Genomic DNA, 57671 nt, shown 5'->3' with positions numbered 1-57671 from the left:
AGAATATGAATTAGAAGATACTCTTCAAACATTTGGAGGTGTTGACCATGGCTAAAATTCTTTTAATAAGTTCTGGACTTAAACATGCTCAAGATTTTGTTGAACCTTTTTTAAAACGTTTAGAAGTTTATCTGACTTCTAAAGCAGATTGTGAATGTATTGATGTCAGAAGGGCTGAAACATTTGATGAAAGAACTTTTTTTGAATATGATCAGGTTGTTTTCTTATTTTCAACTGCAATGAATTCAATTCCTTCATCAACATTAGAAATCTTTCAAAAATTAGAATCACAATCAAAAAACCATACTGAAATCTATGCTTTAATTGCATGTGATGAGTATGAAGCAGAAAAATGTAATTTATCAGAACGTATTATCCAAAAATGGTGTCAAAGAGAAGATCTGAAGTTTCAAGGGTCTTTGAAAATTGGATCTGCCTTCTTTATTATGAAGAGTGCATCTAAATTTGTTGTTTCAAATTATATTAAAGATTTTGCTGCTGCTATTGGAAAACATGAATCTGTTGATTTGAAAGTGTCTATGTTAACAGATAAGATATTTATGAAAACAGCGAATAAGTATTGGAATAAAGAAATTCGTAAGAAATACAAAGAAAAAATGAAGAAATAAGAAAAAACTCAATCGATGATGAATTATCCCTGACTAATAAGTGATGTAAGAAATGCAGCACTTATTAAAGAAAGGTATATATCATTCATGAATTGAGTTTTTTAATATAAAATTTTGATTTGTTATAAGGAATAAGTTACTGATTTAAGTTTTCTTGGATTCTCAATTGAATGATTTCTTTAATTAATTCAATTGGTAAATCCTGATGAAGAGCAAAACGAATTGTGTTTTTGTTATTAGTGGAATAATCAGAAAGTCTCTCTTTGAAATGTTCAATAGCTGATGGCGAGCAATAAAAACCAAGGTGTTTTTTATTCATTGCAAATTGAACAAGAAAACCATTGTCATAATAAGTTGGAACACCCCATGATAATTTCTCTTCTGCATCTGGAGCAAGTTCTAATATAAGTGCTCTGAGTTGACAAAGTTTTTTTTGAGAAAGAGAATCATATTGTTGGATATAAATGTCGATATCATCCATGTTGGAGTATCTCCTTGACATAATCGACAGGTAAACCCATGCGTTTCGCTGCTTCTTCATAAGATAAACCTTGGCTCAAAAAACGCTTAAGAACTTTTTTCATGCTTTCGCCAACTTCAATCATATGTCCATCAGGATCATAAAAACGAACGACTCTTTGACCCCATGCATATTCTTTGAGGGGATGAACAAGTGGAATATTACGAGCATTCAAAATATTCATAAAGTCATCAATATCTTCAGTGTCAAAGCACAATTCATAGGCATGATTTTGTGTCACAATTTCATCATTGTTTTTTCTGATAATATCTTTCCAAATTTCATAAGATTGAAGAACAATTCCTGCTGATAGTGTTACAGTGCCATGAAAATCCAATAAAACTCTTAGACCTAAAACATGTTTATAAAAATGTTTTGATACATTTAAATCTTTAACAATTAATAATGTGTTCTTGTATTTCATTGAGACTCACCTCGCAGCACTATTTTATCATAAAAGTGAACTTGTGAACATAAATAATACTAAAGAGGAAAGAAAATCTCTTTAATGTCACATATGTTCTAAATAACAATTATTTTCATATATTGATGTGTAAGAAGGAGGAAGTATATGCAAACAATCGATATACTTAAAGACATAGGTAAAAGATGTGATGGGGATATTTATTTAGGAGTTGTTGGACCAGTCAGAGTTGGGAAATCTTCATTTATTAAACGTTTTATGGAAATGGCGGTTATTCCTTATATTGATGATCCAGATGCAAGAATTCGTGCAACTGATGAACTTCCACAATCTGGAGAAGGAAAAATGATTATGACTGTGGAGCCAAAATTTGTGCCTAATCAGGCAGCGCGTATTTTTGTTGAAGAAAATCTTGGTGTAAATATTCGTTTAGTGGATTGTGTTGGTTATGTGATTGATGGAGCAAAAGGATATCAAGATGAACAGGGAATACGTTATGTAAAAACCCCATGGTATTTAGAAGCTATTCCTTTTGATGAAGCGGCTAAGATTGGAACTCAAAAAGTCATTCAAGACCATTCAACAATTGGTATTGTTATGACGTGTGATGGTTCTATTTGTGAAATTCCGGCAGCTGATTATGTTCAGGCTACTGACGATGTTATTCAGGAGCTTAAGGAAATTGGAAAGCCATTTGTTATTGTGGTCAATTCAAAAGATCCAAGGAGTATTCAATGTACACAATTGGTAGAAGATTTAAAACAAAAACATGATGTTCCAGTTGTAGCGTTAAAAGTCAATGAAATGACAAGTGATGATATTACACATTTATTAAAAGAAGCATTATTTGAATTTCCAATCAATGAAGTTCAAATTGAAGTTCCTCGTTGGATAGCATTAATGGATTCCTCACATTGGTTAAAACAAACCTTAGATGAATCATTAGAACAATCTTTACAGGAAATCAGTCGTTTTAGAGATGTTGAGAAGATTGCTTCAAGTATGAGTGAATTTGATTTTATTGATAAAGCATATTTATCTTCAATTGATACATCATCTTCATCTGCCTGTTTAAGAATTAAAGAGAGAAAAGGTCTTTATAATGAAATTCTAAATGAAATTCTAGGACAAGATCGTTTTGACTCGGCAATGTTTTTAAAACAAATGCAGGAATTAATGCAGATGAGTAAAGAGTATCAAGCATACCAAAGTGCAATTAAGATGGTTAAGCAGACAGGTTATGGTTATGCATTGCCAATTATGGATGATATTGAATTGAGCGACCCTGAAGTTATAAAACAGGGACCACGTTATGGTATGAAACTTGTTTCCACAGCTTCTACAATTCATATGATTAAAGTGGATATAGAATCTACATTTGAACCAATTATCGGCTCAAAAGAGCAGGCTGAGGCGTTTATTCAATATCTACAAAGCCATGGTGAAAGTAATAAAGAAGCCATATTTGACTGTGATGTCTTTGGGCGTAAATTAGGTGATTTAATTAATGAAGGTATGCGTGTAAAATTGGCTTCTATGAATGAAACCGCTTGTATTCGTGTGCATGATATTCTCAGTAAAATTGTGAATAAAGGGAAGACAAATGTAATTGCAATAGTTTTATAAATTTGTTGTTGCAAGGGTGAATTTGAAATGTTATACTACTACTTAGATTTAAGTAGGAGGCAATTTACAAATGAACAAAAAAGAACTTATTGACATCGTTTCACAAAAGAAAGATTTAACGAAAAAAGATGCTGAAGCGTTAGTGGATACAGTTTTCGATACAATGATTGAAAGTATTTTAGAAGGAGATAAAGTTTTAATCTCAGGATTTGGAACTTTCAAAGTCAATAGTCGAAAAGAACGTAAAGGTGTAAGTCCAAAAACAAAAGAAATGATGATCATTCCAGCAAGTAAAACTGTTTCATTTAAACCAAGTAATAGATTAAAAGATGCAATGAATTAAAATTGCATCTTTTCTTTATATTCTGTTCATAATTGTTGTATAATATAAATATATGAGGTGATGAAAGATGATGCCATTTTTTTATGGTTTTTATGGAAATTCTTATTATTTGTTTGGAACAATACTTGTATTGATTGCGGCTGTGCTAGCAATTTGGGCACAAATGAAAGTTCAATCAACATATTCACGCTATAAAAAGATTCCTAACAGTAAAGGAATTACAGGTGCACAGATTGCAAGAGAGATTTTAGATAGTGAAGGACTTTATGATATTCAGATTTTTGAAGTCAAAGGAAATTTAAGTGATCATTATAATCCTGGTAAAAAGACTATCAATTTGTCTACAGATATCTATCAAGGAACATCTATTGCAGCTTTAGCAGTAGCGGCCCATGAATGTGGTCATGCAATTCAGTATAAAGAAAAATATGTACCAATAACGCTTAGAAATGCTATTTTACCGATTGCCAATGTTGGTCAATATTTGGGGTGGATTGCTATTTTTATTGGACTTGCTTTAAGTAATACAAATCTGGCCTGGTTTGGATTTGCTGCAATGTGTGGAATTTTGGCATTTCAAGTTGTAACTTTACCTGTGGAGTTTAATGCGTCAAGTCGTGCATTAACGATTTTAAGAACGCGTTATTTAAGTGAAGGTGAGTATGGTGGAGCCAAAAGCATGTTGTCTGCAGCGGCTATGACTTATGTTGCAGCAATGATTTCAACATTAATGAGTATGCTTAGAATTTTCTTGGTGATTTTAGGAAATTCTAGAAATGATTAAAGACCGTAAGGTCTTTTCATTTTTGTTTTGATTTTTATTGGTTTTGTTATATAATAGAAACACTGGAGGTGCATTGAATGAAGAAACATTTATTTAGATTATCAGTTATTGTTTTAGTTATTGTTTTGGCTGTTGTTTCTTTCTATATGTTATATGTCCATGTACCTTATTATAACTATCATCATGGTTTAGATGAAATTAGAAATGAAATTTGTGAAAAAAACAATTATGAATACTTAGATTATTTTAATGAGTATCATGGTACAGAAACATATTATATATTAAAAGTGAAAATAAATGATGCAGAAGCGTTTGTTGCTTATAATCAAAAACAGGAACTTATTGATACTTATCAAGGAAGTGTTGCCTCACAAGATGATGTGAAGAAAGCAATTGCAGCAAGATATAAGGAACAAAAGGTACAAATAGATGAATTGGATGTTGCTTATGAAAATAATAAGTTTGTTTACTATGGAAAATATCAAACTAAAGACACTTTATGGTATGTCTATTATGCTTTGAATGATGGTGAATTTGTAAAAATGGTAAAGCTTGGAGATTAATTGTATGGATGAATTATTGAATAGTCAGTGTATTGATTTTAGGAAGTTATTAATATTAAAAGCAAAATCATTAAAAGTAACAGATCAGGAATGTTACTTGCTTTTAATTATTATGACAATGAATGATATTGGAATGAAACCTATTACACCTTCTCAAATTGGTCAACTTTGTTCTTTATCTTTGCAACAAATTGATAAAACATTAATCTCGCTCGTTGATAAACATTTTATTGCAAGAAAAAGAGGAACGTTAGATTTATTACCAATTCAAAAAATGCTTTTGAATCAAAATGTTGAAGAAGAAAAGGATGTTGATTTAATCTCGATTTTTGAGAATGCATTTGGAAGAAGCTTAAATCAAATGGAACTGGAGATTATTAATACTTTTAAAAGATCAGGTTATGATGATCAGATGATTTTAGATGCTTTAAATGAATCGGTGAAAGCAGGAGTTATTAATTTTAGATATATAGAAAAGATTCTTGATAACTGGTCTAGATATGGTGTAAAAAAACGTTATGCACCAAGTACGCCTGTTGTTAGACAAGATGTAGATCAAAATATAAAGGATTATAAATGGTGGGCAGAAGATGAATAAAGAAAAAGTAACACGTATATTAGATGAATTTGATCGCATGTTTCCAGATGCAGCATGTGAACTTGTCCATGATAATGAATTGGAATTACTTATTGCAGTTATGTTATCAGCTCAAACGACAGATGCTAGCGTTAATAAATTAACAAAAAATTTATTTCAAAAATATCATACAGTAGAAGATTATGCACGTGCACCAATAGAGCAATTAGAAAACGATTTGCGAAGTATTGGTTTGTATCGTAATAAGGCGAAAAATGTCAAAGCAATGGCGCAACAGCTGATTGCAGAATTTGGTGGACAGGTTCCATGTGATCATGATGCATTACAAACATTGCCAGGGGTTGGTCGTAAAACCGCAAATGTAGTTGTTTCAGAAGGATTTAAGGTTCCGGCTATTGCAGTTGATACTCATGTCGAACGTATCTCAAAAAGGCTAGGATTTGCTTTGAAAAAGGATTCTGTATTAACAGTAGAAAAGAAGTTAATGAAAGCAGTCCCTAAAGAACGTTGGATTAAGACGCATCATCAAATGATATTCTTTGGCAGATATCATTGTAAATCAATGAATCCAATGTGTCAGGATTGCCATTTGATAGATATCTGTAAGGAGCCCAAAAGAAAAAAATATTTATAATTAATAAGTCAGTTTCGTCTGACTTTTTTTGACAGATAATTTATCTTCAATGAAGAACGAACTTAGAAAATGTTTCAGTTAGTTTGCTAAATCATTGATAGAAAAAAAGAACATCAACAGCGATGTTCTTTCTTCTTTTATGTAGTTGGCGTTGCAGCTTCTGGTGTTGTAAACTCATAAGGAGTTAATGTGTTTGTTTGACCAGAACTTGTTGTTTCTGTCATTGTAATTGTATATTTTGTGGCAGGTGTCAAAGAACTGAAAGGGACTTGACCAGAAGACGATATTGTTTTCGCTTCACCACCATTGATAGAAACATTTACACTATTCCCTGTTGGAATATTCATTTGTAATATAAGAGTAGTCGATGTTAGACTCACTTGTGAATAGGTTGTTCCAATAGTGCTTCCCTCAACTGTTACAGTTTGTGTTAATTTATTTGAAGTTCCACTACTGCTTTCAAATGCATAGTATCCTGTGACTGTATAGGTGCTACCAGGTGTAGGTGTAAAGTTCAAAGTCGCTGTATTGGTACTCAGTTTTTCACTATGAACAATTTTTCCTGTTGCATCTGTGACTTCAGCAACATAAACAACTTTTCCATAAATCTGATTAATGTCGCCTAAATAAGGAACTGTATACTTACCAAATTTTTTCGTTGGTGTTGCATCCTGAGTCATAGAGACAGGATCATATTCTGTAAAGTTAACATTGATTTTTCCTTCAACAAGTGATGCAGTAAAACTTGCCAATTCTTTCAATGAAGCTCCACTTGCAGAACCACTTGGTGTATTTGATTTTTTAAACCATCCAGAGACAACACGGTCACTTGGAACACCATCACCAGCAGCAACGTATGGATAGATACCAGAGATACATGATGCTTTGACAACCCCAGAAGGTTTTGAAGGATAAGAATTCTTTAATCCACCCTTATGAACAGTTTTAGCAATAATAGTAGCAATTTTATTTGCGTCTGAATTGCTTTTTAAAACTTGAGGATTTTTACTGTCGTATCCAGACCATACACTCCATGCATAATCAGGCGAGAAAGCTGCCATCCAACCATCTCTATTTTCGCCAGCAAGTTTTTTGTTTGACAAATCATCTGGGAAGTTTGATGTACCAGATTTTGCTCCAATGTTATAACCAAGGTTTAATGCGTTATACATTGCACTTCCACCTTCTTTAACATAACTTGTCATGATGTCACGAATCATAAATGAAGATTCTGCTGAAAGTGCTTTTTGTTTTTCAGAATTATAATCTGCTTCTAAATCAATGACTTCTCCAGTAGATAATAATTCGATTTTTGTAACAGCATGAGGAGGAATGTATGTTCCACCGTTTGCAATAGCAGCGTATGCGGCTGCTTCCTCTTCGGTTGAAACACCAGTACTCCATCCACCAATTGCATATTGTGGACCCAATTTTTCTTCGTACATATCAAATCCAAAACCTTCAAGATAACTTTTCATTTTGGCGTCACCAATACCATTACCAACGCTATTGCCATAAGCATCTTTCCCAGTAATAACTTCCTGATAAGTTTGGATGGCAGCTAAATTCCATGATTGTTTTAATGCTTCTTTAATGGATATATCACCATGAACCTTTCCGTTCCAGTTGCCTGGATTATAGCTTCCAGCACTGTAAGGGACATCATGGACATAATGGGCAGTAGAATAATCTAAGAACTCAAATGCGGCAGCATAGGCGATAATTGGTTTTAAAGATGAACCAGGTTGGTTTCGTTGACCATATCGTAAATTAGGATCGCTTTTGGCTTTTTCTTTATCAGCTGCGTAAGCATAACTTGTTCCCATAGGTGTATAATCACGGTCTGAAAGAACTCCTACAATACGACCGGTTGATGCTTCTAAAACAGTCGCCCCTGCTTTGATTTTTTTATCTTGATATGTATAATTAATCCCATTTGAAATATCATCTAGTTTTTCCTGTAATTCGGTATTGATAGATGTTGTGATTTTCATTGGCGTGTCATTTGGATCATAGCCAGTTCTTTCATAAACTTCACGAACGACCTTATCAGCATAAGCCTGATATTTACCACCAGATGAAATAGGATTATATTTTAATGTGTTTTCAACTGGTATAGCTTTTGTTGATTCGCACTCCTCTGTTGTAATATATCCATGTAATTCCATTAAATCTAAGATAATATTTCTACGTTTTTGTGCTTTGTCCAAATTTTTAAATGGATCAAAACTGTTTGGTGAATTTAATGTTCCAGCTAATAAAGCAGCTTCAGGTAATGTTAAATTTTGCACTGATTTATCAAAATAGTATCTTGATGCAGCATAAATACCAATGGCTTTATTTCCATATCCAAAATAAATTTTATTAAGATATAATTCTAAAATTTCTTCTTTTGTTGTTTGTGAAGTTGCCTCAATTGCAAGAATGATTTCTCCTGCTTTTCTTTCAATTGTCTGTTCTTCTTTTGGATAATAAGATTTTTTAATTACCTGCTGAGTAATTGTCGATCCCCCACCAGTAATACCACCAGCAACAATATTTCCTAATAAAGCCTTGACAATACGTGGTAAATCAAATCCGTTGTGTTCGAAGAATCGTGAATCTTCTGCTGCGACAACAGCATCAATCATAACTTGGGGAATGTCATCATAAGAAACATTTTTTCTGACCCCACCTTGTCCAAGTGAAAAATACTGATTATCATTTTCATCTACAAGAAATGATGATTCTTCATTTAATAATTTTTCTTTTGAAAAACCTTCGACCTGTTTAAAAATTCCAAATCCTAAGTAAATAGTTGCTGATGTAACAAGTAAAGCAACTACCACTAGACATGTGATAATAATTTTTTTTCTTTGTTTCTTTTGTTTTTGAATTTGTTGAGGAGACTTTGCTGGTCTCTTTTTCAATTTCATTTTTTTCATCATTCGTCCTCCTTAAAATACACCTCATCTATGACATTGAGATAATCAAGTCGGGGTTGATACCCTTGAGGAATGATATGCCCCAAAGATTTGATTCTGTCATAGGTCATTGACTTTCTATGAGAATGATAATAATCGCAAATCACATGACTTGCATCAATTAAGTATACCTCATTTAGGCTTGTAAATGCAATAATAATAAAAGCAATTCCACCATGATTGATGATTCTTTGTAAATGCTCAATTTGATGTTGAGAGATATTTCCAAATGGAAATGTCTTTGCTTTTGTTTCTTTTGCTTCAAAGTCAATATATTTCTCACGATAGATACCGTTATAATCGGTTGTGGAAGGTGTCTTGTAATAGGCTTCAACAATTTTGGCCGATTCTCTACGGGGATAGTCGACTTTGACAATCTGAACAGGGGTTGGTTTTTTGTAAATGACCGCCCGATTGTGAATGAGATAATATTCGTTAGATAAAGAAATATCTTCTTCTAGTGACATCCCACGGTGTGCAGTATAATGCTTCTGGGAAGTCGAATTGACTGTTAAAATAGGATTTTTCTTCATATTTGGATAGTTAACCATAACTTCTTCCTTTCATTCATTATCTCTTATATTATAACATATATTTTTCACATCTTGTCTAAATTGTGTATAGAATTTGTGTAATTTCACTTTTTTTTAAAAATAACTTGCATTTACAAAGTATTTTTGTGAAAATATGAGGGAGGTAGGTGGATGTATAATGGCTAACAAGATTCAATTAAGTCCTAAAAAAATATTAAACAAACAATTTCAAATAGATTTCAAGGGTTATAGTGCAACAGAAGTCGATTATTTTTTAGATTCTATAGTTGAAGATTATGAAACGTTTGCAAGTATGCTAAATGACTCTTACGATCAAATTGAAAATCTTCAAAAAGAAAATGAAGCATTAAAAATGAAACTTTCTCATTTGGAAAAGGAACGTTTGTTACAACAAGATAACATACGTGCAATGGAAGAAAACCTTTCTTCAAATGTAGATTTATTAAAAAGAATATCAAGTTTAGAAAAAGAAGTTTATCAGGGCAAGGAATAACCTTGTCTTTTTGTTTGCATTTTTTAAAAATTATAGTACAATAAGTATGCTCATGAGAACCAATTGCTACAATAGTAGAGGAAAGTCCGGGCATCCACAATCTGCGATGATTGTAGTGTTTGTACTGCGTCTAATAAATGCAGGTAGCTTTTTGCTAACGACATATGGAAGACCTAAACCTTCTGGCAAGGTTGTGAAATCATAAAGTGCCACAGAAACAAATGCGTTTTGAAAAGAACGAATGAAAAGAGGTAAACTCTGCAAGGATGAAACCCAAATTTTGGTAGGGGAATCTAGTTTTGAAGAATTGAATTCAAGACAGAATGCATTATGCATAGATAAATAATTGGTTGAAAAACAGAACTCGGCTTATCAGAATGAGCATATTTTGTCGATGAAAATCGGCTTTTTTTGTTAAAAAAATGTGATGATTGAAAAAAAATATTTAAAAAATTCATAACAAGGACATAAATTCATAAAATAATAGTGTTGGTGTTGTAAAAATAGACAATTTATGATTTAATAATATTATTATTGGGTTTATTGCGTATTGATTATACAGGAGGTGCTTTTATGGAAAATATAGGTGCAGATATTCGTCGTCAAAGAGAAGCAAAACATTTAACAATAGAAGAACTTTCTCAAAGGACGAAGATTTCTGTTGCAGTTTTACATGATATTGAAGATGGAAAATTTGATCGTTATAAAGGCGATGAAGCTTATGTTAAAATGTATTTGAAAAAAATATCAAATGTCTTAAGTTTAGATGCTGATATGATGACTCAACAATATATAGATTTAACACAAGAAATTCAAATGGCAGAGATGCAGGATAAAGAAGAATATGAACATAAACACAATGAGGAAGTTGTTAAAAAAGGAAAGAAGTTTTCTTTTGAAGCACCACAACTGACAAGAAAGCCATCCGTTTATGAAGATAAATCACATGTGACAATTGTGAGGGCAGCAATTATTTTGGTTTTGGTATGCTTGGTTATTGTTGTGATTTGGTATGGCTTCTATTCTACACGTTCACAAAGCAAGGATCCATCATTTCAGCCACAGAATCCACCAACAGTTGAAGGTGATGTGAATACTGATCCAAATGATGATAATAACACCAACCCTGACCAAAATAATACGCCAACAAATACCAATGTTGAAATTACGAGAAATGATCGTTTGGATTTTCGTTTTAAACTTCCATCGGGGACAGACAAGTTTACATTGAAAATAGAGTTTGGGAACAAATCATGGGCACAATTAAGTGTGAATGGGACTCAATACGATGGTTTTGATTCTCGTATTTATGGTCCTAATGCTGATGGTACACCTGAAACAGTTGAACTTGAATTTACTGTTGCTGATTTTGAAAATTTAACATTGAAAAATGGATATAGTGCGGGACATCACTATTATATTAATGGACAAGAAATTCCATTGACTGAAGATGATGTTTCATATAGTGTCTCAACTTTAAAATTAACATTAGAGAAGGAATAAGATGAATTTACCTAATAAATTAACAACTGTACGTTTAGTTAGTGTCCCATTGTTTGTCATTATTTATTTAATACCTTATCAATCGTTAGGCATATCAATGCCTACTTTTGATATTTTATCAACGCAATTATCATTGTTAGATATTGTTTTATTTGTTATCTTTGCATTATCAGCATTAACTGATTATCTAGATGGTTATTTAGCAAGAAAGAATGATCTTGTGACAACATTTGGAAAGTTTATTGATCCCATTGCTGATAAATTAATTGTAAATACAGCATTGTTGTTATTGGCGTCATCAAATCATATCACGATAGTCATTCCAATTATCATGATTGCAAGAGATACAATTGTTGATGCTATTCGCTTGGTGGCGAGTCAAAAGAATGTAGTCTTGGCTGCCAGTCTTCTTGGCAAAGCAAAGACGATGACTCAAATGCTTGCTATTGCAATTTTATTGTTAAATAATGTTATCTTTAGTGCTGTTGGGATTCCAATGGATCAGATCATGATTTGGTTAGCGACAATGATATCGGTTATCAGTGGTATTGATTACTTTATGAAGAATCGTCAATATATTATGGAGAGTATGTAAAATGGATGAATTGGCTGAAATATTAATTGAAAGAAATATTTCGATAAGTAGTGTAGAGAGTTTTACAGTTGGCGGATTTGCTAACAGGATTGGTAGTATCAGTGGTATTTCAGCTGTATACCGTGGCAGTTTGGTAAGCTATCAAACGCGCATTAAGCGTGATGTCTTGCATATAGATGAGAAAATCATTCAAAAGTTTGGTGTTGTTTCAAAAGAAATTGCTGGTTTAATGGCTATTCATGGTCAAAGAATGTTTGAAAGTGATTTGTGTATTTCTTTTACTGGTAACGCTGGACCTACTGCAATGGAAGGAAAACCAGTTGGTTTGATTTATATCGGTATTGCCTATGCAGGAGAAATTCATACTTTTTGTTTTGAACTTGCTGGAACAAGAGATGATATTAAAAAACAGGCTATTTTATTAGGAATTGAAAAAATATTAAATATTTTAAAGAAAAACTGAATATAAAAAGTGAATATAGAAGTAAGGAGGTCATTTCTTATGGCAGAAAAAACAAAAGCAAAAAAGGCAGAAGCTGTTGATGGAAAGAAAGAAAAAGCATTGGCTGATGCAATTACACAGATTGAAAAACAATTTGGAAAAGGTTCAGTTATGAAATTGGGAGATCGTGTTGCTGTTGATATCGATGTGATTCCAACTGGATCATTAACATTGGATGCAGCTTTAGGTATTGGTGGTTATCCAAAAGGACGTATTATTGAAATCTATGGTCCAGAATCAAGTGGGAAAACGACTTTGACATTGCATGCTATTGCTGAAGTGCAAAAACAAGGTGGACGTGCAGCATTTATTGACGCTGAACATGCAATTGATCCTGTTTATGCAAAAAACTTAGGTGTGAATGTGGATGAGTTGATTTTATCTCAACCAGATAGTGGTGAACAAGGTTTGGCTATTGCTGAAACTTTGGTCAAGAGTGATGCGATTGATTTGGTTGTTGTCGATTCAGTTGCAGCATTGGTTCCTCAAGTAGAATTAGATGGTGAAATGAGTGATAATTCAGTAGGTCTCCAGGCACGTTTGATGTCAAAAGCAATGCGTCGTTTATCTGGACTTATGAACAAGACATCTTGTACAATCATTTTTATCAATCAGTTGCGTGAAAAGATAGGTGTTATGTATGGGAATCCTGAAACAACAACTGGTGGACGTGCTTTGAAATTTTATTCATCAGTGCGTATTGAAATTAGAAAAAGCGAAGCTATTAAAAATGGTTCGGAAGTTGTTGGGAATAAAGTCAATGTTAAAGTTGTCAAAAATAAGGTTGCTCCACCATTTAGAAATACAAGTTTTGATATTGTTTATGGAAAAGGGATTGCTAGAGATGGTGAAGTGATTGACTTGGCAGTTGATAATGATATTATTGATAAGTCTGGTGCTTGGTATGCATATCAAGGTGAAAAGATTGGCCAAGGTCGTGAAAATGTAAAGATTTTCTTAGCTGAACATCCTGAAATCATGACGGAAATTGAAAATAAAGTGAAGGATGTTTTATTTCCTCATGAAGAAACAAAATAATACAGAAGAATAAAATAATGGAATGGCTTTTGGAAGCCATTCCATTATTTTGATATTTTATTGTCATTTTCACAAAAATACGGTATAATAGATTTGTGTGTGAAACGCACTATAAGAAATTTATCATAGGAAATAGGAGGAATATTATGCCAAGATTGGATGACCCTCTCACTATTTTAACCTATGTTCTAGCAGTTGCAATTGGATTTTTATTGTATTTTGTATTGACAAAAATCAAAGTGTCAAAAGCAAATGTAGATGCAACAAAGATTGTTGAAGAAGCAACTGCCAAAGCTGATAATATAGTAAAGGAAGCAATTCTTGATGCAAAAACACAGGCTTATGAATATAAGCTTGATGCTGAAAAGGATATCAAGGAGCAACGCTTAGAAGTTACTAAATTTGAAAATAAACTATTGCAAAGGGAGCAAAACATTGATCGTAGAGATATTGCTTTACAAGGGAAAGAAGATGTTTTGGATGATAAAGCTAGGCAATTAGAAAAGAAAAGTGAAGAACTAGGTAAATTGGAGGCTCAATTAAAGGAACAAATTGATGCAAAAATTGTGGAATTAGAAAAAATTGCTGCAATGAGCGCCAATGAAGCAAAGGAAGAATTGTTTAAATTAGTAGAACAGAAAATGTCTAAAGAAGTGACTGCTTTTATCAAGGAGCAGGAAGACGAGGCGAAATCAAAAGCTTCTCTTTATGCAAAAGATATCATCGCAGCTGCAATTAATCGTTATTCACAGGAGGAAACAATTGAACGTACAGTGAATGTTGTGGCTTTACCAAGTGAAGAGATGAAAGGACGTATTATTGGACGTGAAGGTCGTAATATAAAAGCGATTGAAAATGCAACAGGTGTTGAGTTGATTATTGATGATACACCAGAAGCGATTACTATTTCTTGCTTTGATCCAGTCAGAAGAGAGATTGCTCGTCTGTCATTAGAAACTTTAATTCGTGATGGAAGAATTCAACCAGGTCGTATTGAAGAAGTTGTTCAAAAAACGAAAAACGAGCTAAATGAAGTGATTCAAAAAACAGGAGAAGATGCTATTTTTGAATTAGGTTTATCTCGTGTGAATAAAGAAATTGTGATGATGCTTGGAAAATTAAAATATCGTACAAGTTATGGTCAAAATGGTCTTCAGCATTCATTGGAAGTTGCTCATTTTGCTGGTATGATGGCAGCAGAACTTGGATTAAACCAGCAACTTGCTCGTCGAGCAGGATTATTGCATGATTTAGGAAAAGCAGTTGACCATGAAATGGAAGGTAGCCATGTAGAACTCGGTGCTAAATTCGCTAAGAAATATGGTGAAAATGCTACGGTTATTAATGCTATTGAATCTCATCATGGGGATGTTGAACCAACAAGTGTTATTTCTATTCTTGTTGCAGCTGCTGATACATTATCTGCAGCTAGACCAGGAAGTCGTAGTGAAACTATTGAAAATTATATTCAAAGACTTGAGAAATTAGAAGAAATTTCAAAGAGTTTTCAAGGTGTTGATAAAGTCTTTGCAATTCAAGCAGGACGTGAAGTCCGTGTTGTTGTAAAACCTGATAAGGTTGATGATTTGGCAAGTCACAAATTGGCAAGAGAAATCAGGGATAAGATTGAAAATGAATTAACTTATCCTGGGCATATTAAAGTGACTGTTATTCGAGAAATTCGTGCGAATGAAATTGCTAAATAAAAGATAGGTTTTTAAACCTATCTTTTTTTAAAGGAAGGAAGATATAAATGAATATTCTTTTTATAGGAGATGTGTTTTCTTCGATTGGTAGAGAAATGATTGATATGTATTTACCGAAAGTAAAAGAAAAATATCAAGTTGATATGGTTATTGCGAATGTTGAAAATGCAACACATGGAAAAGGACTTATGAAAAAACATTATGAAGAGTTTTTGTTTCAAGGTATTTCTTTGATGACAATGGGAAATCATACTTTTTCAAAAAAAGAATTGCTTGATTATATAGATGAAGCTGATCGTTTGATTGTTCCCTATAATCAACCAAGAGCATTGCCTGGGGTAGGAAGTCGTGAGATTTCTATTAAAGGTAAGCGCGTGAGAGTGACTAATTTATTAGGATTAACATTTATGGATGGGAAATCGCAAAATCCATTTGAGGCTATTGATGACATCTTAAAAGATGATCAAAGTGATATTCATATTGTTGATTTTCATGCTGAGGCTACAAGTGAAAAAATAGCGATGGGATATTATTTAGATGGTCAGGTTTCGGCAGTTCTAGGTACACATACACATGTCCCAACAGCTGATGAAAAGATTTTAGATAAGGGAACAGCTTATCAAAGTGATGTAGGAATGACTGGCCCATATGTCAGTGTGATTGGCTGTGATAAAGAGACAATTATCAAGCGTATGAAAACAGGGTTGATGACACCTTTTCAACCTGCTGAAGGTGAAGGTCAGTTTTTAGCGACATTACTTTGTTTTGACCAGGAAAATCAATGTGAAAAAATAGAGAGAATTTGTATTGACCCATATCATTTTCTATAATCATAATTTATCCTCTTTGCTCATATATTAAGGCAAGGAGGAATTTTTATGGAAATGATTAGAGTATCTTCATCGTCAAAACCTAGCAAGGTAGCAGGGGCTTTAACAAGTCTACTACGAGAACACAAAAGTGTTCAAATACAAGTAATTGGAGCGGCATCGTTGAATCAGGCAATGAAAGCTATTGCAATTGCTAGAGGTTATATTGCTCCAGGTGGCTATGAAATATATTGTATTCCATCATTCTATGATTTAACTATTGATGATCAGGTTATTACATCTTTACGATTAAATGTAGAAATGCATTAAAAGGACTTTCTTTTTTGTGCAAAAATGGGTATAATATATATCGAGAAATACAAGGAGGAAATATTATGGCTAAATGTAAATTATTAATGCAAACAGCTCAAACTCAAAAATTAATCGACTTTTTCGATGGATATGAAGATGAGAAAGTAAAATGTAGATTTGTAAAGAAAACTGGAATTAAAGCTGAAATCGAATGTGAAACAGAATTATCACCTGATGAAGCTTCTGCTTATTGCAAAGGACTTTTCAAAAAGACTCCTGAGGGAGCTGTATTATATTTTTCAATTCAACCAGATGGTTTCTTTGGTTAAAAATAAGGACAATGTCCTTATTTTTTTCTTTTCTATTTTATAATATTTGATATAATAAGACAGAAAGTGGTGAAAAAATGAAAGACTATAGTGAATATTTTAAAGGGCCATCATTAAGAGATGCAAAGCATAGAGGAAAAGATGAGATTCATCATATTGATGATGCTTATGAAGTTCCAGCAGATATGATTGGGATAGGAAAAGGACAGAAGTATTTTATTCAAACTTATGGTTGTCAAGCGAATGAACGTGATGGAGAGACATTGGCAGGAATCTTAGAAAGCTTAGGCTATGAAGCAACTGATGAGATTAAGGATGCCCAGGTTGTTTTATTGAATACATGTGCAATTAGAGAAAATGCGGAAGAAAAAGTTTTTGGAAAAATTGGATATCTTAAGAAGGTGAAACGTACTAATCCAAATGTTATTTTTGGAATTTGTGGTTGCATGGCACAAGAGGAAGTTGTTATTCAAAAAATTCTTGAAAAGCATCAGCAGGTGGATATGATTTTTGGAACACATAACATTCATCGTTTACCAGTATTATTAAAACAGGCCATGTTAGATAAAGAGATGGTCTTAGAAGTTTGGTCAAAAGAAGGAGATGTTATTGAAAATCTTCCTAGTCATCGTGCTCATCCGTATAAAGCATGGGTTAATATTATGTATGGCTGCAATAAATTCTGTACATATTGTATTGTTCCTTATACTCGTGGAAAAGAAAGATCACGTTTAAAAAATGAGATTATTGAAGAAGTGAATGAATTAAAGGCACAAGGATATCAAGAAATCACTTTGTTGGGGCAAAATGTAAATTCTTATGGGAAGGATTTTGATGATGGTTATAATTTTGCATCATTATTAGCTGATGTTGCTCAAACGGGCATTCCGCGTATTCGATTTACAACGAGTCATCCATGGGATTTTACAGATGATATGATTGATACAATTGCTCAATATGATAATATTATGCCAGCAATTCATTTGCCTGTTCAATCAGGAAATAGCGAAGTTCTTAAACGTATGGGTAGACGTTATAGCCGTGAACAATATTTAGAATTATTTGATAAAATTAAAACCAAAATACCTGATTGTACAATTACAACAGATATTATTGTTGGTTTCCCTGGTGAAACAGATGAACAATTTGAAGATACAATAACATTGTATGAACATTGTGAATATGATTTAGCTTATACATTTATCTATTCGCCTCGTGCTGGTACGCCAGCCGCTAAAATGGAAGATGATATTGATATTCATACGAAAGAACAACGTCTTTATCGTTTGAATGATTTAGTGAATGAAAAGGCATTAAAACAAAATCAAAAATATCTAGATGAAGTAGTTGAGGTTTTGGTAGAAGGAACATCTAAAAAAGATGATAATATGTTGACCGGATATACGAGACATCAGAAACTTATTAATTTTAAAGGTCATCAAGAGCATATTGGCCAAATTGTTCCTGTGAAAGTGACCGAAGTAAAGACATGGGCTTTAAAGGGTGAAGAAATTGAATAAGGAAATAGAAGAAAAAGCGAAAGCTCTTAATCAGTGGATATTGGATCAAGAAGTCGTTAAAGAGTTTCAAAAATATGAAACTCTTATTCATAACAACCCTGATTTATTAAACACTGAAGAAGAACTCAAAGATATACAAAAGCAAATTGTTAATGCTAAACATCAAGGAATTGATTGTCAAAAACTTATTGAAAGTTATGAAAACAAAAGAAAATTATTTGATGAAAATCCAATTGTTTATAATTATCTTTTATTGAAGCAAGAGGTCAATGACCTTGTTACTCAAATACAAGATGATATTAATGAACAATTACAGAAAAAGGTTGACTAAAGATACAAAAATCTATATAATCTTTCAATAAACTACAAAACAAAAGTCGGAAAAAGGAGAGAAAACATGGCATATTTTTTTGATGAACCATCGCACACATTTAATGAATATTTATTAGTTCCAGGATACTCAAGTGCAGAGTGTCAACCTAAAAATGTAAGTTTGAAAACACCTTTGGTAAAATTTAAAAAAGGTGAAGAACCTGCTATCTCATTAAACATACCTCTTGTATCTGCAATTATGCAATCTGTATCTAATGATACAATGGCAGTTGCACTTGCAAGAGAAGGTGGGGTTTCATTTATTTATGGCTCTCAATCTGTTGAGTCACAAGCAGAAATGGTTAGAAAGGTCAAAGCATATAAAGCAGGGTTTGTTCCTAGTGATTCAAATATTGCTCCAGATCAAACATTAAAGGATGTCATTGCATTAAAAGAAAAAACAGGACATTCAACAATGGCTGTAACAATTGATGGAACAGCAAATGGGAAATTGGTTGGTATAGTAACGGGAAGAGATTATCGTGTATCTCGTATGGATATGGATACAAAAGTATCTGAATTCATGACACCATTTGATAAATTAGTGACTGCTCGTAGTGGTGTCTCTTTAAAAGAAGCGAATGATCTTATTTGGGATAACAAATTAAATGCATTACCAATTATTGATGAAAATCAAAAATTAGAATATTTTGTTTTTAGAAAAGATTATGAATCAAGAAAATCAAATCCAAATGAATTATTGGATCATTCTAAAAGATATGTTGTTGGTGCCGGTATTAATACAAGAGACTTTGCTGAACGTGTTCCTGCTTTAATAGAAGCTGGAGCAGATGTTCTATGTATTGATTCAAGCGAAGGTTTTAGTGAATGGCAAAAATTAACAATTGATTGGATAAGAAAAACTTATGGTGATACTGTAAAAGTTGGTGCTGGTAATGTAGTAGATGCTGAAGGTTTTAGATTCTTAGCAGATGCTGGTGCTGATTTTATAAAGATAGGAATCGGTGGAGGTTCTATTTGTATTACACGTGAACAAAAAGGAATTGGAAGAGGTCAAGCAACAGCAACGATTGAAGTCGCTAAAGCAAGAGATGAATACTTCCAAGAAACTGGTATTTATATCCCTATCTGTAGTGATGGTGGAATTGTTCATGATTATCATATGACTCTTGCTTTGGCAATGGGTTCAGACTTTATTATGTTAGGTAGATATTTCTCTCGTTTTGATGAATCACCAACAAATAAAGTGAATATCAATGGACAATACATGAAAGAGTATTGGGGTGAAGGAAGTGCCCGTGCAAGAAACTGGCAAAGATATGATTTAGGTGGAGATAAGAAACTTTCTTTCGAAGAAGGTGTTGATTCTTATGTTCCATATGCTGGATCATTAAAAGATAATGTCGGTTTGTCATTAGCAAAAATTAAGTCTACAATGTGTAACTGTGGAGCATTATCTATTCCTGAATTACAGGAAAAAGCTAAAATCACTCTTGTTTCTTCTACAAGCATTGTAGAAGGTGGAGCACATGATGTTGTTTTAAAAGATTCGACTCCGTCACATAATCAATAAAATATAGAAAGTGTCTGTTTGTTTTGAACAGATACTTTTTTCTTTAGAGAAAAGCATTTGTAGACAAGCAAAAATAATCTGTAAATGATATACTTGAACTAGAAAAGGAGGAGTGAATAATGGTTGCATGGGAACCGATTCAAGAAACAATTACATATATAGAAAACAATTTAGCTTGTGATTTAAATGTTGAAATACTCGCACATAGAGTATATTTATCACCATATTACTTTCAGCGTTTGTTTAATCGTTTGGTAAATAAAAATATTGCTGAATATATTAAGCTGAGGAGACTTGCCAAAGCTGCAAAACTATTAAAGGAGTCTGATTTAAGCATTTTAGCTATCGCAATCAAGTGTGGTTTTCAAAGTCATAGTCATTTTACAAAGGTGTTTAAAAATGTTTATACGATAACACCATCTGAATATCGAGATTCAAATATTCATCTGGACTTTTTTGTTCAGCCGGATTTATCTCTGAATTATTCTTTTATAGAGGAAGGGAAACCATATATTGTTGATGATATGGTTATCGAAATTAATGAATATGAATGTAAAGAAGATATTCAATTTATTGGTAAGAGTACGATTTCGCTTGTGTCTCAAATAGGCGAAGCTAAAGTCAATCAACTTACTTCCTTATGGGATGATTTTGAAATCGATCAAAATCAGGCAGGTGTAGATATTTTAACTCCTTGTGAAGATACAAATTATTTTGATTATTTTGTTGGAATCGAATCAAAAGAGAATCCTTTCAATCTAGAAACAAGGATCATGCCAAAAGGAAGTTATGTTGTTTGTCGCTATGAAGCAGAAGATTTTGAGACTCTAGTCAATGTTGCATTATACAAGGCAAGTCAGTATTTGTATGAAAGGTGGTTGCCACAACATCATCTGATTCCTGAACCCTTGCTAGTTCAGAAGTATTTTCAGCCATTTTCAAAAAACTGTTATATCGAATTATGGGCTAAAATTCAGCCAGCCAAAATTTAATGGATAGAGTATTTAAAAAAGAGTCTTTAGGCCAAATATCAATTACCAGAATAAAAAAATAAATTTCATAAATAAGCATGATATCATACAATAATTATAAAAAATTGTGTTATATCATGTTTTTTGTCATATAGTATATGGAGGTGGATTTATGAGCAATAATATCAGAGAGATTTATACAAAGGCAATTGTGGCGAAGGGGAAAAAATTATCCAAATGTACCTATACTTTTACTTTGACAGATTGTCCAAATGACATACTTGGGTGTTGGATTACAAATCACCATTATGAAGCAGCTATTAAAAACAGAGTTCCTAAGATTGTTGGGACTTATGATGTGCATGTTTGGTATAGCTGTCATGATGAAATGGATTCGGTTGTGGAAAGGCATCAGGTCACTTATATTGATGATATGCAAGTCACAAAGAAAGAATCAAGGGATTTTGAGACAACTGATCAGGTCAAAGCAAGATGCCGTGAAAAGCCAAAATGTTTGTCTGCGTCACATAGTGATTACAATGTGACGATTGAAGTTGAGAAGGAAATGCAGATAGAAATTAGCGGTGAAACTTGTATCAAAGTAGAAGTCAAGAATGAGGATGAAGTTTGGGATGAATTTGAAGATATAGAAATCAATCCTGACTTCATTAAAAGTTGATTATTATATGTATTTATGAGAAGAATTCCTATCTTTTGTAAGAGGAATTCTTTTCATTATTTGACAAATTATGCTATAATGTATTAGTTATATGAGGAGTGATAAGATGAAACAAAAATATTCACCAATGATGATGCAATATTTAAAAATAAAAGAAGACAATAAAGATGCAATCGTAATGTTTAGATTGGGTGATTTTTATGAAATGTTTTTCGATGATGCTGTTGTTGCTTCAAAAGCACTGGATCTTGCTTTGACAGGTAAAAATGCTGGAGCCAAAGAAAGAGTTCCTATGTGTGGAGTGCCATTTCATTCAGTCAGTGGTTATATTCAAAGATTGATTGATTTAGGTCATAAGATTGCTATTGTGGAACAATTATCAGATCCTGGGAAGAAAGGAATTGTTGAGCGTGGAGTTGTTCAGATTGTAACACCGGGAACGATTATGGATGGATCTCTTAATGAGAAAAGAAATCATTATATAGGGGCTTTAGGTGTTTTTGATTTTAATTATACTTTGGCTTATTGTGATATTTCAACTGGAGAATTCTATGTTGTGAATATTGATAAACAGGAGCATTTATTAAAGAATCAGATTGATTCTTTAGGTTTAAGAGAACTGGTTGTTGATGAAGATATTCATTTTGATCAGGTATTTATTTCCCAATATCATAATGATAAATTTAATGAATCTTATAAGAAAATCTTTGAGAATATAAAAGATTTAAAAGAAATTAAAGTTTGTTCAAGCTTGCTTAATTATATGCTAGAGACTCAAAAAAGAGAATTAGGTCATATTCAAGTTATTCAAGAAGTAAAGACAGAAGATTTTATTTATATGGATTCTTATACAAAGAAATCTTTAGAACTGATAAAGAATGCTGATAATGAGAATTATGGAACTTTGCAGTGGTTATTAGATGATACAAAGTCAGCAATGGGTGGAAGACTTTTGCGTCAATGGATTGAAAGACCATTAATTAATCAGGAAAAAATTGAAAGAAGAATGGATATTATTGAAATCTTAATCGATAATTTTATTGAAAGAGAAACGATTAAAGATATTATTAATGATATTTATGATATTGAAAAATTGGCAGGAAGAATTGCTTTTGGAAATGTCAATGCAAGAGATTTAAAATGGATTGCTGCTTCATTAAAAGTTATTCCTGAATTAAAACATCAATTGTTATCACTTGATAATCAATATACAAATAGTCTAGCAGAACAATTATTAGATTTAACACATATTACTGATTTGATTGATCAGGCTATTGTTGATAATCCACCATTAACTATTAAAGAAGGTGGATTGATTAAAGATGGTTATAATGAAGAGTTGGATGAATTGCGATATATTCGTGAGAATGGAAAACAGTGGTTAAGTGAATTTGAACAAAAGGAAAGAGAAAGAACAGGAATTAAGGGACTAAAGATTGGCTATAACAGAGTATTTGGTTATTATATTGAGGTTACAAAGAGTTATTTGCCTATGATTAAAGATGAGTTTGAATATACAAGAAAACAAAGTATCTCTAATGCTGAGAGATTTGTGACACCAGAATTAAAAGAAATGGAAGCAAAAATTTTGAGTGCTCATGATAAAATGGTGGCACTTGAATATGAAATCTTTGTGCAAATGAGAGAGTATATAAAAAAAGATGTTCATTCTATTCAAGATGTAGCCAGTGTTGTGGCGCAGGTTGATGTCTATCAGTCATTAGCATCTAAGGCAAGTCATAATGGTTATGTACGTCCAATGTTTAATGACCAGCATATTGTAGATATCACAAATGGACGTCATGGTGTCATTGAGCAAGTGATTTCTAGACAAAACTATGTCCCAAATGATTTACATATTGAACATGATGCACCTATACTTTTGATTACTGGTCCAAATATGGGTGGAAAATCTACATATATGCGTCAAATTGCATTATGTGTTATTATGGCACAGATTGGCTCATTTGTGCCTTGTGAACAAGCTAACTTACCTGTATTTGATCAAATCTTTACACGCATTGGTGCAAGTGATGATTTGATTTCAGGACAGTCAACGTTTATGGTTGAAATGCTAGAAGCCAACAATGCTCTTCGCTATGCTTCACAGGATTCACTGATTATCTTTGATGAAATAGGACGTGGAACTGCAACGTTTGATGGGATGGCTATTGCACAGGCAATGATTGAGTATATAGCAACTTCTATTCACTGTATCACATTATTTTCTACTCATTATCATGAGTTAACAATGATGGATGAAAAGTTCAAGATTCAAAATGTGCATGCAAGTGCTTCAGTTGAAGGTGATCACATTGTTTTCTTATATAAGATTAAACCTGGTAGAAGTCATCGTTCTTATGGTATTAATGTTGCTCAGTTAGCAAAATTGCCTGATGAAGTGATTGCTCGTGCGCAAATTATTTTGAAGTCGCTAGAAGATAATAATCTTGAAACCGTTATTAGTGAAACGAATGAGCAGCCAGTCATTGTTCAAAAAGAAAGTGAAGTTGAAAAGACATTATCAAGAATAGATCCTATGGCATTATCACCAATAGATGCCTTAAGTACATTAATTGAACTAAAGAAATTACTATAAGTGAGGTGAATTTATGGCAAAAATAAGACAATTAGATGATGTTCTATCAAACAAAATTGCGGCTGGTGAGGTTGTTGAAAGACCTTCTAGCGTTGTTAAGGAATTGGTTGAAAATAGTGTTGATGCTGGTGCAACACGTATAGAGGTATTTATTGAAGATGGCGGACTCCAAAAAATCAAGGTTGTAGATAATGGAGAAGGTATGGCTAGAGAAGATGCGAGACTCTGTTTTTCCCGTCATGCGACAAGTAAAATTAAAGATGATCATGATTTATTTAATATTATGACTCTTGGCTTTCGTGGTGAAGCCATCCCCTCAATTGCCTCAGTCAGTCATTTTGATTTAAGGACTTCAACAGGTGAAGAAGGAACTTATGTTCAATATGAATTTGGTAAATATAAAAACGAAGGTATTTGTGATTTACCTAGAGGGACTCAAATGACAGTTACAAAACTTTTTCAAAATGTTCCAGCCCGTTTAAAATACCTTAAATCTGTAAATAGTGAATTTGCATCTATACATCAGTATGTAGAACGTATAGCTTTAGCCTATCCTAAAATTGCAATCACTTTATATCATAATGATAAAATGATTTTTCAAACAAATGGAAAAGGAAATTTATTAGAAGTCATTGCAAGTATGTTTGGTGTATCAACAGCTAAAAATATGATTCCTATTTCTTTAGAGAATGATGAATTTGAAATGAGTGGCTATATAAGTAAAATTGACACATCAAGAGCGTCAAAGACAAACATTATTACATTAGTTAATCATCGATATGTTAAGAATGCAATGAGTATTGATGCGATTAATAGTGCGTATCGTGCTTATCTTGCTGATAACCGTTATCCTATTGCCGTTGTCAATATTGAAGTTGATCCTTATTTAGTTGATGTCAACGTTCATCCTTCTAAATTAGAAGTCCGTTTTTCTAAAGAATATGAATTAAGAGATTTGATTTATAATGGTGTTTCTGATGCATTGCGACAAGTTGACTTGACTTATCAAGTCAAAAACAAACAAACTGAAAGAGAAACATTTAAGCCTCAACTTGATCAAGTTACTTTTGATTTACCTGAAGAAAAACCAGTTGTTTATATAGAACCAGTCGTGCAGTCTGTTTCGCACGATCCACATATGACTGATTTGGAAGATAAACAATCCTCTAATATGGTACAGGAAGAAAAGGTTATTTATCAAAACGATGAAATGTCTCAAAAAAGTCTAGAGAAACCAGTTTCTCATGAAACCTTTCAACAAAAACCTATTAAAGAAAAAATATATGCTAAAACACAAATTCATGGAACCTATTTAATTGGTGAAAATGAAAAAGGAATGTATATGGTTGATCAGCATGCTGCTCAAGAACGTATAAACTATGAATATTATAAAGAACAGTTCTCTCATCTTGATTTAACTATGCAGCCATTATTAGTTCCATTACAATTTGAATATCCAATGAGTGAGTTCTTAATTTTAGAAGAACGTAAGGGAATATTAGAAAAAGTTGGAATTTATTTAGAAGTATTTGGAGAACATGGGTATATTTTAAGAAATCTGCCACTTTGGATGAAAAAAATAGATGAAAATGTGTTTGTTGATGAGATGGTTCAAGAAATATTAAAGAAAAATCAAGTAGATGTTGTTGCTTTACAGGAGCATGCAATAGCAACTTTGAGTTGTAAAGCCTCATTAAAAGCAAATACTTATTTATCGCCAAGTGATATGCAGACAATCTTTGATAATCTTATGCGATGTGAAAATCCATATGTTTGTCCACATGGAAGACCGACAATATTATTTTATAGTGATTATGAATTAGAAAAATTATTTAAGAGGGTGGTATAAATGAAAAAAGGAATTATGAGTTTGATTCTAGAACTTGCTTTAGGGGCTTGCGTTATTATGCTAATGGGATATTGGTTTGACGGTGTTTATGTCAAAGACTTTGGTGTGGCTTTTTTAGTGGCTCTTGTTTTGGCTTTGTTGAACACATTTATTAAGCCTATTTTAACAATTATAGCTTTACCAATTACTATTTTATCTTTAGGAATTTTTCAATTGATTATTAATGGATTTATATTAACATTAGCAACTGATATATTGTCCCCTGATTTTCAAATTACTTCATTTGGATTAACAATCATTGCATCGATTTGTATTTCCATTATATATAGTTTATTAGGAATAGGAAAAATCAATGACTAGAGTCATAGTCGTAATTGGACCTACAAGTGTTGGTAAAACCAGAATGGGTGTAGAACTTGCAAAAGCCATGAATGGTGAAGTCATCAGTGGTGATTCTATGCAGATTTATAAGGGCATGGATATTGGGACTGCCAAAGTCACGGAACAGGAAATGGCAGGTATTGTTCATCACTGTATTGATATTTTAGAACCAACTGATGAATATAGTGTTAAAGATTATCAAGATGCTGTCCGTTTTCAAATTGATGATATAACAAGAAGAGGGAAAATACCAATTATTGTTGGAGGGACTGGCTTATATATTAAAGCGGCTCTTTATGATTATGAATTCAGTGAAACAAAAGATAATCACGAAATTTTCAGGGAAAAGTATAAAGATTATGATAATGAACAACTCTACCAGCATCTCATCAATATTGATGAAAAAAGTGCTTTAGAACTCCACCCACATAATCGCCAACGGGTTTTAAGAGCTATTGAAATTTATGAAGAGACTGGGCAAAAGAAAAGTGATATCGAAGCTTTACAACAGCATGTTTGTTTGTATGATGCTTATTTTGTGGGGTTGACAATTGAAAGAGAACTTCTCTATAGCAGAATTAATCAGCGTGTTGATGCTATGAAGGAGCAGGGATTGGAAAAAGAAGTGACAGATCTTTATCATCGAGGATTAGAAAGAAGTTATCAAAGCATGAAAGCTATTGGTTACAAAGAATGGTTTGATTATTTTGAAGGAATTATTGATAAAGAGACTGTTTATGAAAATATTAAGAAACATTCACGTCAATATGCGAAAAGGCAATATACTTGGTTTAAGAATCAGTTTGATGTTCATTGGTATAATGTTCAAATAGATGATTTTGAGAAGACTGTTCAGAATGTTCTTAGGGATATTTGTGTTTAAATATCTTTTTCTTTTGCTTTGCAACTGTTGGTTGACATATTTCTAAGTGCTAGTTGATTGTGTTTGGGGAGAATTATTATATAATGGGTTTGTCGGAGGAAATTATATGAAACTATATGAAAATTTATCAAGTCTACGAAAACAGAAAGGATATTCACAAGAAGAATTTGCATATTTATTGGGTGTTTCAAGACAATCAGTAAGCAAATGGGAGTCTGGCGCTTCTATTCCTGAATTAGAGGGATTGGTTGAAATAGCAAATATTTTTGAAATCTCATTAGATGAACTTGTTAAAGGTGAAAAAGCAGTTATTCAAGGAGCAGTTATTTCGGATGAACAGTTACATCGTGTTCTTAGAAAATCAATGTCATACGAGTATAAAAGCCGTATAAATATTTGTGGTATACCACTCGTGCATATTCATTTTGGTCGTGGAAGAAAAGTGGCCAAAGGGATTATTGCTTTAGGAAATATAGCTATTGGTGTTATAAGTGTTGGGGGTCTTGCGGTTGGGATCATTAGCCTTGGTGGTTTAGCACTGGGCTTATTAACATTTGCAGGATTGGCTGTAGGAATTTTAGCATTGGGTGGTGTGGGTGTTGGTTACATTGCCCTTGGTGGATTGGCAATAGGTATTTATGCGTGTGGAGGATTTGCTATTGCTTCTCACATAGCGATTGGAGGAGGAGCTATTGGGCATATTGCAATAGGTGCAAGTGCATCTGGTGATTATTGTTTACAGGGTTCAAATTTCACTAACGCTGAGATTTTTAGATTTTTAAAATCTATTCCTGAATCTATTCCTCATTGGATCCTACAACTGTTTGCATAAATAAAAAAATAGTCTTTAAGGTGAAGTTCACTTTGGGACTATTTTTTCTTATTATTGAGTTCTTTTAGATGACTCGTTCTGCCATGTTTTAAAATACGACGATAATTTTCAGCTAAGGCTTTTTCATAATTGCTTGTCATCCATGGAATATAGAATTGTTCTCCTTTAAGTGGTTCAGGAAGATATTGAATATATTCCCAAAGTTCAGGGCGATTATAATCATACTTTTCATCATCTTCAAGACCTACAGGTGATAAACGTAAATATTTTGGGGCTTTGTATGGATGAGTTGCAAGTGATGAAAGTGCTGCATCTATAGCGAGTTCTGATGACTTTGATTTAGGTGATAAGCATAAATCTAAGATAGCACTTGCTATTGGAATACGTGCTTCTGGGAAGCCAATGACTTTTGCGGCTTGAAAGGCTATGACAGTTCGCATACAAGCGTTAGGATTAGCCAGTCCTATATCTTCATAAGCAGTTGTTATCACACGTCGTTCTAATGATTCTATATCGTTTGCCTCAATTAATTTTCCTAAATAATACATAGCTCCATTTGGATCACTTCCACGAATAGACTTTTGTAAACCACTTAGTGTATCATAATATTGGTCTTCATCTTTATCAAATTGAGCATTTGCTTTTGTTAAAGATTGCTTGACCATTTGTAATGTAATCGTATCTGCATCGCAAAGGATACTTGCGACTTCTAAACAATTATATGCATAACGAATATCTCCACTACTCAGTTTTGCAATATATTCTAAGACACCATTTTCTACTTTAAATTGATAATTAAGTCCGTTTTCACAATTCAGAGCATGATGAAGACCGATTATAATGTCTTCTTCATCTAAAGGCTTTACTTCAACAATCTGACAACGAGAACGAATCGCAGGATTAATAGAATGATATGGATTAGCTGTTGTACAGCCAGCAATCACCAGCAATCCGTTTTCAATATGTGGTAATAAATGATCTTGCTTATCTTTATTCAAACGATGAACTTCATCAATAATAACAAATAATTCACCACTCATTTTGGCTTCTTCAATAATGATATCCATTTCTTTTTTGTTTCCTGTTGAAGCATTGAAGATACGATAAGGTATATTTAAATCATTGGCAAGTGCACTTGCCAATGTTGTTTTTCCACATCCTGGAGGACCATATAGAATTGTTGACATAGGATGATGTTTTTTAACGAACTGGGTAAACAATGCGTTTTCTCCTATAATGTGTTTTTGCCCAAGAACATCTTTTAAAGATGTAGGTCGCATGCGATGTGCTAAAGTCGTTGCCATAAAATCTTTCCTTTTCCTTGTTTTTTGATATAATAAGTATAACATTTTTAAGTAATGAATGATAGGAGAGACTTATGAAAATTGTTATACAAAGAGTAAAAGAGAGTTCTGTAAGTATTGATGGACAAATAAAAGGAAGTATTCAAAAAGGGTATATGACTCTGGTAGGCTTCTGTGAAAGTGATACAAAAGCTATTGTAGATAAAATGATAGATAAAATGATAGGATTACGTATTTTTGAAGATGATCAGGGAAAGATGAATTTGTCTTTAACGGATGTCCAGGGAGCAATTTTATCTATTTCGCAATTTACTTTATATGCAGATTGCCGTAAGGGAAGACGTCCTGGATTCACTGATGCTGCTAAACCTGATACAGCAATCCCACTTTATGACTATTATAATCAAAAAATACAAGATTCAGGTATACACGTAGAAACAGGTGTATTTGGTGCTGATATGAAGGTTTCGCTTATTAATGACGGTCCTGTGACAATCCTTCTTGATAGCAAAGATATTTGTAAAGGTTAAAAAAGTATATTCTCATTTTAAATGAAGAATATACTTTTTTTGTACAAGAGGAGTATTATTTATTGTATTTAGATACAATTTCATTCATTGTATCCCATTTCTTTTCCATATCAGCAACTAATTTTAATTGTGTTCTGCAACGATCTAAATTATGCTCAGGGTATTTTATTTTAAAATATGTGTCACCTTGTAAGTAGTCAGTTAAAAAACGCATCCCACATTCAAAGGTCATGACTTTGGCACCTAGAGGTAATGCTTTGATTTCTTCATCAGTCAGTTTGCCATCACACCCTTCAATGAAACCTTTTGTATAGACTTCAAAGAGATGCATATCACACTGAATAAGAGATAAATCTTTTTCATCTTCAGCACCAGTACTTGCACCAAAACGAATCGAATCACCAAAATCATTAATAGCCAAACCAGGCATAACTGTATCTAAGTCAATAACGCATATACCCTGATGTGTTTTATCATCAATTAATACATTATTTAATTTTGTATCATTATGGGTTACACGAAGTGGAAGTTTACCAGCATTTTGCATATCAGTTAGAACATTAGCAACATCTTCACGCTCTAAAATGAATTGAATTTCTGTTAAGACATCTTTTGCACGTCCACAGATATCCTTTTCAACTGCTGCTTTAAAGACTTCAAATCTGACTTTCGTATTATGAAAATCAGGAATTGTTTCATGGAGTGTTTGTGCTGGATAGTCAGCAAGCAGACTTTGGAATTTACCAAAAGCTAACGCACTTTGATAAAAATCCTCATCACATTTGACTTCATCATAACCAGTGGCACATGTAATAAAATGATATGCACGCCAGTATTGATTGTGACTATCTTTATAAAAGGGAAGCCCCTGTTTATTAAGGATAACAGTCAGTGTTTCCCTTTCTGGATCACCATTATTTTCGATAATCTTTTCTCTTAAAAAGGCTGTCACATTAAGGATATTTTCCATGAGCTCTATTGGCTGTTTGAAAATATTTGTATTCATTCTCTGTAAGATAATAGGCACAACTCCCATATGTCTTATTTTGTATTCAAGAAGAAAAGTATCATTTATATGACCGCTTCCATAAGGTTCACAAGATATTAAAGTGCCAACGAAATCAAAATGAGAAATGACTTCCTTTAATAAATAATTTTCTTTTGTCATTTTATTCACCCCATAACTTTTGTGGATAAATACCACTTGTCTTCATGTCTTTAATAGCTTTCATTATTACTGGTTTATCTTCTTTATAAGTGACTCCGTACCATTGATCTTTTGTTGTTAAGACTTCTACTGTTGCCTTTTTTTGATCAAGCAAATGACTCACAACACTTGGAATGAAATACTCACATTTTAGTGGATTGGAAATTAAACCATCATCTAAAAAAGATTGTAATCCATTATTGATTTCTTTAATAATACTCTTTGTAAAGCCCCAAAGATTCATAGAGACAGTTGTTTGACTTGGTAAATCATACCATATATAATCGTCTTCACTATAAGCAGCACCATGAACTGTTTTTTTGATTTTAGTACGTTCAACAATATTGATTAATTTGTGTTGCTCATTAACTTCACAGACACCTCTGGCAACTGTTCCATGTTCTGTCAGTGTTTTTTCGATTTGGTATCCTACCATGGCATAACGATACTGCGTATCATCATCATGCTGCAATAAATAATCATAAATTAATTGAAAAGCTTCAACACCATAATAATCATCAGCATTAATGACTGCAAAAGGACCTTCAATAATATCACGACAGCAATATATTGCATGAGCTGTTCCCCAAGGTTTTTGGCGTCCTTGTGGAATGATGTTTCCCAATGGAATATCATTGATTTCTTGATATGCATAATGAACTTTCATTATTTTTGACATACGATTTCCGATGGCATCTTTAAAATCTTTTTCAGTTTCTCTTTTTATGATAAAAATCACTTCTTCAAAACCAGCACGTTTGGCATCAAAAATAGAAAAGTCAATAATAATGTGACCATCACTATCAATGGGATCTATTTGTTTTAAACCACCATAACGACTCCCCATTCCAGCCGCCATAATAACAAGTACAGGTTTTTTCATAATCATCGCTCCTTTCTTTATATAGTTATCCAACGAAGTTCCATTGGCAATAAGTTGAGAGTTTCAACTTTGTTTCCAGAAACATAAAGATCGGTGAATAATGCTTCTGTTGTGTTGTTAATGACAGCAATCTTACCCACACTTTCAAATGAAGCAACTTCTGTATTGACATTGCTGACATAATATTTTTTCATTTCATCTTCTTTACCTGCTGCCCAATAGATTGCTCGTAAAAGTAAGCGACAGTTTTGTGGTGAGTATGGTAATCCAGCAAAATAGATGCTGCGGCCTTTTCCATAAGTATTTGTTACCAATTGTGCATATCCATGGTGCTGATTTAATATTTGATAATTCTCACCATGAGCATAGATGCCATTCATTCCCTCGCCAAAATCAATATGACCATCAATGTCTTCTAATAAGAAGTGATGCGAATTCACTTCATTGTATTTATCATGACTTAATGTAAAGCCAATTTCTTTATCAACACCTAAGACATCACTCAGTTGAAAGAATTGTCCTTGGTACTGATATGCTGTTGGTTCACCAACACCAATAAATCCACCACCTTGATCAACCCATTGTCTTACCTTTGTAACAACGACTTCATCAATCCAATTTTTGGCACCTGACCATGATGTATAAGCGCTCCCAGCATTGATGACGACTTTATATTGGTCTAAGACGCCATCTTTAATATCATCAAAATTAATAAAGTCAATATCAATTGGCATCCCACTTAAACATTCAATAATACCAACATATGAATAAATTTCACGATACCAAATAGCATGATGAACTTGATTATTCATCCAACGGCGAGATGATCCCCAGCAATTTAAAATCGCTACTTTAAATGGAGAAACATATGCACTTGTTCCTTGGATTGTATCATGAATATCCCTAAATTCATTAACAACATGAGTAATTGTATCAATAAATCCAGGCCATTCCAAGGCCAATTTTAAATACCCACCATATCCAATACGATCTAAAGGACTTCTTAATATTGCACGTCTTGCTTTTAACCAATTGGTATGTGCTTCACCAATTGGGTCGCCACCTTCACAGAAAACATCTGGGAAGAAGTAGGGAAGGAGTCGACCCTCAGTATATTTAACACCTTTAATATCAGAAATCATACGCATTGTTACACCATCTCCAACTGAACCAACAACTGCATCTAGTCCAATTGTTTCAAAATATGGTCCATAAGGTTCTGTTCCAATCCAGTGATCCCCTAAAAACATCATGGCTTCTTTGCCATAACTATGCACAATATCAACCAATTCTTTAGCAAGCTTACAAACCTCCTGTTGTTGGAAATTGATAAAATCTTTAAATTCTCGTGAAGGTACTCTAAAAAGCGAATTATGATAGCCTTGGTCGACGATGAACTCTGGTCTAAATTTATAACCTGCCCATTTTTCAAATTGTTTAAGGATATATGGGGAAACACTAGCGCTATATCCAAACCATTCCACAAATTTTTCTCGTTTTTGATCGTCAAAAGTTAAAGTGAATTGATGAAAGAATGTCGTGAAACGAATAACATCTACATGCGGATTATCTTCACAGAATTTCTTCAATTTCTCTTTGACAAAAACTTGTGTTTTAGGTTGACGAACATCAAATGTTAATTGATGAGGAGCATCTTTCCAGTCATTGGTAATAAAGTTATACATATGAACAGGATCCCATATCAAAAAGGCTAAGAAACTGACAGTGTATATATGATAAGGTATTGTTTGGATTGTGACACTTCCATTATCTTCGCTATACGTCCAACATGTTGTTGGGACGATTTCACCAGTAGTGCGATCAATAACTTCCCACCAAATATGAGGATCATCAATAAAGTTTGGTTTTAATTGCTCTGTATGGAATCCTTTCATTAAAGTGATTGTAAGTGAAGATGTTTTAGCAGTATAGCGATCAGTTATTAAATATTCCTGTTGAATCTCTTCAGGATTTGCTAAAGCCCAATCATTATCTTTTCTTGTTGTATAATATGTTGCATAAACTTTTGCATCCAAATCTAAAAGTTCTTTTGGCATTTCAGTGCCATCGCAATCTCTAATTGCATCTGCTCCTAGTTTTTCCTTCAATGCAATTGTCTGATCAATCACATCTAAGTCAGTAGGGAGTGTGAGTCTTCCATAATTTTTCATGTTTTATCCCTCGTGATTTTCTAATATATTTAATTCTGTTTCTTTATCAAAGAAATGAACTTTATTCATAAGATAAGTAAATGAACCTTCGTCATTGGCTCTAAGTGGTGTACTGCCTGGAACTTTGACTACAAAAGGGGCATTATCTTTTGTCATATGAATGAAACTTTCTGAGCCCATGAGTTCAACAACATCTACTTGATTTTGGAATGAAGCTTCCGGATGATGCATGATATATTGCGGATGAGTTGAAATATCCTCAGGACGAATACCCATTGTTACAGTTTTGCCAACATAACCACATGCTTTAAGAATTTTCGCCTTGTCTTCAGGAATGGTAAGTGTTATATCTGAAAGAACAATTGATAATTGATTGTCTTTTTCTTCAATGAATCCATCTCTGAAGTTCATTTGTGGACTACCAATAAAACCAGCAACAAATTTATTAATAGGATGTTCATAGAGATAAGTAGGGGCAGCAACTTGTTGAACGCGACCATCTTTCATAACAACAATTCTCGTTCCCATTGTCATCGCTTCAGTCTGGTCATGAGTGACATAAATAAATGTAGTTCCAAGTTGTTGATAAATTTTTAGGATTTCAACACGCATCTGAACTCTTAATTTTGCATCCAGGTTGCTTAAAGGTTCATCCATTAAGAAGACTTTAGGTTCACGAACAATGGCTCTTCCTAATGCAACACGTTGTCTTTGACCACCAGAAAGAGCTTTCGGTTTACGGTCTAAATATTGTTCTATATCTAAAGCTTTTGCAGCAGCACGAACTTTTTGATCAATAACATCTTTTGAGACTTTGGCAATCTTTAATCCAAAAGCCATGTTATCATAAACAGTCATATGAGGATAAAGTGCATATGATTGGAAAACCATTGCAATATCTCGATCTTTTGGAGCAACATCGTTCATTAAAGTATCATCAATGTAAAGTTCTCCTGCTGAAATATCTTCTAATCCAGCAATCATTCTCAGTGTTGTAGATTTTCCGCATCCGGAAGGACCTACAAAAACAATAAATTCTTTATCAGCAATATCTAAGTTGAAATCAAAGACAGCTTGAACATTATTGTCATATATTTTATCTATATTTTTAAGTGATAATGTAGCCATTATATTTCCTCCTATTTATATTTCTTGTTGTATAAATATAGTAAGACCAATAAACCAGTCAAACCAATAAGTTCCATCCCTAGTCCAGCATAGCCAACATTTTGCTGTCCAATGCAAACCAGCCCAAATGAAATGACAAAGCAAATAGCAGCGATTATATTTTTAGTTGTATTACTCATATCAATTCACCTCTAATCTTTCAATCCACCAAGAGTCATCCCTTGGGTAAGTTTCTTTTGGACCATGATATACAAAATCAATGTTGGAAGCATAACAATAACCAATCCCGCATATAGCTGACCATAGTTTGCAGCAGCCATTTGCCCTTTAGATAAAGTAACCAATCCGACTGGTAATGTCTTAGAAGCCCCTGGCATCAATGTCAATGCAATAATGTATTCGTTCCAGAAAGCTAAGAAGTTAAATAAGATAACTGTAATAATACTTGGCTTTGCCATGGGAGCCATAACTTTAATCATTGTTTTAAAATATCCGCAGCCATCAATAAATGCTGCTTCTTCATAAGCTTTAGGAAGAGTTCTAAAATAACTGCTTAAAAGATAAACTGTAAATGGAATAGCAGTTGCTGCATAAACAACAGCTAAAATAACAATATTATCTAGAAAGAAGAAATCTCCAATCATATCATAAATAACATCATCCCAAGATGTTAACATCAAGAAAATTGGAACAACAATATAATTAACATTGATAAATAAACCTCCCATAAAGGCTGTGTTAATGAATTTTTTACCTTTGAAATCAAATCTTGCCAAAACATAAGATGCAGGTAATGCAATAACAACAAGTAACAATAGACCTAATGCTGTAACAATAACTGAATTCAAGAAATATTCAGCCATATTGGCTTTCTCAAAGGCATCTAAGAAGTTTTGAATATAAAAACTAGCAGGTAATGACCATGGACTTCCTTGAAATTCTGCATTTGTTTTTAATGATGACATAAATACCCATACAACAGGAACTATTATTGATATAGCAAGTGTAATTAAGGCAACATACACAAATATTTTATAAAGTTTACCACTACTTATTTTTTCTTTTTTCATGTGTGTCCCTCCTTAGAATTCATATTCTTCACGTTCTGTCACTTTATTAATAACAGCACTTAATAAGAATGAGAAGATAAATGTGATAGCACCAATAGCCATACCATAACCGTAACTTGCATTGTTATAAGCTTGATCATAGAGATAGAAGAGAAGAACACGACTCGCTCCATCTGGTCCACCCGTTGTCATAACTTGAACCAATAAGAAACTTAAATTGATTGTACTGATAACAAAGAAAGTTAAAGTTGTACGAATGTTACTCCAAACAAGTGGGAGAGTAATGGTAAAAAACTGTTTGATTTTTCCACAGCCATCAAGTTCAGCCGCTTCATAATAATGCGCAGGGATAGATGACATACTCGCCATATACATAACCATATAATAACCAATAGCTTGCCAAATTAATGCAAAAGCAATTGAATACATGACAATAGACTGATTTCCTAAATAAGGAATACCCTGCCAATCTTTACCCATAAATAAACCTAAAAAACTATTTAGCAATCCATTTGCTGAGGGGTCATAAATAGCTGAGAAAATGGCTCCTATAACAACAATGGATAATATATTAGGAATATAAAAGATAACTCTAAAGAAATTTTGTCCTTTTAATTTTTCTCTAACTAATATGGATGCAAAGATAATTGCGAGAGCAAGCGTGAATATTGTGACAACAACGATCACAAAGATAGTATTCTGGAAAGCTCTAATAAAATTCATATCTTTAAATAAAATCAAAAAGTTGTTAAGCCCAACAAATGTTTTTTCATCAGAAAATCCTCCCCATTTTAATGTCGACATTAAGAAGACATTAATAGTTGGATAAACCATAAAAACTGTGAATAGAATAACTGCAGGAGCAAGACATAAAATGATAAAACGTCTTTTTTCTTTTTTCTTATTCATAGTAATCCTCCTTCTTACTTATAAGAATAGGCGGTGTTCCCACCGCCTACCTCGTGTTTTTTATGAAACTATTTATTAGCATCTGCAATTTTTTGAACTGCATCTACAGAAGCATTATACCATTCATCAACTGTTTTATCACCTGAGACTACTGAGTTAATAGAACCAAATAAGATTCCAGTTTCACCAGTTAAAGTTACACCTTCAACAGCGTTTGCTGCCATAAATGTTGAACTGTTTGTTTTGACACCTTTATCAGCCATTGTAAACATGAAACTATCAGATTCAGCAACTCTCTTTTCAGAACCTTTGATTGGAATTAAGAAACCAGCTTTGTAAATTTCTTTTTTAGGATCTTCACTCTTTTTCATTGCTTCTTCATCTAAAGCACCATATTTGTAGAATAAGTCAGCAGCTTCATCGCTATAACAATAAGCCATGAATTTCATTGCTAATTCTTTATTTGCAGCTTTTTCAGGTACATACATTTGTTCTACAAAGTTAGTTGAATATGAATCTCCACCAGCTTTAGCAGCAGGAATACCAGTAATTCCCCATTCAAATCCATCAGGAGTTGTTGCAGCCATTTCACCTGGTAACCAAGTTCCATTAGGGCAGAATAATGCTTTACCATCAATGATTAATTGTTGATTTTTTGTGAAGTTATCACCATTAGCATTTGCGACTGTAGTAGGAGCAGTATATTTTGCTAATTTACCAACGATTTCAAATGCTTCTTTAACTTCAGGAAGTTTCCAAGCATCTACATCATAACTAATTAATTTGGCATAAGTTTCTGGACCAGCAGTAGCGTTTAATAAAGAAGTAAAGAACGCATCAAAGTAACCAGCAGTAGGATAAGTGAATAATGAAATTCCTTCTTTTTTAGCTTCTTCAGCTAATTTCCACATTCCATCCCAATCTTTTGGAACTTCCCAATTTTTTTCTTTGAATAAACCAGCGTTATAGAATAATCCACAAGGGGCATTGTTTAATGGTGCTAAATATAATTTTCCATCACCATAAGGGTCAGCAGTTGCTCCTTGAACAAATGAAGATAGAATTTTGTCTTTGACTTTTGTGCTCTCACCAGGAATTTCAGTGTCTAATAATGCAGAAATGTCAGCAATTTGTTTTTCTTTGATAAGTGTATCAGTTAAACCGCCAACACCTCCTACAGTTAAATAAATGATGTCAGGAACATCTTTCCCAGCAGTGATTTTTGGTCTGACAACATCACTGATTTTTTTATCAAATGTTGCATTAACCTTTACACCATTATCCTGTTCAAATTTTTCAATGACTTTTTTCCAGCCTTCAGTACCATAACCACCATCAAGACCGGCGATTGTTAATGTTTTCCCTTCAGCAGTGCTGGTATCTTTATCTTTGTTTCCACATCCAACAAGTAAAGAACCTAACATCAAAACAGAAAGTCCTAAAGATAACACTTTTTTTGTTTTCATTTTCTTGTTTTCCTCCTTCATGATATCTTCTAATACCAATATATCTAAATGTAACCGCTTTATCTACTCGAAAATTGTTAATTGTTTTATATATATTGCTTTTTGTACAAAAAAATAATAAAATATAAATGGAAAAATATGGAAGGAGATTTTTATGAGCAACAATAGAATAGACATTTCTAAAAATGATGTTTTTGATTATGAGGCTAAACTCATCTATATTACGTATTCTAAATTTGAAAATGATTGGACATCATTAATGCATTTTCATCCTTTTTCAGAGATATTTTATGTTGTTGGAGGAAAGGGGAAATTTACTGTTGAAAATGATACATTTGATGTCAAACAAGATGATATGATTATTGTAAATCCAAATGTTTATCATCATGAAGATAGTGATGGAGATCATCCATTAGAGTATGTTGTTCTTGGTGTGGAGAATCTATCCTTTGGTCTAAATGGTGAAGATAATGAGTTTTTATATCAAAGTTTTGAAAAAAACAATGATGATATCCAATACTATATTACTCATCTTTTAACTGAGAGCGAAGAAAAATTGACTGGATATGAGACAGTATGTCAGAAATTGTTTGATTTATTTTTATTAAAAGTTGTGAGATATATGAAATTAAATTTAAGTGATAATCCCATTCAAAAACCTATGAAAAGAGAAATCAGAATGATTTGTCAATATATTGATCAAAACTACGCTGAAGATATGTCATTAGAATCATTAGCAGAATTTATGAAGATGAATAAATATTATATGGCACATGAATTTAAAAATAATATTGGTATATCTCCTATTAATTATCTCATTGAAAGAAGAATTAAAGAATGCAAATCACTTTTGACGACAACCAGTTTATCAATTGCTGAAATATCTGAGACTGTTGGTTTTTCATCACAATCCTATTTTTCGCAAATATTTAAGAAGAATACAAATATGACTCCTAAACAATATCGTGATGAGAGTATATATAATAACAAAGAAAAGAAAAAAGATGATAGCGCAATGTATCAAAAGCAATATATATTTAAATCAATAAGTAGTGAATAAAATATATTATATAATATAGAAAGGAACTGATTGGTTAAAACTGCTTTTTTCTTGTTATATTTTCAATTATTTTATAGATAGAAAACGAGAATTGAAAAAAAATATCATTTTTTTAAAAAAAGACTTTACAAGGGAGAGGAGAAATGATATTATAAGTGAGCACTCGACGAGAGAGGCGCCAGAGAGGTGCCAAAAACGGGTCAAGGACATTGAAAACTAAACAGAAAACACGTCAAAGAAAGTAGTAAGAAAAAAGAGTCAAGAGAACAAGTTATTGTTTGAGATAAACAATGGAGAGTTTGATCCTGGCTCAGGATGAACGCTGGCGGCGTGCCTAATACATGCAAGTCGAACGCACTGATTTTATCAGTGAGTGGCGAACGGGTGAGTAATACATAAGTAACCTGCCCTCATGAGGGGGATAACTATTAGAAATGATAGCTAAGACCGCATAGGTGAAGGGGTCGCATGACCGCTTCATTAAATATCCGTATGGATAGCAGGAGGATGGACTTATGGCGCATTAGCTGGTTGGTGAGGTAACGGCTCACCAAGGCGACGATGCGTAGCCGACCTGAGAGGGTGGACGGCCACACTGGGACTGAGACACGGCCCAGACTCCTACGGGAGGCAGCAGTAGGGAATTTTCGGCAATGGGGGAAACCCTGACCGAGCAACGCCGCGTGAGGGAAGAAGTATTTCGGTATGTAAACCTCTGTTATAAAGGAAGAACGGTATGAATAGGAAATGATTCATAAGTGACGGTACTTTATGAGAAAGCCACGGCTAACTACGTGCCAGCAGCCGCGGTAATACGTAGGTGGCGAGCGTTATCCGGAATCATTGGGCGTAAAGAGGGAGCAGGCGGCAATAGAGGTCTGCGGTGAAAGCCTGAAGCTAAACTTCAGTAAGCCGTGGAAACCAAATAGCTAGAGTGCAGTAGAGGATCGTGGAATTCCATGTGTAGCGGTGAAATGCGTAGATATATGGAGGAACACCAGTGGCGAAGGCGACGATCTGGGCTGCAACTGACGCTCAGTCCCGAAAGCGTGGGGAGCAAATAGGATTAGATACCCTAGTAGTCCACGCCGTAAACGATGAGTACTAAGTGTTGGGGGTCAAACCTCAGTGCTGCAGTTAACGCAATAAGTACTCCGCCTGAGTAGTACGTTCGCAAGAATGAAACTCAAAGGAATTGACGGGGGCCCGCACAAGCGGTGGAGCATGTGGTTTAATTCGAAGCAACGCGAAGAACCTTACCAGGTCTTGACATACCTCTAAAGGCTCTAGAGATAGAGAGATAGCTATAGGGGATACAGGTGGTGCATGGTTGTCGTCAGCTCGTGTCGTGAGATGTTGGGTTAAGTCCCGCAACGAGCGCAACCCTTGTCGCTAGTTACCATCATTAAGTTGGGGACTCTAGCGAGACTGCCTCTGCAAGGAGGAGGAAGGCGGGGATGACGTCAAATCATCATGCCCCTTATGACCTGGGCTACACACGTGCTACAATGGACGGATCAAAGGGAAGCGAAGCCGCGAGGTGGAGCGAAACCCAAAAACCCGTTCTCAGTTCGGACTGCAGTCTGCAACTCGACTGCACGAAGTTGGAATCGCTAGTAATCGCGAATCAGAATGTCGCGGTGAATACGTTCTCGGGCCTTGTACACACCGCCCGTCACACCATGAGAGTTGGTAACACCCGAAGCCGGTGGCTTAACCGCAAGGAGAGAGCTGTCTAAGGTGGGACTGATGATTAGGGTGAAGTCGTAACAAGGTATCCCTACGGGAACGTGGGGATGGATCACCTCCTTTCTAGGGAGAAGAGCGTGAGTTTCTGTTTAGTTTTGAGTGAGCTTGAAGAGGGCGAACTCAGGGAACATTGAAAACTGAATAGTAATCTAGTAAAAACAAAACTTTTTACAAACGAAAAGATAAGATGAAAGAAACGAGATCAGGAATAGAAATTCATGAGAAGGTTGAATCATCTAGTCAAAGTGGTAAAAAAACTAAGATAACAAGCTGAGTGATCGAGAGATCACGAAACAAAAAAACAAGTAGAACTTGAACACTTTAGGTTAAGTAAGAAAGAGCGTATGGCGAATGCCTAGGCACAAAGAGGCGAAGAAGGACGCAGCAAACGGCGAAACGCGACGGCGAGCAGTAAGCAGGCAAGGACCCGTCGATGTCCGAATGGGGGAACCCGGCATCCGTAATGGGATGTCAGCGCATGATGAATAAATAGTGATGCGTGGCGAGACGCAGGGAACTGAAACATCTCAGTACCTGCAGGAGAAGAAAGTAAAGAACGATTCCGTAAGTAGCGGCGAGCGAAAGCGGAGGAGCCCAAACCATCGCAAAGATGGGGTTATAGGGCTGTCAGCGAAGCAGACATGACATGATAGGAGAAGCTTCTGGGAAGGAGCGACGAAGAGGGTGACATTCCCGTATCCGAAATCGTGAAGTGATGCGAGACAGTACCTGAGTACGTCGGGGCACGTGGAATCCTGACGGAATTATCGAGGACCATCTCGAAAGGCTAAATACTCCTTTGTGACCGATAGTGAACCAGTACCGTGAGGGAAAGGTGAAAAGAACCCCGGGAGGGGAGTGAAAGAGAACCTGAAACCATATGCTTACAAGAAGTCAGAGCCCGTTAAGGGGTGATGGCGTGCCTTTTGTAGAATGAGCCGGCGAGTTATGATATGCAGCGAGGTTAAGCAGGAGATGCGGAGCCGAAGCGAAAGCGAGTCTGAATAGGGCGAGAGTTGTATGTCATAGACCCGAAACCGAGTGATCTAGCCATGATCAGGTTGAAGTTGGGGTAAAACCCGATGGAGGACCGAACCGACCCCCGTTGAAACGTTGGCGGATGAATTGTGGCTAGGGGTGAAATTCCAAACGAACTCGGAGATAGCTGGTTCTCCCCGAAATAGCTTTAGGGCTAGCGTCAGAGTGAAAGTTATGTGAAGGTAGAGCACTGAATATGTGATGGCCTCATCCCGAGGTACTGAATATAATCAAACTCCGAATGTCACAGGAACATATCTGGCAGTCAGACTGCGGGTGATAAGGTCCGTAGTCAAAAGGGAAACAGCCCAGACCATCAGCTAAGGTCCCAAAATATATGCTAAGTGGAAAAGGATGTGGAGATGTCCAGACAACCAGGAGGTTGGCTCAGAAGCAGCCACCCTTTAAAGAGTGCGTAACAGCTCACTGGTCGAATGACTCTGCGCCGAAAATTTACCGGGGCTAAGCATAATACCGAAGCTATGGATTTATACGACAAGTATAAGTGGTAGGGGAGCGTTCCTGTCAGCGAGGAAGCATGACCGCAAGGACATGTGGAGCGGCAGGAAGAGAGAATGCCGGTGTGAGTAGCGGAACGTGGGTGAGAATCCCACGCACCGAATACCCAAGGTTTCCAGAGGAAGGTTCGTCCGCTCTGGGTAAGTCGGGACCTAAGGCGAGGCCGAAAGGCGTAGTCGATGGACAACGGGTGGAGATTCCCGTACCTGATGAAGAGGCAATGGAGTGACGGAGCAGGCTAGGCGATCCAGCTGCTGGAATAGCTGGTGCAAGCGAGGTAGGGGACATCCAGGCAAATCCGGATGTTGAAACCCGAAGGCGTGACGCGTATGGAACATTACGATAAGTACAGAAGTCGCCGAAGCAAGCTTCCAAGAAAAGCTTCTAGCAATCAACTCTTTGTCAGCCCGTACCGAAAATGGACACACATGGGTGAGGAGAGAATCCTAAGGTGAGCGAGAGAACTATAGCTAAGGAACTCTGCAAAATGACTCCGTAACTTCGGGAGAAGGAGTGCTCATTGAGAGATGAGCCGCAGTAAAACGGCCCAAGCGACTGTTTACCAAAAACACAGCTCTCTGCCAAGACGCAAGTCGAAGTATAGGGGGTGACGCCTGCCCGGTGCTGGAAGGTTAAGAGGAGTGGTCAGCGCAAGCGAAGCCATGAATTGAAGCCCCAGTAAACGGCGGCCGTAACTATAACGGTCCTAAGGTAGCGAAATTCCTTGTCAGGTAAGTTCTGACCCGCACGAAAGGCGTAACGATTTGGGCGCTGTCTCAGCTGTAGACTCGGTGAAGTCTTAGTACCTGTGAAGATGCAGGTTACCCGCGACTAGACGGAAAGACCCCATGGAGCTTTACTGTAGCTTGATATTGGATTTTGATGCATGATGTACAGGATAGGTAGGAGACGAAGAGACGGATACGCCAGTATTCGAGGAGTCGCCGTTGGGATACTACCCTTCATGTATTGAAGTTCTAACCGGACGCCATAAGCTGGCGACGGGACAGTGTCAGGTGGGCAGTTTGACTGGGGCGGTCGCCTCCCAAAGAGTAACGGAGGCGCCCAAAGATACCCTCAGCATGGTTGGAAATCATGCGTAGAGTGCAAAGGCAAAAGGGTGTTTGACTGCGAGACCAACAAGTCGAGCAGGGACGAAAGTCGGGCTTAGTGATCCGGCGGTGCCGAATGGAAGGGCCGTCGCTCAACGGATAAAAGCTACCCTGGGGATAACAGGCTGATCTCCCCCAAGAGTTCACATCGACGGGGAGGTTTGGCACCTCGATGTCGGCTCATCGCATCCTGGAGCTGAAGTCGGTTCCAAGGGTTGGGCTGTTCGCCCATTAAAGCGGTACGCGAGCTGGGTTCAGAACGTCGTGAGACAGTTCGGTCCCTATCTGTCGTGGGCGTAGGAAGTTTGAGGAGAGCTGCCCTCAGTACGAGAGGACCGGGGTGGACAGACCAATGGTGCACCAGTTGTCACGCCAGTGGCACAGCTGGGTAGCTAAGTCTGGAAGGGATAAACGCTGAAGGCATCTAAGTGTGAAGCCCCCTCCAAGATGAGACTTCCCATTCTTCGGAAGTAAGACCCCTCAAAGACGATGAGGTTGATAGGTCAGAGGTGTAAGCGCAGCGATGTGCGAAGCTGACTGATACTAATAGGTCGAGGACTTAACCAGAAGAAGGTTGTTCAAGAAGAAGGCGAGATTACTGTTCAGTTTTGAGTGCTCCGAGAGGAAGGCACCAGGAGAGATCTGGTAGCGATAGCATGATGGAAACACCTGTACCCATCCCGAACACAGAAGTTAAGCATCATAACGGCGACGATAGTGAGCAATCGCGACAATAGCAAGCTGCCAGTTCACTTCGGATATCCACACTGGATATCCTTTTTTTGTCTTTCCTTCATTTCCTATTTTGTTTTCATATTGAATAATAAAAAAACCTGCATTTTTGCAGGTTTTATGTTTTATTTATTTTTTAATAATGAAGCAGCTGCTTCATCAGCAATTAATATACAATCTGGATGATCTTGAAGTGCACTTGCAGGTAAATCAATAGTTTTAGGTGCTTCAGCCATTCCATAAACTGCTTTTGCTTTGCCTTCACCACAAGCAATAAGTAAAACCTTTTTTGCTGCCATGATATTTGCAATACCCATGCTTACTGCTTGAGTAGGTACATCTTCAATTTTTCCATCAAAGAATAAACGTGCGTTATCTTCAATAGTAGATTGTTTTAAATCAACTTTATGTGTTACTGAATCAAATGGAGTACCAGGTTCATTAAAACCGATATGACCATTAGAACCAATTCCTAATAATTGAATATCAATTGGATTTTCTTGTAAAAGTTTATTGTAAGATTCACATTCTTCATCAATATTCCCTTGACCTTTAGGAACATGAACATTTTCCATGTTAATATCTAATTCATTAAATAAGTTATGACACATAAAATAGTGATAACTTTGAGGATGTGATTGATCTAAACCAAAATATTCATCTAGATTAAATGTTTTAATATCTTTATAAGATGTTCCATTCTTTTTATGGTCTTCTCTCATTAATTCATACATTCTTACTGGTGTAGATCCAGTAGCTAAACCTAAATTTGCTTGTGGATTGCTTTTAACGATATCTAACATAATTTCACAAGCTTTTTGACTTGCTTCTTCATAATTTTTAACAACAATGACTTTCATTTTTGTCCCTCCTATATTTACTTACATTATATACCAAAGATATAAGAAATAAAAGGCTAATTTTCATAATTTGAAAATATAATATATAACTGATAAACCTATATGAAACGTGTATTTTTATTTTCTTTTATAATCACATGAAAGAGTTATAAAAAAGTGGAAACACATACATTTTAGTGAAATATTGCAATATAAGCCTTTATTTTATGGAGAAAATAAGGTAAAATAGGGTTCATATGGAGGTAGGTCAAAATGACAATGATAAAAGGTATTGCGGCATCTAATGGTATTGCAATTGCAAAAGCTTACAAATTAGTTATGCCTGATTTAACAGTAGAAAAAGTAACTGTTGAAGATGTAGAAAAAGAAATCAAAGCATATGAAAATGCAATGGAGCAAACTGCTAAGGATCTTGAAACAATTAAAGAGGCTGCATCAAAAAATTTATCAGCTGAAGAAGCAGCTGTCTTTGATGCACATGCATTAGTATTATCGGATCCAGAATTAAAAACTCAGGTTGAAGATAAAATTAGAAATGAAGCATGTAATGCAGCTGCTGCATTGGATGAGGTTTCAGCAATGTTTATTTCAATGTTTGAGTCTATGGGTGATGAGTATTTCAGAGAAAGAGCTGCTGACATAAAAGATGTATCACGTCGTTTATTAGCAAATTTATTAGGAAAACCATTACCTAATCCTGCATTAATTGATGAAGAAGTAGTCATTATTGCTGATGATTTAACACCTTCTGATACAGCTCAATTAAATAAAAATCTGGTTAGAGGATTTGCTACTAATATTGGTGGTAGAACTTCTCACTCTGCGATTATGGCAAGAAGTTTAGAGATTCCTGCAGTTGTTGCATGTAAAACAATCACTGATGATGTTCAAGATGGAGATATGATTGCTCTTGATGGTATTGAAGGTGTTGTTATGATTAATCCGGATGAAGCAACAATTCAAGAATATACAACAAAACGTGATGAATATAAAGCTTACCGCGAAGAATTAAAGAAATTAGTTAATGAAAAGACTGTTTCTACAGATGGTAAACATGTAGAATTGGTTGCAAATATTGGTTCACCAAAAGATCTTGAAGGTGTGAGAGAAAATGGTGGTGAAGGTGTTGGATTGTTCAGAACTGAATTCTTATATATGGAATCTGCTGAATTACCAAGCGAAGATAAGCAATATGAAGTTTATAAAGAAATATTAGAAGGTATGGCTGGTCATCCAGTTGTCGTGAGAACTCTAGATATTGGTGGCGATAAAGAAATTGAAGCCATTGACTTACCAAAGGAAATGAATCCATTCTTAGGTGTTCGTGCTATTCGTTTGTGTTTCCAAAGAGAAGATATCTTTAGAACTCAATTAAGAGCTTTATTAAGAGCTTCAGTACATGGTGATTTAAGAATTATGTTCCCAATGATTGCTGCTTTAGGTGAGTTTAGAAAAGCTAAGGGAATTTTATTAGAAGAAAAAGAAAAATTAATAGCAGAAGGTATTGCTGTATCTGATAGTATCCAAGTAGGTATTATGATTGAAATCCCTGCTGCTGCAGTTTTGGCAGATCAATTTGCAAAAGAAGTTGATTTCTTCTCAATTGGAACAAATGACTTAATTCAATATACATTTGCTGCTGACAGAATGTCTTCTGGTGTATCTTACTTATATCAACCATTTAATCCATCTATTTTAAGATTGGTTAAACATGTTATTGATTCTGCACATAAAGAAGGTAAGTGGGCTGGTATGTGTGGAGAAATGGCTGGTGAACCGTTAGCAGCTCCATTATTGCTAGGATTAGGACTTGATGAATTTTCAATGTCTGCTACATCAATCTTATCACAAAGAAAGTTAATCAGAGGACTTTCACAAGCTGAAATGGCTGAATTAGCTAATAAGGCTATTAACTGTGGAACAATGGAAGAAGTTGTTGAATTGGTAGAAGCAGCTACAAAATAATGAATAAAAACGTGGTTATAAATTAACCACGTTTTTAAATACACATTCTTCAATAATTTCTACAACATTTTTTAAAATTTCTTCATCTTTAAGTGTAAAACGATTATAGTATGGAGAATCAATATCTAGCACACCAATAACTTCATCATTGACTGTGATAGGTAAAACAATCTCACTACGACTCGCACTATCACAAGCAATATGACCAATGAACTGATGAACATCTTCAACACGGATAACCTTTTTTCTAAGGACCGCCGTTCCACATACGCCTTTTCCTATAGGAATACGCACACATGCAACTTTCCCTTGAAAAGGTCCTAAAACAAGTTCGTTATTTTCTATGAAATAAAATCCTACCCAGTTAATTTCTTGTAGGCTTTCATTGAGAAAAGCAGAGATATTGGCCAGATTTGCAATGACATTTGGTTCATCTTTTACAAGTGCATAAATTTGGTCTAAAAATAAATGTTTATTCATTGCTTTCACCTCTTATTTAGTATAACATACTCTTATGAGGTGGCAACAATGAAAATTAAAGAATTTATCAATTATGCAATGAATGAAGAACATCCTCAATATGCACTTGCGACAAAGAGAGAAGAAATAATCTATCAAAGAAGACATGATTTAAGAAGTGATTTTGGTAGAGATTATACTCGCATTCTTTTTTCACAAGCTTATCGTCGCTTAAAACATAAAACGCAAGTCTTTTTTGCAGTTGAAGATGATCATGTTTGTACAAGAAGTGAGCATGTGAATTTGGTGGAATCAGTGTCTCATACAATTGCTTATGAATTAGGATTGAATACTGAACTAACAAAGGCAATTGCAGTAGGTCATGATTTAGGACATGCACCTTTTGGTCATGGAGGAGAGACTATTTTAACACGTATAGCCAAAGAACACGGTTTAGAAAAGTTTTGGCATGAAAGAAATAGTTTGCATTTTGTTGATGATATTGAATTGTTGGAGGATAATGAGCATAATCAACATAATTTGAATTTGACATATGCAGTTAGAGATGGAATCATATCTCATTGTGGTGAAATGAATCAGAAATATATACAAAAACGAGAACAATATATTGATTTGCATGATTATAATTATGCAGGACAATTTAATCCATGGACATATGAGGGTTGTGTTGTGAAAATGTCAGATAAAATAGCGTATTTAGCTAGAGACATTGAAGATGCATTGAGACTTCGTGTTCTTACTGAAGAAAAAGTTGATAGTTTAAAAGAGTCACTTAACAGTATCAGTGATTATCAGTTTCATGCGATTAATAATGGATCGATTGTTAATTATTTCATTCATGACGTTATTGAAAATTCATCGGTAGAATGTGGGATTGGACTATCGGATGAAGCCTTTAAAATCATGAAAATGATTATGAAATTTAATTATCAAAATATCTATTTAATTAAAAGAGTTCAAATTCATAATAATTATGTTTCTTTAATATTAGATTCTATTTTTAATTTCATATATGATTATTCAAAAGCAGACAATATGATTTCAGCATTATTAAAAGATCAAAATCAATATCCTAAATTAATATCCCATTACTTAAAATGGCTTGATAAATATGCATATATTGAAAATTACCCAAGAAAAAAAGAATACATGAATAAAGTCGTTTATGACTTTACTCATGATTCTCATGCATTAGAAAAAAGTATTATTGACTATTTATCAGGAATGAGTGATGCATTTATCATTCAAGCATTTAATGAATTAATTTCTTTTTAATGAAAATGCTTTTTGACATTCATATGAATGATATCAATTTCTAAGAGCATTGTGTTTTGAAGCATTTGCTCATTTAAGTTTTTTGTAAATCCAGGTGTAAATCTTTGTAAGAAAGCTTCTAACAGAGCTTTCTTATTTTCTTTAACTTCTTTAAGGAAGCCATAAATATGTACACTTTGATGATTATGTGTAAAAACTTCTTTATGTATTCCTAAGTCATCTACAACATTATAGCATACCAGTTGATTTAAACCTTCAAGTTTATGCCCAGTATGACCACAATGAAAATAAATATGTCCATCTACTACAAAATGATTTAAACTTGTACAATATGGGACTTTAGAAGAAATGGCAAGTGTACCATAGTCAACCTTGTTTAAAATATTGAATCCATCATTATATGTCAGTAATTTACGTGGCTTTCTGATTGGAGGGATGGAATATTTTAAATAATCATGTTTATAAAAATCTTGATAGTTTGTATAGAGAATATTGTTTATGACTTGAGATTCTTCTTGATTATTCAAGACAAGAATATAATTATAATCACAATTCTTCAATAATTCTTTTGTATAGATATTTAATAAATTTTCAGTATATTGTTTTATAAGTTCTGTTTTCATCTTATGACTCCTTTTCTTCATTTTATAAGAAATAACTGTTCAAGTCTATGAAAATCTATGATAAAATAAAAATCAATGAAATGAGGTGTTCATATGCCAATTAAAATACCAGATAATTTACCGGCATCAAAAATATTGAAAGAAGAAAATATATTCGTGATGAATGAAACACGAGCTACAACTCAAAAAATCAGACCACTAAAATTATTGATCTTAAACATTATGCCAACGAAGATTATTACTGAAACACAACTCTTAAGATTATTATCTAATTCACCATTGCAGATAGAGGTTGATTGGATTCATATGGCTAGTCATGAATCTAAAAATGTTTCAAAAGAACATCTTTTAGCATTTTATAAAACATTTGATGATATCAAAGAAAACAGATATGATGGGCTTATTATAACAGGTGCTCCTGTTGAAAAATTGAAATTTGAAGAAGTAGATTATTGGGAAGAATTAACACAATTATTAGAATGGTCTAAAACACATGTATTCAGTAGTTTCTTTATTTGTTGGGCTGCTCAGGCCAGTTTGCATTATTTCTATGGTGTTTCCAAATATCTATTGCCACATAAATTAACAGGTGTTTATCAACATCATACCAATGTTGATAAAATGAAAAGAAAAATATTAAGAGGGTTTGATTATCAATTTTATGCTCCCCATTCAAGATATACATCTGTATCAAAAACGGATATAGAAAAGATAGAGCAATTAGATATTTTAGCAACTTCTGATGAGGCAGGGGTATATCTTGTTGCATCAAAAGATGGATCACGTTTCTTTATTACTGGTCATCCTGAATATGATCCAGACACATTAGATAAAGAATATAAACGTGATTTAGCCAATCCAAATATTAAGAGTGAAATGCCTAAGAATTATTATCTCAATGACGATATTCATCAAGAGATTCAAGTAAAATGGCGTTCACATGCATATCTTATATTCTCTAACTGGTTAAACTACTACGTTTATCAAGAGACTCCATATGATTTAGAAGAACTTAAAGAAAGATAAATGGGAATATATTCCATTTATTTTTATTTGTGTGAAATATGTGATAAAAAAATATCGTTATTAGTCAGAAAATAAGGGTATTTGATTGAACGAATAATAAAAATAATGTATAATTGAAAATGATATGACTCTAGGAAATATTAAAGGGAGGATGCTATTTTGAAATTAAAAAAAATAAGTTTTATAGGTTTATTAACAGTAACTTTATCTATTACAGGTACAATTTTAAATATAAAAGCAACAGATGAAAACAAATCACAAATTCATGGACCAGAAGTAACTGATTATTTTACAATTATAGATGAAAATGGAGCTTCTAAAATTGTATATTTTGATGATATTGAAAATGATGATTCGATTGCAAAAGAAATGGCAACTGAATATAACTTAGTTGTTGGAAAAGGTGATGACAAAGAAGTTGTTGCTACTTATGATAGTAAAGAAGACGCTCAACAGGCTTTAAATAAAAGAAAATATCTCCGTTCAAGTACAACTTATTCAGTTGAAGAAAAAAACAAGGCTGTGACATATGGTGTTGTTTATTTGAATGCAAAGTCATATGATGGAGAGAGTTATTTAACGTATGATAACGTTAGTAATCCTGGTTATGACGGTTATACAACAGGGAGTTATGCAAAAGATGCTGCTTATCTAGGGACTTTTAATGGTAAGGTAAGAGCTATGCAGGCTGGAGTCATTATGGATTTTGATTCTCGTGATGTCACTGTTATTGACTATTCAGCTGCTAATATTTCATATTATTATGTAAGCGATGGGTATTTATATCATAGATTTTATTATGGAAGTTCTAATAAATACAATACTTATAGAGTTGGATATAAGTTAAGCTATTTATCTGCTGGAAAAAAGTATTATAGTTATGATGGTCATTATTTCTATACAAGTTATCCAAATATGATTAAAGACTATCAAAATGGTGTCCATACAAATGCAGTTAATAAGTCTGATCCGTATTATAATTATTATCAGTATCTTTCTCATCGAACAACAACGAGTTTATCTGCTGGTCAAATCAATAGTATTGTTAATGATCATGTGGGGAGTAGTAGTTCCAAAATGAAAAATATGGGAAGTTATTTTATACAGTATCAAAATGCATATGGTGTTAATGGCTTGTTAATGTTGGGTGTATCTGGAAATGAAAGTACATGGGGAACAAGTGATATTGCAAAGGACAAGAATAATTTATTTGGGCATGGTGCAGTTGATAGTAATCCATATTATGGTGCACATGGATATGCTACTGCTTCAGATAGTATAAAGTATCATGCTGAGAAATTTATATCTAATGGATATCTAGATAATGAAGACTGGAGATATAACGGAGGCTATTTAGGTGATAAAGCAGGGGGGATTAATGTTCGCTATGCATCAGACCCATATTGGGGTGAAAAAGCTGCTTCAGTAAATTATTATTATGGTGTTGGTAATGATTATGGACGATATACAATGGGGATTATTAATGGCGTTCAAAAATCTTATAAATTATATAAAGAGGCGTCTTATTCATCACCAGTCATTCATACTTTAGGACAAAAAACAAATGGTGTAACAAGTCCGCGTACATATAACTTGGCAGTTGTTATTTTGGATACTGTCACTGACTCTGCTGGTAACAGATGGTATAAAATTCAATCTGATACAGCATTAAACTCTTCAAGAACTGATACTAATTGGGATGGCATATATAACTTTAGTAAGGATTATTATTTCATTCCTACATCAAATGTAACAGTTATTAATCAAGGGAACGTAAAAGTTCCATCATATTATACTGGCGATGTTAATGGAGATGGAAAAGTATCATCATTAGATTATATACAAATCAAAAATCATATTATGAAAACAAAAGTTTTAAGCGGTGATGCATTGTTAAGAGCTGATGTTAATGGAGATGGGAAAGTATCATCATTAGATTATATTAAAATTAAAAATCATATTATGGGAACAAATAGATTATTTTAGTAAGGAGAAAATAGATGAAAAAAAATAAAATAATTAAAGGGCTGCTTTTTTCAACGGTATTTGCTGTTTTGATGAATTTAAGCTGTCTTAATGTATTTGCAGCATCATTCTCAGTGAGTGCAAGTAAATCTTCAGTAACTCCTGGTGGAAAGTTTACTGTAACAATATCTGTTGGTGGGGCAGGCCAGTTTAATGTATCAGCATCAAATGGGTCAGTTTCAACAACTAGTGTCTTTGCTGATGGAAGTGCAAGTGTGACGGTGACTGCTGGGCAATCAGGTAAAACAACTGTAACTGTATCTGCTGTTGATGTAACAGCTACAGATGAAAGTCCTGTTACAGGAAGTAAATCTGTTTCAGTAAGTATAAAAAGTTCTTCAAATGGCGGTGGTAGTTCTTCAAATGGTGGATCTTCAAATGGAGGAAATTCATCTGGAGGATCAAGTGAAACGCCTAAGGAAGATACACGTTCTAAAGAAAATAATCTTTCTTCATTAAGTATCTCTTCTGGAACTTTGTCACCTGTATTTTCAGCTGATAAAACAACGTATAAAGTTGATTTAACAAGTGATATCAAAAAAATCACTATAAATGCTAAAGCTAAGGATTCTAAGGCATCTGTTTCTGGTACAGGAGAACATGAACTTAAAGTCGGTGAAAATAATTTTGTTATAACAGTTAAAGCAGAAAATGGATCAAAAAAAACATATACCATTTCAGTGTATGTGACTGAGAAACCTAGTGTTTTTTTGAAAATGGGTGATCAGAATTTAGGTGTTTTAAACGATTATTCTAAAGTGGATGTTCCCAAAGGATTTGAAAAAACAAAAATAACAATAGATGGAAATGAAATTTCTGCTTTGAAAAATGATACACTTGGGTTGACAGTTGTTTATCTACAAAACGAGACACAGGGAACTGGGTTTTATATATATGAAAATAATAAAATTGTAAGAAAATTTGAAACAATTACTGTTAATGGGAAACTTTATATTCTTATGGATGCTCCTCAAGACTTGAAAGGACTTCAGGGATTAAAGTCTGGAAATATAAAAATCAGTGAAGTGGAAATTCCAGGTTGGACATTTAAAGATAAAGATTTAAAAGATTATAGCGTTGTTTACTTAATGAACGAGTTAGGTGAAAAATCTCTTTATACTTATGAGGCTACGGAGCAGACACTTCAAAAATTTAAGGCTTCTGAGTCAGCTGATAATAGTGTTCTTACATATATTTTCATTGGAACAACTGTAGTATTTGCTGCTGGAACTGGAGTATTAGCGTATCTTTATTTCAGTTTTAAAAAGAAATCTATATCTGCCATAAAAGATTATTATGATAAAAAAAATCAAGGTGAGTAACCTTGATTTTTTATAACTTATGCTGTCTATAAAATTCTCTTAAATGAATTCTATCTTGTTCACTTAAATCTTTTTTCTTGATTCCTTGGATGGTAGCTTCTAAAGCAAGCAATCGATGGATACAAGCTGAAGAATCTATTTGTTGAATTCTTAGCCATGCTTCCTGGCTACCAATATCTTGTAATTGATCTAATGTATCAATTCCAACTTGATGAAGCTGTTTTTCAACAACTGGGCCAATATTAGGATATTCAGATAATTTTTTCATAGTTCTATTCCTCCAATTTCATATTTTCATATTCTTGTAAAGTTATAATAATATCGTTATATATCTGCTGATTTAAATACTCTTTTAATTCTGTAGGGTGAACGAATTTAAAGTCAGTATGTTCATCAGAAATAACAACATTATCATTTGTAGGAATTGTTAAGAAACCTATACCTACAGTTTGATAATGAGGACGTATAGCAGTGAATGTGTAGACTGGCTTTAATATTTTAATGTCCAAATTTGTTTCTTCTTTCAATTCGCGAGTTAAAGCTTGATGTGGTGTTTCTCCATATTCTAAACCACCACCAGGGAGTTCCCAATACCCTAGACCATCAGTCGATGGTTTGATTTTCTTAAGAATAAGGACTTTATGATTATAAATGACAATTGCTTTCACAGTTATGTGAAATCTGATATTTTCCATCTTTATATATCCTCCAATTACTCATATCATACCACTTTTTTATAAAATTGTATCGTTTTATTTGAATATTTGATATAATGTTTAATGAGGTGATTTTATGATCGATTTTTTTGAAGAGGCTAACAAGAGAAAAGAAGATATCATAGCTGATATTGAGAGGCTTTGTGAAATACCATCAGTATTGGATGAAGCGACGTCAAATGAAGGGCAACCATTTGGAAAGCCTTGCCGTGAAGCATTGGATCTTATGTTGTCAATAGGGGAAAGAGATGGTTTTAGAAGTGTTAATGTTGATGGGTATGCTGGTCATATTGATATAGGGGAAGATGAAGAAACATTTGGAATATTAGGACATTTAGATGTTGTACCCTGTAATGAACATGGATGGAATACTGATCCATATCATGTAACCATTAAAGATGGCAAACTTTATGGTCGAGGTGTTGCTGATGATAAAGGTCCTTTGATCGCTGGTTATTATGCTGCAAAAATCATACATGAATTAAACTTACCTGTAAAAATGAAAACAAGAATTATTTTTGGTTGTAATGAAGAAAATGGTTCTAAATGTATGCAATATTATTTTACAAAGCAACCATACCCTAAAATGGGGTTTACACCTGATGCTGAGTTTCCTGTTGTTTATGGAGAAAAAGCTGGAGTTAATTTCCAAATGAAAGGTGAGATAGAAAAAGATAATATTATAGGTATTTATTCTGGATCACGTGCAAATATTGTACCAGAGACATGTGAGGCTTATATTTCAGGTCATTATAAACAATATAAAGAGGATTTTATTCATTATTTAAATCAACAAGGTTTGCAAGGCTCTTTGGAAGAAGAAGGGAACCATACAAGATTGACATTAATTGGAAAATCAGCTCATGCTTCAACGCCAGATGCAGGAATTAATGCTGCAGTTTATATGTGTCATTATCTTGCAACTATTTCTGAGAACCAATTAGTGCATTTTGTTGATGATTGTTTTTATCAGGATAATTATGGTAAGAAACTTGGGATTGCATTTAAAGGTTTAATGGGGGACTTAACTGTTAACTTAGGTGTCCTTAATTATAAAGATGGATATGCGAGTTTAGTTGTTGATATGCGAGTTCCTCATGAAATGACAGATGAACAACTAACGATGCCAATCGTTCAACAGCTCAATAAATATGGGTTAGAAGAAACGCATGAGTTAGGGAAGGCTCTATATATTGACCCACAAAGTGATCTTGTCCAAAATTTACACAGTGCCTATGTTGAATTTACTGGTGATCATATTCATCAGCCTCAAGCGATTGGAGGAGGAACATATGCAAAATCTATGCCAAATTGTGTTGCGTTTGGTGTAGAATTTCCAGGTACTGATAATAAGATTCATCAGAATAATGAAGAAATATCTATTGATGATTTGTTGAAAGCAACTGCTATCTATGCGAAAGCACTTTACAATTTAATTAAGAAATAGGGTTTTCCCTATTTCTTATTGCTTATTTTATAGATATTATGTTATAATAATTAAGCGTCATGCAGGCGTGGTGGAATGGTAGACACGCTATCTTGAGGGGGTAGTGGACGTACGTCCGTGTGAGTTCAAATCTCATCGCCTGCACCAATATAATTTATAAATATATATAATTTTTTGATATTGCAGCTGTGGTGGAACTGGTAGACACGCTATCTTCAGGCGGTAGTGGATAATATCCATGTGAGTTCGAGTCTCATCAGCTGCACCAAATAGTTATCTAAGAGATAATTTATGAAATCTTTGTGATTTTGTGAATTGTCTCTTTTTTCGTTATATAAAGCGGTTTGAGAGACAATGAAAAGATATTAAATCAAATATATTGCATAACGAAGGAGTGAGAAGAAAGTAGCAATATAAATATCAAATTATTTAAGTCTCGTTACAAATCAAAATAATAAAAATTTGAAAAGTTAAAAAAAGAACGAAAGAACAAAAGAACAAAAGACAAA

The 57671-nt window shown here is 34.1% G+C and carries 53 protein-coding genes, 2 tRNA genes, 3 rRNA genes and 1 other RNA gene (1 of these 59 running past the window's edge); 41 read left to right on the top strand and 18 right to left on the bottom strand.

From position 1 onward, the window contains the following. Together GQF29_RS00290 and GQF29_RS00285 are read left to right on the top strand one after the other, a co-directional pair. On the top strand, positions 1-55 hold the 3' end of the coding sequence (locus tag GQF29_RS00290) for a hypothetical protein (protein WP_008788824.1). Its footprint begins 452 nt before the window's first position; 55 of the gene's 507 nt are visible here — the last part of the coding sequence; its start codon lies beyond the left edge, outside the window; the stop codon is at positions 53-55. Continuing rightward, positions 48-629 carry a hypothetical protein gene (locus tag GQF29_RS00285; protein ID WP_054688980.1) on the top strand — a complete coding sequence of 194 codons (582 nt, stop codon included), beginning with the start codon at positions 48-50 and terminating at the stop codon, positions 627-629. The genes GQF29_RS00290 and GQF29_RS00285 overlap by 8 nt, the downstream gene beginning before the upstream one ends. Positions 630-765: 136 nt before the next feature. On the opposite strand, the gene GQF29_RS00280 is transcribed toward GQF29_RS00285, so the two are convergent. Together GQF29_RS00280 and GQF29_RS00275 are read right to left on the bottom strand one after the other, a co-directional pair. Beyond that, positions 766-1110, bottom strand: a complete 345-nt coding sequence (locus GQF29_RS00280) for an iron chaperone (RefSeq protein WP_054688978.1) — start codon at positions 1108-1110, stop codon at positions 766-768. Next, entirely contained in the window at positions 1103-1573 is a 471-nt protein-coding gene (locus GQF29_RS00275) for a VOC family protein (protein ID WP_160340666.1), read from the bottom strand. The genes GQF29_RS00280 and GQF29_RS00275 overlap by 8 nt, the downstream gene beginning before the upstream one ends. A gap of 147 nt (positions 1574-1720) precedes the next feature. On the opposite strand from GQF29_RS00275, the gene spoIVA reads away from it, so the two are divergent. From spoIVA to nth, 6 genes are all read left to right on the top strand, one after another. Then, positions 1721-3199: a stage IV sporulation protein A gene (spoIVA, locus tag GQF29_RS00270; protein WP_160340665.1), complete on the top strand. Its 1479-nt coding sequence runs from the start codon at positions 1721-1723 to the stop codon at positions 3197-3199. Positions 3200-3269: 70 nt separating this feature from the next. Further along, positions 3270-3542, top strand: coding sequence for an HU family DNA-binding protein (locus tag GQF29_RS00265; RefSeq protein ID WP_008788829.1), 273 nt, complete (start codon positions 3270-3272; stop codon positions 3540-3542). 67 nt (positions 3543-3609) lie between these two features. Further along, positions 3610-4326, top strand: a complete 717-nt coding sequence (locus GQF29_RS00260; protein ID WP_054688974.1) for a zinc metallopeptidase — start codon at positions 3610-3612, stop codon at positions 4324-4326. A 77-nt stretch (positions 4327-4403) separates the two neighbouring features. Next, positions 4404-4889, top strand: coding sequence for a hypothetical protein (locus GQF29_RS00255; RefSeq protein WP_054688972.1), 486 nt, complete (start codon positions 4404-4406; stop codon positions 4887-4889). A gap of 4 nt (positions 4890-4893) precedes the next feature. Next, positions 4894-5487 carry a DnaD domain protein gene (locus tag GQF29_RS00250; RefSeq protein ID WP_160340664.1) on the top strand — a complete coding sequence of 198 codons (594 nt, stop codon included), beginning with the start codon at positions 4894-4896 and terminating at the stop codon, positions 5485-5487. Continuing rightward, positions 5480-6121 carry an endonuclease III gene (gene nth / locus GQF29_RS00245; protein ID WP_160340663.1) on the top strand — a complete coding sequence of 214 codons (642 nt, stop codon included), beginning with the start codon at positions 5480-5482 and terminating at the stop codon, positions 6119-6121. The genes GQF29_RS00250 and nth overlap by 8 nt, the downstream gene beginning before the upstream one ends. Positions 6122-6258: 137 nt before the next feature. Here nth and GQF29_RS00240 read toward each other — a convergent pair whose 3' ends face one another. Next, the gene (locus GQF29_RS00240; RefSeq protein WP_236916357.1) at positions 6259-9045 is read right to left on the bottom strand and encodes a transglycosylase domain-containing protein; all 2787 of its coding nucleotides are present in this window, start codon (positions 9043-9045) and stop codon (positions 6259-6261) included. Beyond that, a complete protein-coding gene (gene recU / locus GQF29_RS00235) occupies positions 9045-9635 on the bottom strand; it encodes a Holliday junction resolvase RecU (RefSeq protein WP_160340661.1) in 591 nt (196 codons plus the stop codon). Before recU ends, GQF29_RS00240 begins: the two co-directional genes overlap by 1 nt. Before the next feature lie 160 nt (positions 9636-9795). On the opposite strand from recU, the gene GQF29_RS00230 reads away from it, so the two are divergent. The 20 genes from GQF29_RS00230 (at position 9796) to GQF29_RS00135 (ending at position 28545) form a co-directional block, all read left to right on the top strand. Next, complete coding sequence (locus GQF29_RS00230; protein WP_008788836.1) at positions 9796-10131, top strand: DivIVA domain-containing protein; 336 nt, start codon at positions 9796-9798, stop codon at positions 10129-10131. A gap of 50 nt (positions 10132-10181) precedes the next feature. Continuing rightward, positions 10182-10506, top strand: an RNA gene (rnpB, locus tag GQF29_RS00225) — RNase P RNA component class B. 198 nt (positions 10507-10704) lie between these two features. Then, positions 10705-11634 (top strand): helix-turn-helix domain-containing protein, encoded by a 930-nt coding sequence (locus tag GQF29_RS00220; RefSeq protein ID WP_054688968.1) that lies wholly within the window; start codon positions 10705-10707, stop codon positions 11632-11634. A 1-nt stretch (position 11635) separates the two neighbouring features. Beyond that, a complete protein-coding gene (pgsA, locus tag GQF29_RS00215) occupies positions 11636-12229 on the top strand; it encodes a CDP-diacylglycerol--glycerol-3-phosphate 3-phosphatidyltransferase (protein ID WP_054688966.1) in 594 nt (197 codons plus the stop codon). Between the two features lies 1 nt (position 12230). Further along, positions 12231-12692 (top strand): CinA family protein, encoded by a 462-nt coding sequence (locus GQF29_RS00210; protein WP_054688964.1) that lies wholly within the window; start codon positions 12231-12233, stop codon positions 12690-12692. A 39-nt stretch (positions 12693-12731) separates the two neighbouring features. After that, on the top strand, positions 12732-13769 hold the full coding sequence (gene recA, locus GQF29_RS00205; RefSeq protein ID WP_008788840.1) for a recombinase RecA: 1038 nt from the start codon (positions 12732-12734) through the stop codon (positions 13767-13769). Between the two features lie 146 nt (positions 13770-13915). Beyond that, entirely contained in the window at positions 13916-15475 is a 1560-nt protein-coding gene (gene rny, locus GQF29_RS00200; protein WP_160340660.1) for a ribonuclease Y, read from the top strand. 47 nt (positions 15476-15522) lie between these two features. After that, a complete protein-coding gene (locus tag GQF29_RS00195) occupies positions 15523-16305 on the top strand; it encodes a TIGR00282 family metallophosphoesterase (RefSeq protein ID WP_008788842.1) in 783 nt (260 codons plus the stop codon). A 48-nt stretch (positions 16306-16353) separates the two neighbouring features. Next, on the top strand, positions 16354-16614 hold the full coding sequence (locus GQF29_RS00190) for a stage V sporulation protein S (RefSeq protein ID WP_008788843.1): 261 nt from the start codon (positions 16354-16356) through the stop codon (positions 16612-16614). Positions 16615-16679: 65 nt separating this feature from the next. Beyond that, a complete protein-coding gene (locus GQF29_RS00185) occupies positions 16680-16925 on the top strand; it encodes a hypothetical protein (RefSeq protein WP_008788844.1) in 246 nt (81 codons plus the stop codon). A gap of 77 nt (positions 16926-17002) precedes the next feature. Continuing rightward, a complete protein-coding gene (miaB, locus tag GQF29_RS00180; protein ID WP_160340659.1) occupies positions 17003-18445 on the top strand; it encodes a tRNA (N6-isopentenyl adenosine(37)-C2)-methylthiotransferase MiaB in 1443 nt (480 codons plus the stop codon). Continuing rightward, positions 18429-18776 carry a YlbF/YmcA family competence regulator gene (locus tag GQF29_RS00175; RefSeq protein ID WP_008788846.1) on the top strand — a complete coding sequence of 116 codons (348 nt, stop codon included), beginning with the start codon at positions 18429-18431 and terminating at the stop codon, positions 18774-18776. Before miaB ends, GQF29_RS00175 begins: the two co-directional genes overlap by 17 nt. Positions 18777-18842: 66 nt before the next feature. Next, the gene (locus tag GQF29_RS00170) at positions 18843-20351 is read left to right on the top strand and encodes an IMP dehydrogenase (RefSeq protein WP_054688961.1); all 1509 of its coding nucleotides are present in this window, start codon (positions 18843-18845) and stop codon (positions 20349-20351) included. Positions 20352-20470: 119 nt separating this feature from the next. Beyond that, positions 20471-21343 carry an AraC family transcriptional regulator gene (locus GQF29_RS00165; RefSeq protein WP_008788848.1) on the top strand — a complete coding sequence of 291 codons (873 nt, stop codon included), beginning with the start codon at positions 20471-20473 and terminating at the stop codon, positions 21341-21343. Between the two features lie 151 nt (positions 21344-21494). After that, a complete protein-coding gene (gene cotE / locus GQF29_RS00160; RefSeq protein WP_008788849.1) occupies positions 21495-22001 on the top strand; it encodes an outer spore coat protein CotE in 507 nt (168 codons plus the stop codon). A gap of 106 nt (positions 22002-22107) precedes the next feature. Next, complete coding sequence (gene mutS / locus GQF29_RS00155; protein WP_160340658.1) at positions 22108-24600, top strand: DNA mismatch repair protein MutS; 2493 nt, start codon at positions 22108-22110, stop codon at positions 24598-24600. 13 nt (positions 24601-24613) lie between these two features. Continuing rightward, positions 24614-26449 carry a DNA mismatch repair endonuclease MutL gene (gene mutL, locus GQF29_RS00150; protein ID WP_054688958.1) on the top strand — a complete coding sequence of 612 codons (1836 nt, stop codon included), beginning with the start codon at positions 24614-24616 and terminating at the stop codon, positions 26447-26449. Then, positions 26450-26809, top strand: a complete 360-nt coding sequence (locus GQF29_RS00145) for a phage holin family protein (RefSeq protein WP_054325329.1) — start codon at positions 26450-26452, stop codon at positions 26807-26809. It begins immediately after the preceding gene. Continuing rightward, entirely contained in the window at positions 26802-27713 is a 912-nt protein-coding gene (gene miaA / locus GQF29_RS00140; protein WP_054325328.1) for a tRNA (adenosine(37)-N6)-dimethylallyltransferase MiaA, read from the top strand. The genes GQF29_RS00145 and miaA overlap by 8 nt, the downstream gene beginning before the upstream one ends. 106 nt (positions 27714-27819) lie before the next feature. After that, entirely contained in the window at positions 27820-28545 is a 726-nt protein-coding gene (locus GQF29_RS00135; RefSeq protein ID WP_054325357.1) for a helix-turn-helix domain-containing protein, read from the top strand. 38 nt (positions 28546-28583) lie between these two features. Here GQF29_RS00135 and GQF29_RS00130 read toward each other — a convergent pair whose 3' ends face one another. Further along, complete coding sequence (locus GQF29_RS00130) at positions 28584-29849, bottom strand: replication-associated recombination protein A (RefSeq protein ID WP_117599084.1); 1266 nt, start codon at positions 29847-29849, stop codon at positions 28584-28586. Between the two features lie 74 nt (positions 29850-29923). Here GQF29_RS00130 and dtd point away from each other — a divergent pair, with 74 nt between their 5' ends. Next, positions 29924-30379, top strand: a complete 456-nt coding sequence (gene dtd, locus GQF29_RS00125) for a D-aminoacyl-tRNA deacylase (protein ID WP_054688954.1) — start codon at positions 29924-29926, stop codon at positions 30377-30379. A gap of 55 nt (positions 30380-30434) precedes the next feature. Here the strand turns inward: dtd and GQF29_RS00120 are convergent, their stop codons facing one another. The 8 genes from GQF29_RS00120 to GQF29_RS00090 form a co-directional block, all read right to left on the bottom strand. Next, positions 30435-31547, bottom strand: coding sequence for a phosphotransferase enzyme family protein (locus GQF29_RS00120; protein ID WP_117599085.1), 1113 nt, complete (start codon positions 31545-31547; stop codon positions 30435-30437). Between the two features lies 1 nt (position 31548). Further along, positions 31549-32469: a sugar phosphate nucleotidyltransferase gene (locus GQF29_RS00115; RefSeq protein ID WP_117599086.1), complete on the bottom strand. Its 921-nt coding sequence runs from the start codon at positions 32467-32469 to the stop codon at positions 31549-31551. A gap of 17 nt (positions 32470-32486) precedes the next feature. Further along, on the bottom strand, positions 32487-34640 hold the full coding sequence (gene gnpA / locus GQF29_RS00110) for a 1,3-beta-galactosyl-N-acetylhexosamine phosphorylase (protein WP_160340657.1): 2154 nt from the start codon (positions 34638-34640) through the stop codon (positions 32487-32489). Positions 34641-34643: 3 nt separating this feature from the next. Then, positions 34644-35768: an ABC transporter ATP-binding protein gene (locus GQF29_RS00105; protein WP_008788860.1), complete on the bottom strand. Its 1125-nt coding sequence runs from the start codon at positions 35766-35768 to the stop codon at positions 34644-34646. Between the two features lie 11 nt (positions 35769-35779). After that, positions 35780-35947, bottom strand: coding sequence for a DUF6903 family protein (locus tag GQF29_RS18295; RefSeq protein WP_008788861.1), 168 nt, complete (start codon positions 35945-35947; stop codon positions 35780-35782). Positions 35948-35959: 12 nt separating this feature from the next. After that, a complete protein-coding gene (locus tag GQF29_RS00100) occupies positions 35960-36838 on the bottom strand; it encodes a carbohydrate ABC transporter permease (protein WP_160340656.1) in 879 nt (292 codons plus the stop codon). A 12-nt stretch (positions 36839-36850) separates the two neighbouring features. After that, the gene (locus GQF29_RS00095) at positions 36851-37747 is read right to left on the bottom strand and encodes a carbohydrate ABC transporter permease (protein ID WP_008788863.1); all 897 of its coding nucleotides are present in this window, start codon (positions 37745-37747) and stop codon (positions 36851-36853) included. Positions 37748-37815: 68 nt separating this feature from the next. Then, complete coding sequence (locus GQF29_RS00090) at positions 37816-39213, bottom strand: carbohydrate ABC transporter substrate-binding protein (protein ID WP_008788864.1); 1398 nt, start codon at positions 39211-39213, stop codon at positions 37816-37818. Positions 39214-39367: 154 nt separating this feature from the next. Between GQF29_RS00090 and GQF29_RS00085 the strand changes: the two genes are divergently transcribed. The 4 genes from GQF29_RS00085 (at position 39368) to rrf (ending at position 45441) form a co-directional block, all read left to right on the top strand. Continuing rightward, positions 39368-40273 carry an AraC family transcriptional regulator gene (locus tag GQF29_RS00085; RefSeq protein WP_008788865.1) on the top strand — a complete coding sequence of 302 codons (906 nt, stop codon included), beginning with the start codon at positions 39368-39370 and terminating at the stop codon, positions 40271-40273. Between the two features lie 287 nt (positions 40274-40560). Next, positions 40561-42085, top strand: a 16S ribosomal RNA gene (locus GQF29_RS00080). Positions 42086-42346: 261 nt separating this feature from the next. Beyond that, positions 42347-45258, top strand: a 23S ribosomal RNA gene (locus GQF29_RS00075). Between the two features lie 74 nt (positions 45259-45332). After that, positions 45333-45441, top strand: a 5S ribosomal RNA gene (rrf, locus tag GQF29_RS00070). Together the 16S, 23S and 5S rRNA genes form the textbook arrangement of a ribosomal RNA operon. A 107-nt stretch (positions 45442-45548) precedes the next feature. On the opposite strand, the gene nagB is transcribed toward rrf, so the two are convergent. Beyond that, the gene (nagB, locus tag GQF29_RS00065; protein WP_008790869.1) at positions 45549-46283 is read right to left on the bottom strand and encodes a glucosamine-6-phosphate deaminase; all 735 of its coding nucleotides are present in this window, start codon (positions 46281-46283) and stop codon (positions 45549-45551) included. Between the two features lie 258 nt (positions 46284-46541). Here nagB and ptsP point away from each other — a divergent pair, with 258 nt between their 5' ends. Beyond that, positions 46542-48248 (top strand): phosphoenolpyruvate--protein phosphotransferase, encoded by a 1707-nt coding sequence (gene ptsP, locus GQF29_RS00060; protein WP_345893111.1) that lies wholly within the window; start codon positions 46542-46544, stop codon positions 48246-48248. Positions 48249-48263: 15 nt separating this feature from the next. Here the strand turns inward: ptsP and GQF29_RS00055 are convergent, their stop codons facing one another. Then, complete coding sequence (locus GQF29_RS00055) at positions 48264-48728, bottom strand: GAF domain-containing protein (RefSeq protein ID WP_008790871.1); 465 nt, start codon at positions 48726-48728, stop codon at positions 48264-48266. A gap of 48 nt (positions 48729-48776) precedes the next feature. Here GQF29_RS00055 and GQF29_RS00050 point away from each other — a divergent pair, with 48 nt between their 5' ends. Then, positions 48777-50003, top strand: a complete 1227-nt coding sequence (locus GQF29_RS00050) for a deoxyguanosinetriphosphate triphosphohydrolase family protein (RefSeq protein ID WP_054690403.1) — start codon at positions 48777-48779, stop codon at positions 50001-50003. Here the strand turns inward: GQF29_RS00050 and GQF29_RS00045 are convergent. Continuing rightward, on the bottom strand, positions 50000-50626 hold the full coding sequence (locus tag GQF29_RS00045) for a pyridoxamine 5'-phosphate oxidase family protein (RefSeq protein WP_054325588.1): 627 nt from the start codon (positions 50624-50626) through the stop codon (positions 50000-50002). The genes GQF29_RS00050 and GQF29_RS00045 overlap by 4 nt on opposite strands. A 93-nt stretch (positions 50627-50719) precedes the next feature. Between GQF29_RS00045 and metA the strand changes: the two genes are divergently transcribed. The 3 genes from metA (at position 50720) to GQF29_RS00030 (ending at position 54999) form a co-directional block, all read left to right on the top strand. Continuing rightward, a complete protein-coding gene (gene metA / locus GQF29_RS00040) occupies positions 50720-51652 on the top strand; it encodes a homoserine O-acetyltransferase MetA (protein WP_054325587.1) in 933 nt (310 codons plus the stop codon). Between the two features lie 159 nt (positions 51653-51811). Further along, positions 51812-53638: a dockerin type I domain-containing protein gene (locus GQF29_RS00035; RefSeq protein WP_117599177.1), complete on the top strand. Its 1827-nt coding sequence runs from the start codon at positions 51812-51814 to the stop codon at positions 53636-53638. Positions 53639-53652: 14 nt separating this feature from the next. Next, complete coding sequence (locus GQF29_RS00030) at positions 53653-54999, top strand: cadherin-like beta sandwich domain-containing protein (protein ID WP_117599178.1); 1347 nt, start codon at positions 53653-53655, stop codon at positions 54997-54999. Positions 55000-55009: 10 nt separating this feature from the next. On the opposite strand, the gene GQF29_RS00025 is transcribed toward GQF29_RS00030, so the two are convergent. Next, positions 55010-55267, bottom strand: a complete 258-nt coding sequence (locus tag GQF29_RS00025; protein WP_008790877.1) for a TfoX/Sxy family protein — start codon at positions 55265-55267, stop codon at positions 55010-55012. Between the two features lie 4 nt (positions 55268-55271). Beyond that, positions 55272-55694, bottom strand: coding sequence for an NUDIX hydrolase (locus tag GQF29_RS00020; protein ID WP_008790878.1), 423 nt, complete (start codon positions 55692-55694; stop codon positions 55272-55274). A 97-nt stretch (positions 55695-55791) separates the two neighbouring features. Between GQF29_RS00020 and pepV the strand changes: the two genes are divergently transcribed. From pepV to GQF29_RS00005, 3 genes are all read left to right on the top strand, one after another. Continuing rightward, positions 55792-57162 carry a dipeptidase PepV gene (pepV, locus tag GQF29_RS00015; RefSeq protein WP_117599179.1) on the top strand — a complete coding sequence of 457 codons (1371 nt, stop codon included), beginning with the start codon at positions 55792-55794 and terminating at the stop codon, positions 57160-57162. A gap of 61 nt (positions 57163-57223) precedes the next feature. After that, a tRNA-Leu gene (locus GQF29_RS00010) sits at positions 57224-57309 on the top strand. A 35-nt stretch (positions 57310-57344) separates the two neighbouring features. After that, a tRNA-Leu gene (locus GQF29_RS00005) sits at positions 57345-57430 on the top strand. Positions 57431-57671 lie beyond the last annotated feature (241 nt).

It is taken from the genome of Coprobacillus cateniformis, from assembly GCF_009767585.1.
Taxonomy (GTDB): Bacteria; Bacillota_I; Bacilli_A; order Erysipelotrichales; family Coprobacillaceae; genus Coprobacillus; species Coprobacillus cateniformis.
Note: the sequence above shows the minus strand (reverse complement) of the source record. Positions and strands in the feature narration are given on the sequence as shown.

What these genes read in the sequence shown, in the direction of transcription:
- GQF29_RS00050 (WP_054690403.1), top strand. Translation starts at nt 48,777, where the DNA reads ATGAAAATTAAAGAATTTATCAATTATGCAATGAATGAAGAACATCCT.
- GQF29_RS00265 (WP_008788829.1), top strand. Translation starts at nt 3,270, where the DNA reads ATGAACAAAAAAGAACTTATTGACATCGTTTCACAAAAGAAAGATTTA.
- spoIVA (WP_160340665.1), top strand. Translation starts at nt 1,721, where the DNA reads ATGCAAACAATCGATATACTTAAAGACATAGGTAAAAGATGTGATGGG.
- dtd (WP_054688954.1), top strand. Translation starts at nt 29,924, where the DNA reads ATGAAAATTGTTATACAAAGAGTAAAAGAGAGTTCTGTAAGTATTGAT.
- GQF29_RS00210 (WP_054688964.1), top strand. Translation starts at nt 12,231, where the DNA reads ATGGATGAATTGGCTGAAATATTAATTGAAAGAAATATTTCGATAAGT.
- GQF29_RS00190 (WP_008788843.1), top strand. Translation starts at nt 16,354, where the DNA reads ATGGAAATGATTAGAGTATCTTCATCGTCAAAACCTAGCAAGGTAGCA.
- GQF29_RS00170 (WP_054688961.1), top strand. Translation starts at nt 18,843, where the DNA reads ATGGCATATTTTTTTGATGAACCATCGCACACATTTAATGAATATTTA.
- GQF29_RS00085 (WP_008788865.1), top strand. Translation starts at nt 39,368, where the DNA reads ATGAGCAACAATAGAATAGACATTTCTAAAAATGATGTTTTTGATTAT.
- recA (WP_008788840.1), top strand. Translation starts at nt 12,732, where the DNA reads ATGGCAGAAAAAACAAAAGCAAAAAAGGCAGAAGCTGTTGATGGAAAG.
- ptsP (WP_345893111.1), top strand. Translation starts at nt 46,542, where the DNA reads ATGATAAAAGGTATTGCGGCATCTAATGGTATTGCAATTGCAAAAGCT.
- GQF29_RS00285 (WP_054688980.1), top strand. Translation starts at nt 48, where the DNA reads ATGGCTAAAATTCTTTTAATAAGTTCTGGACTTAAACATGCTCAAGAT.
- GQF29_RS18295 (WP_008788861.1), bottom strand. Translation starts at nt 35,947, where the DNA reads ATGAGTAATACAACTAAAAATATAATCGCTGCTATTTGCTTTGTCATT.
- GQF29_RS00055 (WP_008790871.1), bottom strand. Translation starts at nt 48,728, where the DNA reads ATGAATAAACATTTATTTTTAGACCAAATTTATGCACTTGTAAAAGAT.
- GQF29_RS00230 (WP_008788836.1), top strand. Translation starts at nt 9,796, where the DNA reads ATGGCTAACAAGATTCAATTAAGTCCTAAAAAAATATTAAACAAACAA.
- GQF29_RS00195 (WP_008788842.1), top strand. Translation starts at nt 15,523, where the DNA reads ATGAATATTCTTTTTATAGGAGATGTGTTTTCTTCGATTGGTAGAGAA.
- GQF29_RS00045 (WP_054325588.1), bottom strand. Translation starts at nt 50,626, where the DNA reads ATGAAAACAGAACTTATAAAACAATATACTGAAAATTTATTAAATATC.
- GQF29_RS00105 (WP_008788860.1), bottom strand. Translation starts at nt 35,768, where the DNA reads ATGGCTACATTATCACTTAAAAATATAGATAAAATATATGACAATAAT.
- GQF29_RS00100 (WP_160340656.1), bottom strand. Translation starts at nt 36,838, where the DNA reads ATGAAAAAAGAAAAAATAAGTAGTGGTAAACTTTATAAAATATTTGTG.
- GQF29_RS00130 (WP_117599084.1), bottom strand. Translation starts at nt 29,849, where the DNA reads ATGGCAACGACTTTAGCACATCGCATGCGACCTACATCTTTAAAAGAT.
- mutS (WP_160340658.1), top strand. Translation starts at nt 22,108, where the DNA reads ATGAAACAAAAATATTCACCAATGATGATGCAATATTTAAAAATAAAA.
- GQF29_RS00090 (WP_008788864.1), bottom strand. Translation starts at nt 39,213, where the DNA reads ATGAAAACAAAAAAAGTGTTATCTTTAGGACTTTCTGTTTTGATGTTA.
- GQF29_RS00220 (WP_054688968.1), top strand. Translation starts at nt 10,705, where the DNA reads ATGGAAAATATAGGTGCAGATATTCGTCGTCAAAGAGAAGCAAAACAT.
- pepV (WP_117599179.1), top strand. Translation starts at nt 55,792, where the DNA reads ATGATCGATTTTTTTGAAGAGGCTAACAAGAGAAAAGAAGATATCATA.
- GQF29_RS00255 (WP_054688972.1), top strand. Translation starts at nt 4,404, where the DNA reads ATGAAGAAACATTTATTTAGATTATCAGTTATTGTTTTAGTTATTGTT.
- GQF29_RS00095 (WP_008788863.1), bottom strand. Translation starts at nt 37,747, where the DNA reads ATGAATAAGAAAAAAGAAAAAAGACGTTTTATCATTTTATGTCTTGCT.
- metA (WP_054325587.1), top strand. Translation starts at nt 50,720, where the DNA reads ATGCCAATTAAAATACCAGATAATTTACCGGCATCAAAAATATTGAAA.
- GQF29_RS00120 (WP_117599085.1), bottom strand. Translation starts at nt 31,547, where the DNA reads ATGACAAAAGAAAATTATTTATTAAAGGAAGTCATTTCTCATTTTGAT.
- cotE (WP_008788849.1), top strand. Translation starts at nt 21,495, where the DNA reads ATGAGCAATAATATCAGAGAGATTTATACAAAGGCAATTGTGGCGAAG.
- GQF29_RS00250 (WP_160340664.1), top strand. Translation starts at nt 4,894, where the DNA reads ATGGATGAATTATTGAATAGTCAGTGTATTGATTTTAGGAAGTTATTA.
- GQF29_RS00275 (WP_160340666.1), bottom strand. Translation starts at nt 1,573, where the DNA reads ATGAAATACAAGAACACATTATTAATTGTTAAAGATTTAAATGTATCA.
- pgsA (WP_054688966.1), top strand. Translation starts at nt 11,636, where the DNA reads ATGAATTTACCTAATAAATTAACAACTGTACGTTTAGTTAGTGTCCCA.
- GQF29_RS00020 (WP_008790878.1), bottom strand. Translation starts at nt 55,694, where the DNA reads ATGGAAAATATCAGATTTCACATAACTGTGAAAGCAATTGTCATTTAT.
- mutL (WP_054688958.1), top strand. Translation starts at nt 24,614, where the DNA reads ATGGCAAAAATAAGACAATTAGATGATGTTCTATCAAACAAAATTGCG.
- GQF29_RS00165 (WP_008788848.1), top strand. Translation starts at nt 20,471, where the DNA reads ATGGTTGCATGGGAACCGATTCAAGAAACAATTACATATATAGAAAAC.
- GQF29_RS00115 (WP_117599086.1), bottom strand. Translation starts at nt 32,469, where the DNA reads ATGAAAAAACCTGTACTTGTTATTATGGCGGCTGGAATGGGGAGTCGT.
- gnpA (WP_160340657.1), bottom strand. Translation starts at nt 34,640, where the DNA reads ATGAAAAATTATGGAAGACTCACACTCCCTACTGACTTAGATGTGATT.
- GQF29_RS00145 (WP_054325329.1), top strand. Translation starts at nt 26,450, where the DNA reads ATGAAAAAAGGAATTATGAGTTTGATTCTAGAACTTGCTTTAGGGGCT.
- miaB (WP_160340659.1), top strand. Translation starts at nt 17,003, where the DNA reads ATGAAAGACTATAGTGAATATTTTAAAGGGCCATCATTAAGAGATGCA.
- GQF29_RS00185 (WP_008788844.1), top strand. Translation starts at nt 16,680, where the DNA reads ATGGCTAAATGTAAATTATTAATGCAAACAGCTCAAACTCAAAAATTA.
- GQF29_RS00240 (WP_236916357.1), bottom strand. Translation starts at nt 9,045, where the DNA reads ATGAAAAAAATGAAATTGAAAAAGAGACCAGCAAAGTCTCCTCAACAA.
- nth (WP_160340663.1), top strand. Translation starts at nt 5,480, where the DNA reads ATGAATAAAGAAAAAGTAACACGTATATTAGATGAATTTGATCGCATG.
- GQF29_RS00135 (WP_054325357.1), top strand. Translation starts at nt 27,820, where the DNA reads ATGAAACTATATGAAAATTTATCAAGTCTACGAAAACAGAAAGGATAT.
- miaA (WP_054325328.1), top strand. Translation starts at nt 26,802, where the DNA reads ATGACTAGAGTCATAGTCGTAATTGGACCTACAAGTGTTGGTAAAACC.
- GQF29_RS00280 (WP_054688978.1), bottom strand. Translation starts at nt 1,110, where the DNA reads ATGGATGATATCGACATTTATATCCAACAATATGATTCTCTTTCTCAA.
- GQF29_RS00030 (WP_117599178.1), top strand. Translation starts at nt 53,653, where the DNA reads ATGAAAAAAAATAAAATAATTAAAGGGCTGCTTTTTTCAACGGTATTT.
- rny (WP_160340660.1), top strand. Translation starts at nt 13,916, where the DNA reads ATGCCAAGATTGGATGACCCTCTCACTATTTTAACCTATGTTCTAGCA.
- recU (WP_160340661.1), bottom strand. Translation starts at nt 9,635, where the DNA reads ATGGTTAACTATCCAAATATGAAGAAAAATCCTATTTTAACAGTCAAT.
- nagB (WP_008790869.1), bottom strand. Translation starts at nt 46,283, where the DNA reads ATGAAAGTCATTGTTGTTAAAAATTATGAAGAAGCAAGTCAAAAAGCT.
- GQF29_RS00260 (WP_054688974.1), top strand. Translation starts at nt 3,610, where the DNA reads ATGATGCCATTTTTTTATGGTTTTTATGGAAATTCTTATTATTTGTTT.
- GQF29_RS00025 (WP_008790877.1), bottom strand. Translation starts at nt 55,267, where the DNA reads ATGAAAAAATTATCTGAATATCCTAATATTGGCCCAGTTGTTGAAAAA.